Annotated in this window: 58 protein-coding genes and 3 pseudogenes; 34 read left to right on the top strand and 27 right to left on the bottom strand. The window is 45.5% G+C overall.

Annotated features, from left to right (window positions below):
• Positions 1–227: 227 nt before the first annotated feature.
• The 4 genes and pseudogenes from RH949_RS01660 to RH949_RS01645 all read right to left on the bottom strand — a co-directional run.
• Positions 228–761 carry a GTP-binding protein gene (locus tag RH949_RS01660; protein ID WP_006106141.1) on the bottom strand — a complete coding sequence of 178 codons (534 nt, stop codon included), beginning with the start codon at positions 759–761 and terminating at the stop codon, positions 228–230.
• Between the two features lie 11 nt (positions 762–772).
• Positions 773–1,639 (bottom strand): DUF4388 domain-containing protein, encoded by an 867-nt coding sequence (locus tag RH949_RS01655; RefSeq protein WP_006106096.1) that lies wholly within the window; start codon positions 1,637–1,639, stop codon positions 773–775.
• 473 nt (positions 1,640–2,112) lie between these two features.
• Positions 2,113–2,535 (bottom strand): roadblock/LC7 domain-containing protein, encoded by a 423-nt coding sequence (locus RH949_RS01650; protein ID WP_044211052.1) that lies wholly within the window; start codon positions 2,533–2,535, stop codon positions 2,113–2,115.
• 183 nt (positions 2,536–2,718) lie between these two features.
• Positions 2,719–3,051, bottom strand: a pseudogene (locus tag RH949_RS01645) (orange carotenoid protein N-terminal domain-containing protein); the annotation flags it as partial.
• A 289-nt stretch (positions 3,052–3,340) separates the two neighbouring features.
• On the opposite strand from RH949_RS01645, the gene aspS reads away from it, so the two are divergent.
• The 4 genes from aspS to RH949_RS01625 all read left to right on the top strand — a co-directional run bounded on the left by aspS (position 3,341) and on the right by RH949_RS01625 (position 7,176).
• Entirely contained in the window at positions 3,341–5,149 is a 1,809-nt protein-coding gene (gene aspS / locus RH949_RS01640; protein WP_446351713.1) for an aspartate--tRNA ligase, read from the top strand.
• 178 nt (positions 5,150–5,327) lie between these two features.
• A complete protein-coding gene (locus tag RH949_RS01635) occupies positions 5,328–5,966 on the top strand; it encodes a Uma2 family endonuclease (RefSeq protein ID WP_446351712.1) in 639 nt (212 codons plus the stop codon).
• A 594-nt stretch (positions 5,967–6,560) separates the two neighbouring features.
• A complete protein-coding gene (locus RH949_RS01630; protein ID WP_446351711.1) occupies positions 6,561–6,812 on the top strand; it encodes a UPF0175 family protein in 252 nt (83 codons plus the stop codon).
• Positions 6,805–7,176: a hypothetical protein gene (locus tag RH949_RS01625; RefSeq protein ID WP_157453432.1), complete on the top strand. Its 372-nt coding sequence runs from the start codon at positions 6,805–6,807 to the stop codon at positions 7,174–7,176. The genes RH949_RS01630 and RH949_RS01625 overlap by 8 nt, the downstream gene beginning before the upstream one ends.
• Here RH949_RS01625 and RH949_RS01620 read toward each other — a convergent pair.
• The 4 genes from RH949_RS01620 to RH949_RS01605 all read right to left on the bottom strand — a co-directional run bounded on the left by RH949_RS01620 (position 7,114) and on the right by RH949_RS01605 (position 12,395).
• Positions 7,114–8,418, bottom strand: coding sequence for a hypothetical protein (locus tag RH949_RS01620; RefSeq protein ID WP_446351710.1), 1,305 nt, complete (start codon positions 8,416–8,418; stop codon positions 7,114–7,116). The two genes, RH949_RS01625 and RH949_RS01620, sit on opposite strands and share 63 nt — an antisense overlap.
• A 146-nt stretch (positions 8,419–8,564) precedes the next feature.
• Positions 8,565–10,055 carry a thioredoxin-like domain-containing protein gene (locus RH949_RS01615; protein WP_006106155.1) on the bottom strand — a complete coding sequence of 497 codons (1,491 nt, stop codon included), beginning with the start codon at positions 10,053–10,055 and terminating at the stop codon, positions 8,565–8,567.
• A gap of 25 nt (positions 10,056–10,080) precedes the next feature.
• The gene (locus RH949_RS01610; RefSeq protein ID WP_446351709.1) at positions 10,081–10,428 is read right to left on the bottom strand and encodes a hypothetical protein; all 348 of its coding nucleotides are present in this window, start codon (positions 10,426–10,428) and stop codon (positions 10,081–10,083) included.
• The gene (locus RH949_RS01605; protein ID WP_446351708.1) at positions 10,428–12,395 is read right to left on the bottom strand and encodes a hypothetical protein; all 1,968 of its coding nucleotides are present in this window, start codon (positions 12,393–12,395) and stop codon (positions 10,428–10,430) included. The genes RH949_RS01610 and RH949_RS01605 overlap by 1 nt, the downstream gene beginning before the upstream one ends.
• A 431-nt stretch (positions 12,396–12,826) precedes the next feature.
• Between RH949_RS01605 and psaA the strand changes: the two genes are divergently transcribed.
• Positions 12,827–15,082 (top strand): photosystem I core protein PsaA, encoded by a 2,256-nt coding sequence (gene psaA, locus RH949_RS01600; protein WP_446351717.1) that lies wholly within the window; start codon positions 12,827–12,829, stop codon positions 15,080–15,082.
• A 155-nt stretch (positions 15,083–15,237) separates the two neighbouring features.
• On the top strand, positions 15,238–17,466 hold the full coding sequence (psaB, locus tag RH949_RS01595; protein ID WP_446351707.1) for a photosystem I core protein PsaB: 2,229 nt from the start codon (positions 15,238–15,240) through the stop codon (positions 17,464–17,466).
• 189 nt (positions 17,467–17,655) lie between these two features.
• On the opposite strand, the gene RH949_RS01590 is transcribed toward psaB, so the two are convergent.
• The gene (locus RH949_RS01590; RefSeq protein WP_446351706.1) at positions 17,656–18,183 is read right to left on the bottom strand and encodes a hypothetical protein; all 528 of its coding nucleotides are present in this window, start codon (positions 18,181–18,183) and stop codon (positions 17,656–17,658) included.
• 174 nt (positions 18,184–18,357) lie between these two features.
• Here RH949_RS01590 and RH949_RS01585 point away from each other — a divergent pair, with 174 nt between their 5' ends.
• Positions 18,358–20,688, top strand: coding sequence for a tetratricopeptide repeat protein (locus tag RH949_RS01585; protein WP_083799245.1), 2,331 nt, complete (start codon positions 18,358–18,360; stop codon positions 20,686–20,688).
• A gap of 69 nt (positions 20,689–20,757) precedes the next feature.
• Here RH949_RS01585 and RH949_RS01580 read toward each other — a convergent pair whose 3' ends face one another.
• The gene (locus tag RH949_RS01580) at positions 20,758–20,970 is read right to left on the bottom strand and encodes a helix-turn-helix domain-containing protein (protein ID WP_006106074.1); all 213 of its coding nucleotides are present in this window, start codon (positions 20,968–20,970) and stop codon (positions 20,758–20,760) included.
• 120 nt (positions 20,971–21,090) lie between these two features.
• Here RH949_RS01580 and RH949_RS01575 point away from each other — a divergent pair, with 120 nt between their 5' ends.
• The 5 genes from RH949_RS01575 to RH949_RS01555 all read left to right on the top strand — a co-directional run bounded on the left by RH949_RS01575 (position 21,091) and on the right by RH949_RS01555 (position 24,171).
• Entirely contained in the window at positions 21,091–21,561 is a 471-nt protein-coding gene (locus tag RH949_RS01575; RefSeq protein ID WP_006106120.1) for a hypothetical protein, read from the top strand.
• A 106-nt stretch (positions 21,562–21,667) separates the two neighbouring features.
• Positions 21,668–21,898, top strand: a complete 231-nt coding sequence (locus RH949_RS01570; protein WP_044211050.1) for an addiction module protein — start codon at positions 21,668–21,670, stop codon at positions 21,896–21,898.
• Positions 21,895–22,191, top strand: coding sequence for a type II toxin-antitoxin system RelE/ParE family toxin (locus RH949_RS01565; RefSeq protein ID WP_006106102.1), 297 nt, complete (start codon positions 21,895–21,897; stop codon positions 22,189–22,191). Before RH949_RS01570 ends, RH949_RS01565 begins: the two co-directional genes overlap by 4 nt.
• A 193-nt stretch (positions 22,192–22,384) precedes the next feature.
• A complete protein-coding gene (locus RH949_RS01560; protein ID WP_044211048.1) occupies positions 22,385–23,491 on the top strand; it encodes an AAA family ATPase in 1,107 nt (368 codons plus the stop codon).
• Positions 23,491–24,171, top strand: a complete 681-nt coding sequence (locus RH949_RS01555) for a DUF3226 domain-containing protein (protein WP_446351705.1) — start codon at positions 23,491–23,493, stop codon at positions 24,169–24,171. The genes RH949_RS01560 and RH949_RS01555 overlap by 1 nt, the downstream gene beginning before the upstream one ends.
• A gap of 37 nt (positions 24,172–24,208) precedes the next feature.
• Here RH949_RS01555 and RH949_RS01550 read toward each other — a convergent pair whose 3' ends face one another.
• Positions 24,209–24,340: a hypothetical protein gene (locus RH949_RS01550; RefSeq protein ID WP_006106107.1), complete on the bottom strand. Its 132-nt coding sequence runs from the start codon at positions 24,338–24,340 to the stop codon at positions 24,209–24,211.
• On the opposite strand from RH949_RS01550, the pseudogene RH949_RS01545 reads away from it, so the two are divergent.
• A pseudogene (locus RH949_RS01545) lies at positions 24,333–24,660 on the top strand (type II toxin-antitoxin system PemK/MazF family toxin). The gene RH949_RS01550 and the pseudogene RH949_RS01545 sit on opposite strands and share 8 nt — an antisense overlap.
• Positions 24,661–24,758: 98 nt before the next feature.
• On the opposite strand, the gene RH949_RS01540 reads toward RH949_RS01545, so the two are convergent.
• Complete coding sequence (locus RH949_RS01540; protein WP_006106080.1) at positions 24,759–24,971, bottom strand: helix-turn-helix domain-containing protein; 213 nt, start codon at positions 24,969–24,971, stop codon at positions 24,759–24,761.
• A gap of 121 nt (positions 24,972–25,092) precedes the next feature.
• Between RH949_RS01540 and RH949_RS01535 the strand changes: the two genes are divergently transcribed.
• The 4 genes from RH949_RS01535 to RH949_RS01520 all read left to right on the top strand — a co-directional run bounded on the left by RH949_RS01535 (position 25,093) and on the right by RH949_RS01520 (position 27,862).
• Positions 25,093–25,563, top strand: coding sequence for a hypothetical protein (locus RH949_RS01535; RefSeq protein WP_446351704.1), 471 nt, complete (start codon positions 25,093–25,095; stop codon positions 25,561–25,563).
• Positions 25,564–25,761: 198 nt separating this feature from the next.
• Positions 25,762–26,370: a hypothetical protein gene (locus RH949_RS01530; protein ID WP_446351703.1), complete on the top strand. Its 609-nt coding sequence runs from the start codon at positions 25,762–25,764 to the stop codon at positions 26,368–26,370.
• 186 nt (positions 26,371–26,556) lie between these two features.
• The gene (locus RH949_RS01525; RefSeq protein ID WP_006106127.1) at positions 26,557–26,793 is read left to right on the top strand and encodes a hypothetical protein; all 237 of its coding nucleotides are present in this window, start codon (positions 26,557–26,559) and stop codon (positions 26,791–26,793) included.
• A gap of 310 nt (positions 26,794–27,103) precedes the next feature.
• Entirely contained in the window at positions 27,104–27,862 is a 759-nt protein-coding gene (locus RH949_RS01520) for a phosphoadenylyl-sulfate reductase (protein WP_006106093.1), read from the top strand.
• A 160-nt stretch (positions 27,863–28,022) separates the two neighbouring features.
• Here the strand turns inward: RH949_RS01520 and RH949_RS01515 are convergent, their stop codons facing one another.
• Positions 28,023–28,919 (bottom strand): glycine betaine ABC transporter substrate-binding protein, encoded by an 897-nt coding sequence (locus RH949_RS01515; protein ID WP_446351702.1) that lies wholly within the window; start codon positions 28,917–28,919, stop codon positions 28,023–28,025.
• 277 nt (positions 28,920–29,196) lie between these two features.
• On the opposite strand from RH949_RS01515, the gene RH949_RS01510 reads away from it, so the two are divergent.
• The 8 genes from RH949_RS01510 to RH949_RS01475 all read left to right on the top strand — a co-directional run bounded on the left by RH949_RS01510 (position 29,197) and on the right by RH949_RS01475 (position 35,164).
• Entirely contained in the window at positions 29,197–30,117 is a 921-nt protein-coding gene (locus RH949_RS01510) for a DUF928 domain-containing protein (protein ID WP_446351701.1), read from the top strand.
• Positions 30,118–30,191: 74 nt separating this feature from the next.
• Positions 30,192–31,082 carry a metallophosphoesterase gene (locus RH949_RS01505; RefSeq protein ID WP_006106143.1) on the top strand — a complete coding sequence of 297 codons (891 nt, stop codon included), beginning with the start codon at positions 30,192–30,194 and terminating at the stop codon, positions 31,080–31,082.
• Between the two features lies 1 nt (position 31,083).
• Positions 31,084–32,205 (top strand): histidinol-phosphate transaminase, encoded by a 1,122-nt coding sequence (locus tag RH949_RS01500; protein ID WP_446351700.1) that lies wholly within the window; start codon positions 31,084–31,086, stop codon positions 32,203–32,205.
• A gap of 404 nt (positions 32,206–32,609) precedes the next feature.
• Positions 32,610–32,921, top strand: coding sequence for a hypothetical protein (locus RH949_RS01495; protein ID WP_446351699.1), 312 nt, complete (start codon positions 32,610–32,612; stop codon positions 32,919–32,921).
• Positions 32,922–32,960: 39 nt separating this feature from the next.
• Positions 32,961–33,482 carry a hypothetical protein gene (locus RH949_RS01490; RefSeq protein WP_446347008.1) on the top strand — a complete coding sequence of 174 codons (522 nt, stop codon included), beginning with the start codon at positions 32,961–32,963 and terminating at the stop codon, positions 33,480–33,482.
• Positions 33,482–34,012 (top strand): hypothetical protein, encoded by a 531-nt coding sequence (locus RH949_RS01485; RefSeq protein ID WP_446351698.1) that lies wholly within the window; start codon positions 33,482–33,484, stop codon positions 34,010–34,012. Before RH949_RS01490 ends, RH949_RS01485 begins: the two co-directional genes overlap by 1 nt.
• Entirely contained in the window at positions 34,012–34,503 is a 492-nt protein-coding gene (locus RH949_RS01480; protein ID WP_446351697.1) for a hypothetical protein, read from the top strand. The genes RH949_RS01485 and RH949_RS01480 overlap by 1 nt, the downstream gene beginning before the upstream one ends.
• Before the next feature lie 142 nt (positions 34,504–34,645).
• Positions 34,646–35,164, top strand: coding sequence for a hypothetical protein (locus RH949_RS01475; RefSeq protein WP_446351696.1), 519 nt, complete (start codon positions 34,646–34,648; stop codon positions 35,162–35,164).
• A 172-nt stretch (positions 35,165–35,336) separates the two neighbouring features.
• Here the strand turns inward: RH949_RS01475 and pirA are convergent, their stop codons facing one another.
• Positions 35,337–35,753: an arginine synthesis PII-interacting regulator PirA gene (gene pirA / locus RH949_RS01470; RefSeq protein WP_006106082.1), complete on the bottom strand. Its 417-nt coding sequence runs from the start codon at positions 35,751–35,753 to the stop codon at positions 35,337–35,339.
• 68 nt (positions 35,754–35,821) lie between these two features.
• The gene (locus RH949_RS01465) at positions 35,822–36,022 is read right to left on the bottom strand and encodes a DUF4278 domain-containing protein (protein ID WP_071777284.1); all 201 of its coding nucleotides are present in this window, start codon (positions 36,020–36,022) and stop codon (positions 35,822–35,824) included.
• Positions 36,023–36,220: 198 nt separating this feature from the next.
• Here RH949_RS01465 and RH949_RS01460 point away from each other — a divergent pair, with 198 nt between their 5' ends.
• On the top strand, positions 36,221–36,388 hold the full coding sequence (locus RH949_RS01460; protein WP_446351695.1) for a hypothetical protein: 168 nt from the start codon (positions 36,221–36,223) through the stop codon (positions 36,386–36,388).
• A 137-nt stretch (positions 36,389–36,525) separates the two neighbouring features.
• Here the strand turns inward: RH949_RS01460 and RH949_RS01455 are convergent, their stop codons facing one another.
• The 7 genes from RH949_RS01455 to RH949_RS01425 all read right to left on the bottom strand — a co-directional run bounded on the left by RH949_RS01455 (position 36,526) and on the right by RH949_RS01425 (position 40,760).
• Entirely contained in the window at positions 36,526–36,645 is a 120-nt protein-coding gene (locus tag RH949_RS01455) for a photosystem II reaction center protein J (RefSeq protein ID WP_006106138.1), read from the bottom strand.
• 43 nt (positions 36,646–36,688) lie between these two features.
• Positions 36,689–36,811 carry a photosystem II reaction center protein L gene (locus tag RH949_RS01450; RefSeq protein ID WP_006106150.1) on the bottom strand — a complete coding sequence of 41 codons (123 nt, stop codon included), beginning with the start codon at positions 36,809–36,811 and terminating at the stop codon, positions 36,689–36,691.
• Between the two features lie 12 nt (positions 36,812–36,823).
• On the bottom strand, positions 36,824–36,955 hold the full coding sequence (gene psbF / locus RH949_RS01445) for a cytochrome b559 subunit beta (protein WP_006106146.1): 132 nt from the start codon (positions 36,953–36,955) through the stop codon (positions 36,824–36,826).
• 30 nt (positions 36,956–36,985) lie between these two features.
• On the bottom strand, positions 36,986–37,234 hold the full coding sequence (gene psbE, locus RH949_RS01440) for a cytochrome b559 subunit alpha (protein WP_006106101.1): 249 nt from the start codon (positions 37,232–37,234) through the stop codon (positions 36,986–36,988).
• A gap of 118 nt (positions 37,235–37,352) precedes the next feature.
• Positions 37,353–38,363, bottom strand: coding sequence for a photosynthesis system II assembly factor Ycf48 (locus RH949_RS01435; protein ID WP_006106087.1), 1,011 nt, complete (start codon positions 38,361–38,363; stop codon positions 37,353–37,355).
• Between the two features lie 63 nt (positions 38,364–38,426).
• Complete coding sequence (locus tag RH949_RS01430; protein ID WP_006106153.1) at positions 38,427–38,774, bottom strand: rubredoxin; 348 nt, start codon at positions 38,772–38,774, stop codon at positions 38,427–38,429.
• A 297-nt stretch (positions 38,775–39,071) separates the two neighbouring features.
• Positions 39,072–40,760 carry an ABC transporter permease gene (locus RH949_RS01425; RefSeq protein ID WP_083799244.1) on the bottom strand — a complete coding sequence of 563 codons (1,689 nt, stop codon included), beginning with the start codon at positions 40,758–40,760 and terminating at the stop codon, positions 39,072–39,074.
• Between the two features lie 114 nt (positions 40,761–40,874).
• Here RH949_RS01425 and RH949_RS01420 point away from each other — a divergent pair, with 114 nt between their 5' ends.
• The 3 genes from RH949_RS01420 to RH949_RS01410 all read left to right on the top strand — a co-directional run bounded on the left by RH949_RS01420 (position 40,875) and on the right by RH949_RS01410 (position 47,676).
• A complete protein-coding gene (locus RH949_RS01420) occupies positions 40,875–41,267 on the top strand; it encodes a RidA family protein (protein WP_006106076.1) in 393 nt (130 codons plus the stop codon).
• Positions 41,268–42,053: 786 nt separating this feature from the next.
• Positions 42,054–46,133 carry a response regulator gene (locus tag RH949_RS01415; RefSeq protein WP_446351694.1) on the top strand — a complete coding sequence of 1,360 codons (4,080 nt, stop codon included), beginning with the start codon at positions 42,054–42,056 and terminating at the stop codon, positions 46,131–46,133.
• A gap of 112 nt (positions 46,134–46,245) precedes the next feature.
• The gene (locus RH949_RS01410) at positions 46,246–47,676 is read left to right on the top strand and encodes an O-antigen ligase family protein (protein ID WP_446351693.1); all 1,431 of its coding nucleotides are present in this window, start codon (positions 46,246–46,248) and stop codon (positions 47,674–47,676) included.
• Positions 47,677–47,719: 43 nt separating this feature from the next.
• On the opposite strand, the gene RH949_RS01405 is transcribed toward RH949_RS01410, so the two are convergent.
• A complete protein-coding gene (locus RH949_RS01405; RefSeq protein WP_446351716.1) occupies positions 47,720–48,094 on the bottom strand; it encodes a c-type cytochrome in 375 nt (124 codons plus the stop codon).
• 283 nt (positions 48,095–48,377) lie between these two features.
• Here RH949_RS01405 and petG point away from each other — a divergent pair, with 283 nt between their 5' ends.
• Positions 48,378–48,491 carry a cytochrome b6-f complex subunit V gene (gene petG / locus RH949_RS01400; protein WP_006106132.1) on the top strand — a complete coding sequence of 38 codons (114 nt, stop codon included), beginning with the start codon at positions 48,378–48,380 and terminating at the stop codon, positions 48,489–48,491.
• Between the two features lie 49 nt (positions 48,492–48,540).
• On the opposite strand, the gene rsmD is transcribed toward petG, so the two are convergent.
• Positions 48,541–49,173, bottom strand: a complete 633-nt coding sequence (gene rsmD, locus RH949_RS01395; protein ID WP_006106135.1) for a 16S rRNA (guanine(966)-N(2))-methyltransferase RsmD — start codon at positions 49,171–49,173, stop codon at positions 48,541–48,543.
• Between the two features lie 396 nt (positions 49,174–49,569).
• Between rsmD and RH949_RS01390 the strand changes: the two genes are divergently transcribed.
• The 3 genes and pseudogenes from RH949_RS01390 to RH949_RS01380 all read left to right on the top strand — a co-directional run bounded on the left by RH949_RS01390 (position 49,570) and on the right by RH949_RS01380 (position 53,267).
• Complete coding sequence (locus RH949_RS01390) at positions 49,570–50,433, top strand: SWIM zinc finger family protein (protein WP_446351692.1); 864 nt, start codon at positions 49,570–49,572, stop codon at positions 50,431–50,433.
• 24 nt (positions 50,434–50,457) lie between these two features.
• Positions 50,458–51,051 (top strand): annotated as a pseudogene (locus RH949_RS01385) (ADP-ribosylglycohydrolase family protein); the annotation flags it as partial.
• 371 nt (positions 51,052–51,422) lie between these two features.
• Positions 51,423–53,267, top strand: a complete 1,845-nt coding sequence (locus RH949_RS01380) for a tetratricopeptide repeat protein (protein ID WP_446351691.1) — start codon at positions 51,423–51,425, stop codon at positions 53,265–53,267.
• An 89-nt stretch (positions 53,268–53,356) separates the two neighbouring features.
• Here RH949_RS01380 and RH949_RS01375 read toward each other — a convergent pair whose 3' ends face one another.
• From RH949_RS01375 to RH949_RS01365, 3 genes are all read right to left on the bottom strand, one after another.
• The gene (locus tag RH949_RS01375; protein ID WP_006106108.1) at positions 53,357–54,943 is read right to left on the bottom strand and encodes a glucose-6-phosphate isomerase; all 1,587 of its coding nucleotides are present in this window, start codon (positions 54,941–54,943) and stop codon (positions 53,357–53,359) included.
• Between the two features lie 195 nt (positions 54,944–55,138).
• Positions 55,139–55,396, bottom strand: coding sequence for a hypothetical protein (locus RH949_RS01370; protein WP_044211041.1), 258 nt, complete (start codon positions 55,394–55,396; stop codon positions 55,139–55,141).
• 50 nt (positions 55,397–55,446) lie between these two features.
• The gene (locus RH949_RS01365; protein WP_044211039.1) at positions 55,447–55,665 is read right to left on the bottom strand and encodes a hypothetical protein; all 219 of its coding nucleotides are present in this window, start codon (positions 55,663–55,665) and stop codon (positions 55,447–55,449) included.
• 176 nt (positions 55,666–55,841) lie between these two features.
• Here RH949_RS01365 and RH949_RS01360 point away from each other — a divergent pair, with 176 nt between their 5' ends.
• The gene (locus RH949_RS01360; protein ID WP_446351690.1) at positions 55,842–57,374 is read left to right on the top strand and encodes an NACHT domain-containing protein; all 1,533 of its coding nucleotides are present in this window, start codon (positions 55,842–55,844) and stop codon (positions 57,372–57,374) included.
• Positions 57,375–57,509: the final 135 nt, after the last annotated feature.

The following is a 57,509-nucleotide window of genomic DNA, read 5'->3' as shown; positions in this document are numbered from 1 at the left end:
CTGTCACGTCAGCCGCAGAAGCAAGGACACCGAAGCCTACATGAAGCACCAACATCTGGCTAGCTTACTTCTATATATGAACAAAATGCTCACACGATCCATAATGATTTACAAAAATGGAATTTGCCTTCTGTTGCTTCCGGCGTTGGGAATAATTAAATATAGTGATGTAAATCTAGTTTTCTATAGAATTTATTTATTAGAAAGAAGTAAAAATTCCCAAACTATTATGTTTTAACAACACAATTTAAATAATGTTCAATTAAGACAATTAGAGTATCAATAACTGAATCTTTTTCATTCGCATTTAAGGTAACGAAAGGCGGACGAGTTTTTTCATCCACAAACCCTAGAGCGATCGCGACATTTTCTTCAGACCAAGCGCCTTCACAATCCCTGTGGGTCAAGCCAATTAGCATGGGAATATCTACCCTCTGTTTCATAAACGCGAGCAGCTTGCGGGCTGAGCGAAAATCGCTAGGTCGGTGAGCATCTACCAAAATGATATAAGCATGGGCTTTGCGAATCAAGATATCCCACATAAAATCGAAGCGAGCTTGTCCTGGTGTACCATAGAGATGCAATGCCATTTCTGGGGCAAATTGTAAGCGTCCAAAGTCCATCGCTACGGTTGTTTTTTTCTTAATCTCAGTAGTTTGATCGGTTGAGAGTCGATCTGTATCAACTACAGCAATCTCACTAACTGAGCGAATGAAGGTGGACTTGCCAGCACCTACTGTACCCGTAACAACTAGACGCATAATTTCCACCGTTACTTGCTGCTCCTCAAGAAACCCAGCAAGTTTTGCATAAACGAAGGACTAACCTCAGAGCCATTATCCTCTTTACTGCCGTGATTGGTTCCAGCAGCTACAGGCTCTAACACATCTTCTGCCATTGCTTTAGAACGAGACGCCGCCGTCATCATTGGGACTTCTTGGACTAAACCCACGCTAATCAGTCGGAATGCCGTTTGTTGAATTATTTCTATGGGTTGTTTGAGCTGAGTTGCCATTGTATTCAGAGAAATCGAGCCATTTGAGCGCTGCCAAACTTGCCCTTCCACCGAATCCAAGCGCAGATGACGCTTGCCAATCACTACTCTCGACAGGGCGGAGGTTGGTTCTGGCAGTTTGTTTGCTAATAATACCCAGTCTCTTAACACTCGTAAACCCATTAACGTAGCTTCGGTGGCGCTGAGGCTTAAGCCAGTCATTTCCGTCGTGGGCAAAGTCGCTTTAGTATCAAATTTAAATCGAGCCTCTCTCAGCCGAAACAAACCACAGACTTGCCGTAGAACTTGAGCGTGGAACAACAGTCTGAGTTGTTCCGGCTGGAGAAACGATTGAGTCTTTAAATATAAACCAATCGGAATATTGGCTGGGCAACGGTTCACCTGCTCTCGCAACACTTCCGGGCTAATCCAGCCTCGTTGTACAATCATGGCGAGCAAGCACTGGTGATCCAAGCGATTGGTCACAGCGACAATACGCCCTTGATGTAATAGTACATGGCGTACTCGTTTCTCATGATTTTCTGTCAGGAATCGCAAGGTCAGCAATCCGGTTTTGCTACCTTGATCCAGAAATTGAAATAGTTCGGGGAGAGAAAACTCCGATAAACAGCTTGTAATTGCCATTACTTGTCCACTACTTGCTAAAAACTTGTCAAAAAATAGACCAACTCTAGACTTATTGTCTTAGGTTTACAATTTCAATTGAAGAATAATCAATTTTTTGTTACTTATCTTAGATAAATCATAAATATCTTTATGATCTATAGTAATCGTGTTATCCTAACCTTGGCAACATCAGTCAGAGCGCCAAAGCAACAGTCAGGACAAGTTTACACTGCCTGATTCAAGATTGGGTGTCAGTTCTCAGGATTTTTTCGACTCCAAGACGGGTCTCGCGAGCATCGCTTGAGTCTGCCTCACTGACTTGAGAGAGCTATAGGGATTCAATCTCTATCCCAATATGAGCTTAAACTAAACCCCACACTACGTTCTGGGCAAACTCATTCTTCACTTCAGTGGGTGAAAGAGAGTATCCCACCCCGTCACAGCCCTGATAGAGGTAGGAGATGAATTGCGATTCCTGTCGGGTTCATGAATTATTCGGCGATCTGTGATTGAGTGTCATACGCTCCGGATATTTTCCGGATTGGATCAAGCGCCGCTTTCAACTCTGGAATGACACGCTTAATTTCCAGCAACAGTACACCTTGTTTCGCCGCTTTGCTAGCTAAAACCAGTAACACAGCATATTCGCCGCAATTGGTTAAAATGCCGTAGCCGCGATCGCCTTCCACGTAGATGCGATCAAGAAAGCCTCGGGACAATTCTGAGCCAATCCGCTCTCCCAACGACAGCATCGCGGCTGACATGGCGGAAACTCGTTCTTCATCCATCTCATTGGGCAAGCTTGAAGCTAAGGGTAGCCCGTCTGGAGACACCAAAGCTGCTCCCTGAACCTCACTGGTGCCCGTCACAAAATTTTGCAAAATGTTCTCAATCTTCGCCGTGTTAATGGTCATTGTCATCATCCTCGATAAGTCCGGGTTTGAGCTGGTGAGACAGTCAAAGGGTATGAATACCACTAAATCCATCCATTATCCAAGTATCCAACTCTATCTCACAATCGAACTTATCACGGACTTTTCGATCAATCGGATAGGGGCTTGGTTACCAAGCCCCTACTTCCCCAATCCCTTGAGACTCTATAAACTAGGAGTTTTTCCGGTTTCTTCCTGGCTGGGAACGGGGTCAACGGGACTGTAACCCATATCACCAGCAACTTGGCGCAGTAGGGAGATTTGCCCCTCGAAATCTAGATTTTCGATTTGGGATAGAATCGAATTCACCTCTGACTGAGCTTTGTAGTCTAGGGGCATATCGACAACCGTATCACCCATTCCTTGCGCCCAAGCATACCAGACTAACAATTGGTTATTTTCACTCAATGCCCCATACGCCCGTGATACTTGTGTATCCTCACAATTGACGATTTCTCGCATCGCGGCTAGCTGCTGATCATCTGAAAGGTTGTAGAAATGGGTTTACACCAGTCGGTTGAGTAGAAGCCATATAGTTTTTTTCCTCTAATACAACAAAATATCTCTACTCTTATGTTTACCAAACTTTACAAACAGGGATCGCCCTCCGATCGGTAGAGTTTGCTTAGAATCTGTGGTTAGATCAACATCTTCCTCTATCCAGAGACGATGAAGTTGGTGGGAAGACAAAGACAATGACCACCGAATGCAGGATAATGGGCAAAGCGTTCACATTCTGTTACCTTAGACGTTCCTCCCTGTCAAAGCACTTATTTTTTCATCGGTTATGCGGACTCATTATTGCGGCGAATTGCGAAGTAACCATGTTGGTGAAACCGTTACCCTCTGTGGTTGGGTAGATCGGCGACGTGACCACGGGGGGGTGATATTTTTAGATTTGCGCGATCGCACGGGTATTGTGCAGATTGTTAGTGATCCTCAGCGCACGCCAGATTCTTATAGGAATGCAGAAGCCGTGCGGAATGAATATGTAGTCCAAATTACCGGACGTGTGAGTCGGCGTCCTGATGATTCGCTCAACCCGAATTTATCCACGGGTGAAGTGGAAGTGTATGCGGATCAGATTAACCCGTTGAATACGGTGCGGAAGCAGTTACCCTTTCAGGTGTCTACTGCTGACGCCGAAGCCGTGCGGGAAGACTTGCGGCTCAAATATCGGTATCTGGATATTCGCCGCGATCGCATGCGCCAAAATATAGAATTGCGCCATGAGGTGATTAAGGCGATTCGTCGGTATTTAGAAGATGAGCAACACTTCATTGAGGTGGAAACCCCAATGTTAACCCGTTCCACACCGGAAGGGGCGAGAGACTATTTGGTACCGTCTCGCGTGAATCCTGGACAATGGTATGCCTTACCACAATCCCCGCAATTATTCAAGCAATTGTTGATGGTCGCCGGATTAGACCGTTACTATCAGATTGCCCGTTGCTTTCGGGATGAAGATTTAAGGGCAGATCGTCAGCCGGAGTTTACCCAGTTGGACATGGAAATGAGTTTTATGTCCCAGGATGAGATTCTCCAGCTTAATGAAGGCTTGGTTTGTCATATCTTTAAAACCGTAAAAGGGATAGACATTCCCCGCCCCTTTCCCCGTTTTACCTACGCTGAAGTCATGGAACGCTACGGTACGGATAAACCCGATACCCGCTTTGGCTTGGAACTGGTGGATGTATCGGAATTACTCAAAGATTCAGGATTTAAAGTCTTTTCCGGTGCAGTGGCGGCTGGGGGTAAGGTAAAAGTGTTACCAATTCCTGGCGGTAACGACAAAATTTCCAACGTGCGAATTAAACCGGGTAAGAGTGGTGACTTATTTAACGAAGCCGCTGCAGCAGGTGCTAAAGGTTTAGCTTATATTCGGGTGCGAGACAACTGGGAAATCGATACGATTGGGGCGATTAAAGATAATCTCAGTGAAGAACAGAAACAGAAACTGCTAGAGATTACAGGGGCAAAACCCGGTCATTTACTCCTATTTGGTGCGGGGGATACGGATGTGGTGAATAAAACATTAGATCGTCTGCGCCAAGTATTGGGTCAAGAGTTAGGACTAATTAACCCGACGAAAATTAATTTACTCTGGGTGACAGATTATCCGATGTTTGAATGGAATGCGGATGAAAAGCGCTTAGAGGCAATTCATCACCCCTTTACCGCGCCACACCCTGATGATATCGATGATCTGAAAACGGCAAGGGCGCAAGCGTATGATTTAGTGTATAACGGCTATGAAGTCGGCGGTGGCAGTTTGCGGATGTACCAGCCGGATATTCAGAGACGAGTATTTGAGGCGATTGGATTGTCGCCAGAAGAGGCTCAAAATAAATTTGGTTTCTTACTGGAAGCCTTTGATTATGGCGCACCCCCTCATGGCGGAATTGCTTATGGCTTAGATCGGTTAGTTATGTTGTTAGCCGGGGAAGAATCGATTCGGGATGTGATTGCGTTTCCCAAGACGCAGCAAGCCAGTTGTTTGTTAACGGAAGCACCCGCCCAGGTGGGAGAAAAGCAGTTGAAGGAATTGCACGTTGCTTCTACCTATAAGCCGAAGAAAGCATCTGGGGTCAAGTAGATCGTTCGTTTTGGCAATAGTGTAGAGACGCGCCATGGCGCGTCTCTACTAGGGTATTTTGGGAGAGGGGGAGATGGGAAGAGAGGGAGATTATAACGCTTATAATTAAGATTAAATAGCTGAAGCACAATGGCGCGATTGCAGCCAAATGCAACTTGAAGCAATAGGACAAAAAAGAATGCTCAATAGTCTCCAAGAACTGATTAACGAGCCAGAAATTGCTCAAATTGATGACCCAGAGGAGATATTCACGACGAGTGAGGTAAGCTGGAATCAATACGAAGCCCTACTAGCCAAACTGGAAAACAATCCTCATTACCACATCACCTATTCGGATGGAGTATTAGAAATTGTGTCACCGTCTTTTAAACATGAAAAACTTAAAAAACGTCTGGCTACACTGATAGAGTTTTATTTGATAAAAAAGCGAATCAAACACACGCCGAGGGGAAGTCCCCGAGTCAAGAAGCAACTTAAAAAAGTGGGCGCTGAACCGGATGAATGTTACTGCATTGGAGAGGAGAAAGATATACCAGATTTAGCGGTGGAAGTCATTATTACCAGTGGCAGTATTGACAAGCTGGATATCTACCGACGTTTGGGCGTGACTGAGGTATGGCTATGGAAAACGAATCGACTAAAACTTTATCATTTACGAGAAGCAACGCTATCTATATTTGAGGATAACTATGGATATGAACAAATTGTAACCAGCGAATTATTACCAGAATTAGATATAGCGTTACTAGAACAATGTGTTTTTATTTATGACCAAATTGAAGCGATCGATGCTTTTGAACAAGGACTCAAACCTTAGTTGTATGGTTTTTATTTATTGTGGGATTTGATCAAGTTTATACAATAGATAAAATACACGATAAGCACAGAAGAGGAAACGGCAATGCCGTGTCCCTACGATAACAAGCGAGATAATGGATTGGGTAGGGGCACGATACTATCGTGCCCTCCAAGCTGTGGTGTAAATCATCCAAGTTTTATTTATGATAAAAGAGACTAATGGCTTTCCTTAATCGCGTAATTTGCCCCAGTACGATTTGGTAGGGTGCGTTCCTTAATTCAACCCCTGATCTCAAACCAAATATCTGGATGAGAACGCACCATCTCCATGAACAAACTGTTGAAAAATTGGATATCAGGGTTATTGTAAGCTGTTCGGCATTTAAACCATAATGTCAAGAATTGCGAAATCCTTGTAGTGCGTTAAGCGAAGCCATGCCGAAGGCTTTGCATCTTGCTCGCTACCCATTCCCAATTTAAATGCGTGACAGCTTAGTGTAATTCCCATCCTACAGCGCAGTCCCGAAACTTACCGCAGGCGATCGCTAATCCTGTCGGGTGCATCACTACTCTACAATAAGGGGAGAATGAAAAATACCAAGAGTCCAATAAAATGGTTAAAATTATTCTAAATTTATCTGAGGAAATATTGTCAGCACGGCGTAAGTCTCCCCAGGAGTTTGGGAAAGAGATGCGTTTGGCAGCGGCGATATTTTGGTATCAGCAGGGGGAAGTGTCTCAGGAGAAGGCGGCGCAGATTTCTGGATTAAATCGTCGGGATTTTCTGGAAGTTTTGGCTCGGCATAAAATTGATGTTTTTCGGGTAGATTTCGATGATTTGGAGCAGGAGTTAGAGCGTGCCTAGCTTGACGGTAATTAATACTTCACCACTGATTTTTTTGAGTAAGGGTGGGTATCTTGAGTTATTGCGGGTGCTGAGTGCTGAGATTGTTGTACCGATGGCGGTGCGAGATGAAATCTATGCTTATGGGGAGGATGAATCGCCGGATAAGCTAAATTGGGCGCAAGCCTTGCGCCCCTACACGCCCCTACAATTTATGCACGCAAGCCTAATCCATCCAATTAGATGTGCCACGCTACTACATCTTTCTGGCGGGGATGCATCAAAACGAATGACAAAGGACGGAGGACAAAGGACAAATGACTTACAATTCCTCTTTGATGGGAGAAATAGGCAAATACTTCTCAATTATTTCACCTACGCCTAACCCCAAGCAACCAAACCCCATGCCCAACATGATAATACTTAACTCCGCACTGTTAAAAAAAGCGGCGTCAGGTTTTAACAGGGTCAATATTAGCATTGCCACTGCCGATACACCACTGATAATTAATGCCAGTCGCACACTACTCGCGGCAAACGTATAGCCTCCGGTTTCATCGACGAGATAAGCCGCAAAGGGAACCCAAACGGTTGCTACATACACGGCATAAAACAAGATAATGAGACTAATAATTGAACCACCCTTCAACGCGACGGCTAATCCCAAACCCGTATTGATAATGACAACCAATAGCCGATTCAGTTGAGAATCGGAAATTAATTCAAAGTCTAAAACCACCTTCGTCTGCACCCGCAAAATACTACTCCCGACGCCTAAAGCGGGTACGATTAATGATAAAATCAACAACTGTCCCCCCAAGTGATTAGCGCCTCCACCCAGCCATAGTAAAATCCAAGGAATGATTGCTTTGCCATCAATATCGGTGGGTAAAATCCCAGCCGTTTGGCTAGCAATTACTACAGCAGACGGTAATAACGCCAGAAACAGAAATAAGATAGCCGCCAAGACACAGCCGAGATAGAGGCTACGCATATTCTTAGCTTGCACGACAAATTGGTGATATTTCATATCAATCAACACCAGCAATACTGTCGATAAGGAGATGCCGATTAAAGCCGGAGGACTCATCTGGTGAAGTGCGGGGATGAAATCCATCGGGGCGTGCAAATAGAGGGGAACCGCGTGCAGTTTCGCGATCGCGTACAATAATGCCAGGATATTGAATCCCAATAATCCTCGGAATAGCCAACTGGCTTTCTCAATGGGGAGTATCGAAGAAAGCAGAAAAACCAGTGCTAAGCCTAGCATACTGGGCTGTACGGGTAAATCTAAGACTTTGAGGATAAATGCGCCCGCAATAATTTGCACCGCAAAAATCCCAATTAGCGATAACCAGGACATGATTCCCACCAGCACTTTGACAGTATATCCGTAGCGGTTCCCCAGTAATGTCCAGATTGGTTCAACTGATCGCCAATAGAATCGAGCAAATACCAGGAGTATCAGGGTGCCAAGGGCAATAGAAATCGGATAGAGGCTACCTGCCCAACCCAAGGTTAAGGCTTTTTCGGCGGTTCCGAGAACAAATCCCAAACCATAATGTGCCGACACCAGCAAAGCCGCCAAGGAAAAGAAGCCTAGTTGTCTGGTTTCAGTGTGATTCACAGATGACAAGAAAATAAGTCATATCTTAAGTTTGCAATTTAATCCCTCTCTACGTAAATTGCAATCTTTTAGCAGCACAGAAGAGGACACGGCAATGCCGTACCCCTACTGTCGTGTAAAAAGGTAATAGGTAACAGGCAAAAGACCTAATACCCGCTCAAATTTAAAGTGGTCACTTCTAACGTACCCAAATCAACGCAACGGATGACATGATTATTCGTATCAGCGATGTAGAGACGAGCCGCGATCGCACTGACTCCAGAAGGTTCGGCAAACTCCGCCTCATGACTCTGACCGTCACGGTGTCCCGCTTTTCCGTTACCTAATAACGTCTGACAACTCCCTGTAGTCGGATCGACGCGCTTAATTTTGTGATTATAAGTATCCGCTACCCAGAGGTAATTTTGCGTATATTCCACTCCTAAACAGTGCTGGAGTCGTACCTCTGACTTGTGACCATCGCGATCGCCAAACTCAAACAGTTCACCACTGCCACAAATTGTCCGCACAGGTAAATTATTAATTAGACCCACTCCCCGAATCGAACTGACTTCACTATCAGCCACGTAGAGTTCTCGACCATCGCTGGTAATCCCACTGGGTTGAGCAAAGGCGGCTTCATTAAGTGACCCATCTAAGCAAGCTTCTGCACCTGTCCCCGCATAAGTGCCAATCTCACCCGTTTCAAGCTGCATTTCCCAGATTTGATGAGAACCCGCCATCGCAATCAACAGGCGATTATCAATTATTTCAATATCCCACGGCGAATTTAACGCTGTCTGTAACCCTAAACCGCTATGGGGTTGAATCTGGCGACTTTGCTCTCCAGTACCCGCGATGGTTTCAACTTGCTTAGTTTCTAGATGAATGCAGCGCAAGCAATGATTGTCCGTATCTGCTACATAAAGACGCTGGTTGTCGGGATCTAGGGTGATACCTTGAGGCGCAAAAAATTGGGCTTCAGCAAACGTACCATCGGTCAATCCCGGTTCACCTGTACCAATAATATTTAATACTTCACCTGTCAACGTACTCACCAGAATGCGATGATGACCAGAGTCAGCAATAAATAGGCGATCGCTAAATTCATCAGCCAGGACTTTACCGGGAAATGCCAAAGGATTGGTCAGGGGATGTTGCTGTTTTTCCAAGGTGAAATGAAGTGGCTCCATTGTCATTGTGCCTTTGTGCTGGTGTTTCTGAATCAGTTCCCCTATGAGTTGATCGAGAACCTCTCGATTCCCTTCTCCCGCCACGTCTCTAATCACATATCCTTCTGGGTCAATCACAATTAACGTGGGCCACGCCCGAACCGCATACTGCTGCCAGAGATTACCATTAAAGTCTACAACAACGGGATGCTCGACATCGTAGCGAAGAATTGCCTGACGAATATTTTCTGCATCTTTTTCGTTATCAAATTTAGCTGAGTGAATACCAATCACAATCAGACTATCTTTATATTTTTGTTCTAAATAGTTTAAGTCTGGCAGAACATGGAGACAGTTAATACAGCAGTACGTCCAAAAGTCGAGAATCACCACTCGCCCTTTCAAATTCGTCAGGGAAAGCGGGTGATTGGTATTTAACCAGATGCTGTCTTGGGGAAGTTCTGGCGCTCGAACCCGTGGTGTCATGCGATTCTCAGTGATTGTTCATTGCTTACTGCTGAGATCCTAACCCACCGTTCACCGTAATACCGTTTTTCCAAGTATTCGCAACAGATGTAATCTGCTTTCCGTGCCCCTTGAGATCCCCCTTCCGTCCCCCTTCAAAAGGGGGAGACCAGATGTTGCTTCGCTTTTTTTCCATGGGAGAGACCAGATGTTGCTTCGCTTTTTGTTCCATGGGGGAGACCAGATGTTGCTTCGCTTTTTGTTCCATGGGGGAGACCAGATGTTGCTTCGCTTTTTTTGCACGGGGAAGCCAGAGGATGCTTCGCTTTTTTTCCATGGGAGAGACCAAAGAAATCTTCGCTTTTTGTTCTATGGGGAAGCCAGTTATTCGCATTATCTTTCAATCAGTTCGGGTAAGGTTGGTGGCAAGTCAGCGTCAGGAACGACAGGCTTAATTGTTGGTGTTGGCGAGGGAGTTGGCGTGTTTTCTTCCGATTCAGGGGATTCCGGCGGTAATGGTTTATCGGGAGTTACTGATTTTTCTGTTGCCTCTTCTGGGACAGTTTTGGTTGTCTCTGGGTTCGATTCCGTGTCCTCTGGAATCACTTCAGATGGCTGTGGAGGAGTTTTTGGGGCTGGAGTTACTGGTTCGGTTTCCGCTTGGGGTTTTTCTGGGGATGTTGGAGTTTTATCCAAAGGTGTAGATGCTTCGGGTTCTGGCTGAGATTTGGTTTCCTCAGTCACGATATCCGAGGCTTCCTCAGGAGTTTTTTGGGATGGAGTTACAGGTTCTCTATCGGCTTGGGGTTCCTGTGGCGATGTTTGGGTTTTATCAAGGGGTGTAGATGCTTCGGGTTTTGGCTGAGATTTGGTTTCCTCAGTCACGATATCCGATGTTTCATCAGGATTTATCTGGGGTGAAGTTACAGGTTCTCTATCGGCTTGGGGTTCGGGCGGCGACTCTGTTTCCTCTGGCAAAACTTCAGGTTCAGGTAACGGTGTTTCTAGTTCTTCTGGTTGTTCAGGGGATGGGGTAGGAGACACTTTGGGTTTTTGGAATCGTTCCCGGATGGTTTGATAGAAGCGATTGAAAAAGCCACGGGTGGGGGATTTGTCTGTGGGTGTGGCTTCAGGAGTTTCCAAGTCTTTGGCTGAGGGGAAGGTTTCATCGGGCGTAGCAGGTTCTACGACTGTGGGAGAGTCTTCCCCTGTTTTGGTTTCAGGTATTGGTTTTTCTTGAACAGGTGTTTCGGGTTCAGGGGTGGGAATTTCTTCGGGTATCTCTGGTTCAACCGTTGGTTCTTCTTCAACAGGAGTGGGAGACACTGACGGTATTGGTGTTGGCTCTACTGTAGGCGATGGAGTCGGTTCAGGGGCGGGTGTCGGGGTTACTTCTGGCGTGGGTGTTGGTGCGGCTTGAACTTTATAGTTGGGATCGATAAGGCTACGGGCAACTTCAATAGAGAGTTCGTTCCGCATTAACTGAGAGAGTGTGTCATTGCCCCCCGGTTGATAACTAATTAGCCGCGCTGTGTTATTGTAGGCGTTTTTAACCGGATTTCCTTGCTCATCCAGAAACTCTAGCTGCACCCAGTTTTTACCGGGTTTAAAGCCGTTGAGATAAACGGACTGCCAGCGATCAAGGGTAAAACTTTCACCATTGATGGTGACGCGAATTTGCCAATCGACAATCTCGTCTTCTGGGTTTTCTTGGGCGACAAGGTGCAGGGGAGCATTTGTCAGGTAGTAGTCGAGCAGGATAGGTTCAGTACCATAGCTGCCTAGGGGATGGTTGTAGGTTAAAAGCGGTAGGTTGGCTACCGGATTATTATCGTCAGTTTTGGTAAATACGTGAAATGTGGTTTGAGCGTAGGCTCCTTCATTTTTAAAGCTTTCATGCCAAGGACGAGCGGCGAACACTCTTAGGGTGTGGGTTCCGGGGGATAAGTCTTCCAAGATTAGGGGTTTATCGACGTTGTAAACCGGAATATGAGACTGATTGTCAAGAATTACGTTGAGATGAGGACCCATGTTTAATTCTGGGTTTTTGAACAGGGGTAAGTCCTGCACCTGGAATTTTACGGAGACGGTGGTGTCTTGGAGAATCTGATCCGGAGTGGGACTCAAGATGGTGACTTGAGGCTGATAGCTTTCTAAGCGGCGGTTCAATTGCTGAATCACTGGGGGTGGGGCGACTTCTGAAAGTTGTGCCACTGGTTTGGTTGGCGGTGGGACTTCCTCTTCAATGGGGGGTAAGGTTTCGGTGCGATCGCCACATGCCACCAGTCCCACCATCAGTACTACTACCAGTACGACTGAACAAATTGCTCTTACTGTTTTCCACCAGAGATTCCTAGCCAACACACCATCTCCTCAACTAATTCTGCTCATTAGGAACTATAGCGAACAATGGCTCCTCCTCTACTCCTCCTCTACATGATGGATGGGGGAGATAACGAAGGACGAAGGACGAATGACCAATCTGAGATTAAACCCATCTATTGTTTAGTTTTGTAAATTTTATCGATCACACTCTTGACTTTTTTGGGAGTTTGCTCAAATCAAAACCCAAAGTAGACCTTGATTTGCTGAAATTTGAATTTTTGTTAAGTGCAGCCCAAGACTGCCTCCAGCAAGACCTATCATCAACAAAAGAGTTATCCCCTAGATTTCAACGGGGATATCGTTTTTCCAGGAAAGTTACGCCAAAAGCGGTACTTTCCGCTAAATTGATAAAAAAGCAAACTTCCTTTTGGATATTTCTCGTTCCTTGTATAGAGAGGAGACTCCTGATGACAATCAGCCCTCCTGAGCGGGACACGAAGGCAAAGGTAACAGTTGATAAAGATCCCGTTCCTACTTCATTTGAGAAGTGGTCTAAACCGGGACATTTCGACCGTACCCTAGCCAAGGGACCAAAAACCACCACTTGGATTTGGAACCTTCACGCGAACGCTCATGATTTCGATAGTCATACCAGTGACCTAGAAGATGTATCGCGCAAAATCTTTAGCGCTCACTTCGGTCACCTAGCGGTTATTTTTGTCTGGTTGAGCGGCATGTATTTCCATGGCGCTCGGTTTTCCAACTACGAAGCTTGGCTTACTGATCCAATTCATATCAAGCCAAGCGCTCAAGTAGTCTGGCCCATCGTGGGTCAAGACATTTTGAATGCGGATGTCGGTGGCGGGTTCCACGGCATTCAAATCACGTCAGGATTCTTCCAAATCTGGCGTGCATCTGGAATCACGAATGAATTCCAACTCTACTGCACCGCTATTGGTGGTCTAGTCATGGCAGCCCTCATGCTGTTTGCTGGCTGGTTCCACTACCACAAGCGGGCGCCCAAGTTGGAATGGTTCCAGAATGTAGAGTCCGTAATGAACCACCACTTAGCTGGATTGTTAGGTTGTGGATCATTAGGTTGGGCGGGTCACCAGATTCACGTCTCTCTGCCGATCAACAAGCTACTGGATGCTGGGGTAGCTCCTGAGGATATTCCTCTCCCCCACGAGTTCATCCTGAACAAGAGCTTGATGGCAGAGTTATATCCCAGTTTCGAGCAAGGGTTGAAGCCTTTCTTCACCCTGAACTGGGGGGCGTATGCTGACTTCCTCACCTTTAAAGGTGGGTTAAACCCAACCACAGGTGGATTGTGGCTCTCAGACACCGCGCATCACCACTTAGCGATCGCGGTTCTGTTTATCATCGCAGGTCACTTCTACCGGACGAACTGGGGAATTGGTCATAGCTTTAAGGAAGTTCTGGAAGCTCATAAAGGTCCCTTCACTGGTCAAGGCCACAAAGGGATGTATGAGATCTTCACCACCTCCTGGCATGCTCAACTGTCCTGGAACTTAGCGCTGCTCGGTTCGCTGACCATTATCGTGGCGCATCACATGTACGCGATGCCTCCGTATCCGTACTTAGCCACCGATTATGGAACGCAATTGTCCATCTTTACCCACCACATGTGGATTGGTGCATTCTGTATCGTTGGGGGGGCTGCTCACGCAGCGATCTTCATGGTGCGGGACTACGATCCGAATATTCATGTGGATAACCTGTTAGATCGGGTACTTCGTCACCGGGATGCGATTATTTCTCACCTGAACTGGGTTTGTATCTTCCTCGGCTTCCATAGCTTCGGTCTGTACGTTCACAACGACACGATGCGAGCGTTTGGTCGTCCTCAAGATATGTTCTCGGATACGGGGATTCAACTCCAACCGATCTTTGCTCAGTGGGTGCAGCATTTGCATACCCTAGCTCCCGGCGGAACCGCTCCCAATGCCCTAGAACCTGTCAGCTACGCCTTTGGCGGTGGCATGGTTGCTGTGGGTGGCAAAGTGGCAATGATGCCCATCACCTTGGGAACGGCGGATTTCTTAATCCACCATATTCACGCCTTCCAGATTCATGTCACCGCACTGATTCTGCTTAAAGGTGTGCTATACGCCCGGAACTCTCGTTTGATTCCTGACAAATCATCCCTGGGTTTCCGCTTCCCCTGCGATGGTCCAGGTCGGGGTGGTACTTGCCAAGTATCAGCTTGGGATCATGTTTTCCTCGGTCTGTTCTGGATGTATAACTGCATCTCGATTGTGATTTTCCACTTTAGCTGGAAGATGCAGTCCGATGTGTGGGGAACAGTGGCGTCCGATGGTACCGTGTCTCACATCACGGGCGGTAACTTTGCCGCCAGCGCCATTACGATTAACGGTTGGTTGCGTGACTTCCTCTGGGCGCAAGCCTCTCAGGTGATTAACTCCTACGGTACAGCGTTGTCAGCTTATGGCATCCTGTTCTTAGGCGCTCACTTTGTCTGGGCATTCAGTTTGATGTTCCTGTTCAGTGGTCGCGGCTACTGGCAAGAGCTGATCGAATCCATTGTCTGGGCGCATAATAAACTAAAAGTGGCTCCAGCGATTCAGCCTCGCGCTCTGAGCATCGTTCAGGGTCGGGCTGTGGGGGTAGCTCACTACCTCCTAGGAGGAATTGTCACCACTTGGTCGTTCTTCCTGGCACGAATCCTATCAGTCGGATGACGGCTGTTTGAATCGATACCACTATAAAGCAGGACACCATGTCTTGCCTGTCTCGACCCCATCCCAAACTGGAACTTCGGTTCCAGGGGGTCAAAAAAGACAGAAAACGAGCAGCAAAAGCATAAGTCTCTGTAGGATTTCCTAACGAAAGACAGATGGCAACAAAATTTCCGAAATTTAGCCAGGATCTCGCTCAAGATCCGACAACACGTCGAATCTGGTACGGAATTGCCACCGCCCATGACTTTGAGAGCCATGATGGCATGACGGAGGAAAATCTTTATCAGAAGATTTTCGCCTCTCACTTCGGTCATCTTGCAATCATTTTCCTGTGGACCTCTGGCAGTCTGTTCCACGTCGCCTGGCAAGGCAACTTTGAACAGTGGATCAAAGATCCGCTCAACGTCCGTCCGATCGCCCACGCGATTTGGGACCCTCAATTCGGTCAACCGGCTGTTGATGCGTTTACTCAAGCCGGTGCGTCTAACCCTGTTGATATTGCTTACTCTGGGGTGTATCACTGGTGGTACACCGTAGGGATGCGGACAAATGGGGATCTGTATCAAGGGGCATTGTTCCTCCTGGTGCTATCCGCCGTCTTCCTGTTTGCAGGTTGGCTGCACTTACAACCCAAGTTCCGTCCCAGCTTGGCTTGGTTTAAAAATGCTGAGTCTCGCCTAAACCACCACTTAGCGGGTTTGTTTGGGGTGAGTTCCTTAGCATGGACGGGTCACCTGGTTCACGTTGCGATTCCCGAAGCTCGGGGACAGCATGTGGGTTGGGATAACTTCCTGTCCGTCAAGCCACACCCAGCGGGTTTAGCTCCGTTTTTCACAGGAAACTGGGGGGTTTATGCCCAGAATCCAGATACAGCCAACCATATCTTTGGTACGTCCGAAGGTGCTGGCTCTGCGATTCTTACCTTCTTAGGTGGGTTCCATCCTCAGACTGAATCCCTGTGGCTGACCGACATTGCTCATCACCACCTAGCGATCGCTGTTCTGTTTATCATTGCGGGTCACATGTACCGGACGAACTTCGGTATTGGACACAGCATGAAAGACATCATGGCAGCGCACAATCCCCCTCCGGGAACCCCGTTTGGTGGTTTGTTGGGTGAAGGTCACAAAGGAATCTACGACACCTATAACAACTCGCTGCACTTCCAGTTAGGTTGGCACTTGGCTTGCTTAGGTGTAGTTACCTCGCTGGTGGCGCAACACATGTATTCCTTGCCGCCTTATGCGTTTATGGCGCGGGATTATACCACGCAGGCAGCGTTGTATACTCACCACCAATACATTGCGGGCTTCTTAATGGTTGGTGCTTTCGCCCACGGAGCAATCTTCCTGGTGCGGGACTACGACCCCGAAGCGAATAAGAACAATGTGTTGGCACGGGTATTGGATCACAAGGAAGCAATCATCTCTCACTTGAGCTGGGTTTCCTTGTTCCTCGGATTCCACACCTTAGGTCTCTATGTTCACAACGATGTGGTTGTAGCATTTGGGACTCCTGAAAAGCAAATTCTAATTGAGCCAGTTTTCGCTCAATGGATTCAAGCGGCTCACGGTAAGCTGCTCTATGGATTCGATGCGCTGCTATCCAATCCTGATAGCATTGCGACCACGGCTTGGCCCAACTACGGGAACGTTTGGTTACCCGGTTGGTTAGATGCGATTAACGATGGTACGAACTCCTTGTTCCTGACCATTGGTCCTGGTGACTTCTTAGTTCACCACGCGATCGCACTCGGTCTGCATACCACCACCTTGATTCTGGTCAAAGGTGCGTTGGATGCCCGTGGTTCTAAGCTGATGCCCGATAAAAAAGACTTCGGCTACAGCTTCCCCTGCGACGGTCCCGGTCGTGGCGGCACTTGCGATATCTCCGCTTGGGATGCTTTCTATCTAGCCATGTTCTGGATGCTGAATACCATTGGTTGGGTAACCTTCTACTGGCACTGGAAGCATCTGGGCATCTGGCAAGGCAACGTAGCTACATTTAATCAGAACTCAACCTATCTGATGGGTTGGCTACGTGATTACCTCTGGCTGAACTCCTCTCAGCTAATCAACGGGTACAACCCGTTTGGAACCAATAACCTGTCTGTTTGGGCTTGGATGTTCCTCTTAGGACACCTGGTTTGGGCGACTGGCTTCATGTTCCTGATTAGCTGGCGTGGTTACTGGCAAGAACTGATTGAAACGTTGGTTTGGGCGCACGAGCGCACTCCTCTGGCGAACCTGGTTCGTTGGAAGGACAAGCCGGTTGCTCTGTCCATCGTTCAAGCTCGTGTGGTTGGTTTAGCTCACTTTACTGTGGGGTATGTCTTAACTTACGCGGCGTTTGTGATTGCCTCGACTGCGGGTAAGTTCGGTTAGCGAACTGAAGCCTTGTAGGTAATTAAATAAATCCCCTGCCTTCGGGTGGGGGATTTTTCGTTTAAGCCCTTTTTTACCCCAGCGACTGGAAGTCACGGCTACGCAAACAAAGTCCGCCTACGCGGACTTAGGAGCTAGCTAACCTAGATTGGGTTGCACTTACACCAGGGAGAATTTAAATCCATCATTCTATGCAGCTATGGCTTCAACGTTGAAATTATCGGTTTTCCTCTTCTCTATTAGTGAAGCTGTATCGTCAATTATCAAAAAAACTGTTTCTTGTTGCAATTCTGTTAGCAATTGGAGGATGAAGTCTTCTAACTTGGGAAGATGGTGCAGCAGTTCTGCCTCTGTCATCCAAACTTCGACTTCAAAAATTGACTCACTGATGAGGCGATAATCACTACTTTTATAGAAACCGACAAATTTTTTACAAATACTGCCCCCAAAACATTCACTCAATAGTTGGTTGGCTTGTTCCACATAAGCCGAAGTTTCCCAAGGAATATCAATATGAATGGTAGACGGAATTAACAGGCGAAGTTTATGGTTCATTATTTTGCAGATGCGAATTTTGGATGACGTTTTTAACGTTTGGTCTACTTTCGCAGACAAATTTTTACCTGATAGTGGGACATTGACCGAGTTGAGAGTGTTGGGTAAATGTTGCGAAGTTGGTTCTTCTGCAAGGATTTGAGCAGTATGTTGTAAAGACATCAGTGTATCTCCTCAAAACGTTCCATTTGTTTCAAGCCTATCGAGGTTAGTGAGTTAATGTCCAGACGAAATAAATGTAAATAAGTCTTGATTTCTTATTCGCACGTAACCACACTTATCGGCATTGTGAATATTTTTGAGTACAGTAGAAGTAAATCCATCTAATTATCACTTATGACTCAGCAACGCAGAAGAGGTTTTCTGGCTAGCCAAGATGGTTCGAGACATCTTGACAACAAAATGCGCGAAATGAGTTATACCCAAGAACGTCTAGCAACAGAGGCGGATGTTAGCGAACAGCAGGTTAAAAATTTATTACATCCTCACTGGGGACGTAGAACTCAAAAAGACGCAATCCAGAAAATTGCCAAAGTCCTCCAGCTAGAACCCACAGATATCGTCGATCCCAATGATTGGTATCCACCTGTTCAAACCAGAGAGTCTACTGACTCACTTGTCGTTAAACCGAGTCGTGAACATTTAAGCACACTCCCGAATCAGAACCTACCCCCACAGGATTATAAATTCATCGGTCGTGAAAAAGAACTATGCGACTTGATGAGATACCTATCTGAGGATCATGCCGCTCCAATTATTACAGTAGATGGGATTGGTGGTGTTGGAAAGACGGCTTTAGTTGTAGAAGCAGCATATCGCTGTCTTGAGTACAGAGAATACGGAAATGCTAGATCTGATAGTTCTACCCTTTCAAAAATTACTTGTGAAATCCCCTTATTTGATGCAATTATTTTTACCTCTGCCAAAGAAAATCAACTTTTACCAGACCGAATTTTAGATAAACTCAATCCTCAGCGTACACTCCAAGAAATTCGGAGAACAATTTCAATTACATTAGATGATCCGTCAATCATGCATGAAAATGAGGTAGAACGAATAAGGAAAAGACTCCGACAGCAAAAAGTTTTATTAATTATTGATAACCTGGAAACAATCGAAAATAAAAATAGAGTCTTATCTTTTCTTTACGAATTACCTAAAACTGTTAAATCAGTCATTACTACCCGTGAGCAAATAGGTGTTTGTTTTGTCCCTATTCGCCTAGATTCATTATCTAAACGAGAAAGTAAACAACTAATCCAGCAGCAAGCTGATGATAAAGGAATTTCTCTAACGAATGAGGATAAAAATAACCTGATTAAAGCTAGTGGAGGGATTCCTATTGTCATTATTTATACTATGGGTCGTTTAGCCATGAGCAACTCTATCACAACAGTATTGGCAGACTTAAAAAGTAACCATAATGATGTAGCTCATTTTTGCTTTAAACAGTCAGTCGATGATCTCAAGAGGCAACATGAACATGCATATAGGTTACTGATGTCTATAGCTATCTTTCACAAATCACCTGATCGAGATGCAGTTGTTGAAGTTGCTGGACTCAGTACAGAACCAATGATTTCAATTAATAAGGGGTTAGAAAAAATGCAACAGATTTCTCTGATACGCCTTTACAAAGGACGTTATATAATGTTGCCTTTGACCCGTGAGTATGCTTTAGCAGAATTACGCAAAAATCAAGAGTTTAAAAAAGAAGCTTTGAATCGATGGCTAGAATGGTATAAAAAATTTGCTAAAAAACATCATGAGCCAGAAAAAAAGCCAGAGCGATTTGTCGCAGGGTACAATCGCTTACACGAAGAGTGGGAAAATATTTTAGCTGTTCTTCGCTGGTGTAAAGATGAAGAACGTTATGAAGATGTTAAAGAACTCTGGTCATATTTGAATAACTATGCTAATCTCAGAGGTCATTGGCAAGATAGGCGATTCTGGCTTGGCTGGATTATTAAAGCATCTACATTAAGAGGGGAGCATAAGACTACTTTGGGAGCCAAGTCTCGTAAGGGACGAACATTATTACTGATGGGTAAACCCAACGACTTAGAAAACGCCGAGAAACTTTTATTGGAAGCATGGGAATTACGCCAATACGGTGATTTTGATGATTTAGACTACTTAACCAATCACTTAGCTGGACTTTATCTTCGCTTAGAAAAGCCTGAAGAAGCACACAAGTGGTTGAACCGAGAACAGAAAATTCTGAATGATACAAATTTGACAAACGAAAAGCGTATTGCTCATCAAATTTATATAGATAGAGAACGATCAGAAGTATTATTTGAGCAAGGTCGATATTCTCAAGCTCAAGCTCTTTGTAATCAGGTGATTCAAGAATCAGAAAAAATTCAAAATCAACGCCAGAAAAATTACAGTCAAAAAATTCTAGCTGATATTGCTATTGCTGAAGGTGAATTCAATAAAGCTGAAAATCTTCTTGTCATTGGATTTGATGAGGTTAAAGCGGCTAAAGACAAACGTAGAACAGCCTATTATTTGGCTTCTTTTGCTAATCTAGAGAAGGCTAAATGTAATTTTGATAAAGCACGAGAATATGCAAACAAAGCCCATAATTATTTTATCGAGCTAGGTATGATACGAGATGCTAAAAAAGTCAAATCATTGTTGAATTCCATAAGTTGTAAATAGGGGTTGCTGAATAAATGTTAAACCCAAGGCAGTTTAACGCTAGTAGTGTTCAACGGAAGTGTATCGCGTCTACTCCTCTAAAATCTCAACCACATCCTCAATCATCACATCAAAGGTTCGAGCCAACTTATAAATCGCGGTAAAGTCTACCATTGACAACTCGGAACGGCGGGCATAGCTTTTGACCGTGTTGTACGTCACGCCAGAACGATCAGCAACCTCTTTGAGCGTCCAGCCTTTCTCAGCCGCCAGTTCGCGAATTTTCAGCCTGACTAAACCCATACTTGACTATTGGTGCAATTGCACCTTATGATAATTCCGATATATAAAGCGATCGCTCTCCCAGTCTGACAAACTTAAGAGCGATCGCGCCAATGTCCCATTAAATGGGATGTAATTTCTATGTTATCAACACATACCACAAAAACGCCCACCTTTGAAGCCTCAAAGCTCAATTACAAATCCTCCACCCGTCACCCCTTGGCACGATTCGTCACCGTCGAAACTGTCGCCTTGCTGTTTAACCGCTCTCCTGACGAGATTTATCGCATCGAATGCTGGCAACATATCGTTTATGTTCGCGGTAAAGGTTTGAGCCGATTCGTCAGCTATGCAGACTTTCCGCCAATCCTGGAAGCCGAACCTCCCACGCCTCAAGACATGGTGCGCTGGCGCAAGCGCTGGAAATCTCAAATTGCTCCAGAGTTTTGGACAATATTCTATAGATATCAGTTCAACCGAGCAAAGAGTGAGTCGCAATTGCTAGCGTGGGGACAATTTGTTGCTCTGGTAAAAGGATTGTTATCAACAGCCGCCTTACAACACCTGCGCCAAGCCTACCAGCTAGAACAATATTGGTGGCGTCACTTTTGATAACTGAATCTGGCTTAACCAAGGCAACAAGACGATGACCGATCAACGTGCGATCGCAAGATATGATTATGATAAGGATAGTTGCCCATCTTGAGCTAAAACTCCTATGACCCTCAAACAGCTTGAAGCTGAAGTCCTTGCTCTGCCTAAAGACTCTCTAGTTGCATTGCTGGCGCGACTTCTGGAACATTTGAGTCAACTCAGTGAAATTGACCAGGATGTTGAACGTGTTTGGACTCAAGAAGCTGAAGCACGCGATCGCGAAATAGACGATGGTCAAGTCACTGGTATTCCGGCTGAGGACGTGTTTCAACAGATTCGTGCGTCCTGGCAATGAAAACGGTTATATTTCATCCATTGGCAAGTCAGGAGTTAACCGATGCCATAGCCTATTACGAAGCGCAACAACCGGGACTTGGCTTGGAGTATTTAGAAGACGTCGAAAATACAGTTAATCTCCTCAGAATTTATCCAGAAGCGGGTTCAAGAGTTCGAGGTTCTATTCGTCGTCTCATCCTGCCCAAATTTCCTTACTTTCTACTCTATCGCCTCCTGGAAAACAACCAAATTCGGATTTTGGCATTAGCGCATCACAAGCGCAGACCCCAGTATTGGAGAAATCGTAAGTAGTTAATAACGTGTGTTTTAATTACGTGGTTAGCTTGGCAAGAAACGCCAGGAATGCCAATGGGACAAGCCTACCAGCTAGAACAATAGACGATGACCGATCAACGTGCGATCGCTCATTATCACCCAGCTATGACCACAGTGACGATTAGCCTCTAAGATAAGAAATAATCACTGCTCCTTTAGCTAAAAGTTTATGTTACGTGATCTCACTATACAAAACTATCGCTGCTTCAAGAACTTTCATATCGATAGGTTAGCGCGAGTCAATTTACTCGTGGGTATGAATAATTGTGGAAAAACCACATTATTGGAAGCTGTGTATCTATTCGTTAATCAAGGCAATCCTCAACGTTTAGCCTATTTACTCCATAACCGAGGTGAACTGGTTGAACGCTCCAGCTTTAGCCTGCCCGGTGAACCCCCCCACCCTCAGTTTCACTATCAAATTAGCCATCTATTTTATGGTCATGCACCGAGCTTAAATTCAACAATCAGTTTTAGTTCAACCCAAGATCAGAATTTACAAGTTGAAATTATTAGACAAAAACTAGAGACACCTCAACTTCGCAGTCAAACTCAAATTACAACTCCCTTTGAATTGGTTATTCGATTAAACTCACAAGAAGAAACCTATCATGTTCCTGTATATTCTGATGATTCAATAGAAGCTAGATGGCTGACATTCCCTGGATTTTCCAATCAATATTCTGGTTCATCAAAGCCAGAATACAAATTCTTGAATAAAAGTTGGTTTGTTCCAAGTAATAATTTAAGCAACCTGGACATATCTGCTATATGGAATGATATTACTCTTACACCAAAAGAAGATCAGGTAATAGACGCTTTGAAAATATTAGATAAAAATATAGAACGAATTAGTTTTACAAGCAAGCCAAACTTCAATAGTGGTATTCTGTTGAGGCGTCATAAAGAATACCCAATTCCTCTCAGTAGCATGGGCGAAGGTATGCGACGCATTTTAAACTTAGCCATGGCAGCCGTGACAGTTGAGAATGGTGTCTTGCTGATAGACGAAATTGAAACAGGTCTATATTATGAAGTCCAGACTGATATGTGGAGATTTATACTAGAAGTAGCCAATGAATTAAACATACAAGTTTTTGCGACAACTCATAGTTGGGACTGCATTTGTGCGTTTCAAGAAGCCGTGGATGAATTCGATGATCCATCAGTGAGCAAATTATTTCGATTGAGTCGTAAGGGTGAAGATATACGTCCGGTTGAATATCCGGCTGATGAACTATCCGTCGCTGTACGCCAAAGTATTGAGGTGCGTTAATGCCAAAAGCACGAAAACCTCCTTTACCCAAACCTCAGCAGTTATTGTTGGTTGAAGGGAAGAATGACCAACATGTGATTTGGGCTTTATGTGAACAATATAACCTACCAGAAACCTTTTCTGTAGAAGTACCGGGGAAAGAAATCGATAGAGGAGGGATTGACGAAATTTTAGAGAGTTTAAAATTGAGAATCAAACAACCCAAATTACAAACATTAGGAATTGTCGTTGATGCTGATCAAGATTTACTGGCACGATGGCAAGCTATACGAAATCGACTCGTGGAGAGTGGATATCAGACGATTCCGACAGTACCTCCTCCAGATGGCTGGGTGTATACACAACCAGACAAACCTAAAATAGGCGTTTGGTTAATGCCTGATAATCAACTTCCTGGAATGTTGGAAGATTTTGTTGCCCATCTAATTCCCTCTGATGATAATTTGCGTCCAAAAGCCGAGGCGATTTTGGAAGAGATTGAACAGTTGAAATTGAATCGTTACACGCCAATTCATCATCCCAAAGCCTTAATTCATACCTGGTTAGCTTGGCAAGAAACGCCAGGAATGCCAATGGGACAAGCCATTACTGCACAGGTACTGAGTTATAATGCTGAAATCGCGAACAAGTTTGTTGAATGGTTAAAACGTCTATTTGAGTTAGCGGATACTTCAGAATAAATGTAGCAAATCAAGGGTTAATGACGAATGAAAAATGTCACGTATTTTTGACAGTTTTTTCTGTCTCTTGTTCTGATTCATCTCTGACTTGAAAATACCAGTAGAGGTTGGCAACGGCTAAGTTTGAGGCGTTTTCCAGGTTTGCCGGAACTAAGGTTTTTATGGTCACGGATTACTGGGCAAAAGCTCAGTCAACGGCAACAAAACTGCGTCCGGCTGTAGTGTTATGGGTAGATTCTACAGGTGATGACATAACCCTCTGCTTTATTTCATCTCAAAATCTAACCCGTCTCAGTCCAGATGAATTTGTTCTAGATGCTTCAGATCCCGAATTTTCCAATACTGGACTAAAGGTTGCTTCTATAAGTTAGGGTGACACGAATCGTTACTCTTGAACGTCGGTTGATTACACGACGTATCGGTCAGTTAGGAGTCAATCAAATTCAGCGATTGAACTCAGCTATGCTTCAAGCCTTTCAACTCTTGTAATTGAGTTTAATGTGATGCTCGTGTTGATTTGGTTCTACAGTAGTGTATGCGATCGCGAGCAACTCCTCTATACTAAAAGTTTGGCGCTTGGCTTACGTCTACTCTTCCACAATCTCAACCATATCCTCAACCATCACATCAAAGGTGCGAGCTAGCTTCTGGACAGAAATAAAGTCAATCTTTGACATTCCAGGACAACGAGCATAATGCCTCACGGTGCTGTAAATGACGCCGGAACGCTCAGATACTTCCTTGAGTGTCCAACCCTTCTCTTGTGCAAATTCTCGAACCTTAAGCCTGACTTGCCCCATACTTGACAAGTGATTGCATACCGTCATTTAATGAATTAATCGGAAAAAGCGATCGCCCTTCCAAGTCTGACAAACCCAAGAGCGATCGCCCAAACACCCCATGAAATGGGAAGTATCTTCTATGTTATCAACACATACCACAAAAACGCCCACCTTTGAAGCCTCAAAACTAAATTACAAGTCATCCACCCCTCACCCCCTGGCACGATTCGTCACCGTTGAAACCGTCGCCTTGCTGTGTAACCTGTCTCCTGACGAGATTTATCGCATCGAATGCTGGCAACATATCGTTTACATTGACGGTAAAGGTTTGAGCCGATTCGTCAGCTATGCCGACTTTCCACCCATCCTGGAAGCTGAACCCCCTACCCCTCAAGACATGGTTCGTTGGCGCAAGCGCTGGAAGTCTGCAATTGCGCCAGAGTTTTGGACAATATTCTATAGATATCAGTTCAACCGAGCCAACAGTGAATCACAGTTGCTAGCGTGGGGACAATTTGTTGCTCTGGTGAAAGGATTGCTCTCAACAACCGCCCTACAACACCTGCGCCAAGCCTACCAGCTAGAACAATATTGGTGGCGTCACTTTTGACGCAGCGCTAACTCTAGCTTAACTAGAGCAGTACTTACGCAGCCACACTATATATATTGGTTAAGGTGCGTTACGCACGCCCCGTGCGCCCAAATAATTTACTGCACTCGTCGTCAGCGCTTATTCCCTTCCCGGTAGAAGGTTTAGGTATATTAGGGTTAACACTATTTATTTAGCATTGGCGATCAGCCATTCATTATGAGCAAAGCTAGGATTCTTGACCCATCCGAGAGCTATACGTTCAGTAAATATGCTCAATTAGCCTACGATACGGCTGATATCTTAGCTGAATTCGGTGTCACCCTCAAAAATAGCTCACTTCAACTCCCCCAGCAGTTGCCAATTGATCTAGAACCCCTGAGAATAGAACTGCAAGAAAATCTCATGTTAGTTGATCCGGTTTCAGAGATAGCTAGACGTGAAGCCTTGATTTTTCCGATTCTCAAAACGATTTGTAAGTTTATTCAAGTTCCCCTCAAAATTGAATATCCCGTGCGAGTGAGTAACTGGCTCAAAGGCAGTTTTGATTATTTCATTTCTACTCCACAAAATTTATTAGTGATTGAAGCGAAAAATGCTGATTTAGCCAGAGGTTTTACTCAGTTAGCGGTAGAATTGATCGCCCTTGATCAATGGACGGATTCAACTGTTCCGATGCTCTATGGCTCGGTGACAACAGGAGACACCTGGAAATTTGGTATTTTCCAGCGTCAAGAAAAAATAATTCACAAAGATATCAACACATACGCCATTCCTAGCGATCTGAATTGGGTGCTTTCTACTCTGTTTGGTATAAGTTTGAGTTAGGTGCATATAATGTAGGTTTTTTGTCCCAATACCTAACAGGTAGGATAGACTCTCAACACAACCGGACATGGTGTAATGTGCCTTTGCTAGCTGGCTATTTGCTTCTCAGCGCCAAATCCCCAGTTGATCAGCCACCCTATATTTTGCCTGGTGGCACCACCGCTCTACAACATCAAGTTTCCAAGCTTGTGGTTAGAACAATCCGCCTTACTCACTGGAGATTTAGCCAGAGTCTTGGCACTCGTGCATCAGGGGATAACCACAGCAGCACATCAGGCTTTGCGTGTTACCGAGCGTGTTACTGAGCGAAGCGTTCGACTGAACTTCGACAGGCTCAGTTGCCGCGCTCACGCGGCTCGACTGAGCGCTCGCCGAACGTCCGAAGTCCGAGGTGTTGCCTATTGCCTATTGACTATTGCCTAGCGCGTAGCGCTATATCAGAATTATCACTAGACGAGTGATATCCTCCCACTCTATCGGGTAGAGGCGTGAGGCGTCTCGATAGATTAAGGGAATGAGCGCGATCGCTCTCCCTAAAATGATACAAAACTTAATTTTATCGTCACTTAATTGTCTCCAACTGCATTGTCGTAGACAATTAGGCGTGGTAAAGTTCAATGTGGTGTAAAAGTACAGTAAACCGACCAATTTACCGTAGATTAAATCGGTACAATATAAATCACGGAACTGGAAACAACCACAAGACTGGTAGGAAGACTGGGAGTTTAGGGAAATGGTAAGTGCGATCGCACAGAAAACTCAACTGGATCTAGAGGGAGTCAATCGACAACTCGTCGATGCCAATGCTACCTCAATGGTTAAATGGGCAGCCGAAACCTTTAGCGATGGTTTGGTGATGAGTACCAGCTTCGGCATCCAATCAGCGCTGATGCTGCACTTAGTCACTCGCATCGTGCCTGACATTCCCGTAATTTGGGTCGATACAGGGTATCTACCCCCAAAAACCTACAGATTTGCTGAACAGTTAACCAAACAATTAAATCTAAATCTACACGTCTATCAGTCACCCATTAGTCCAGCCCGTATGGAAGCCCTCTATGGCAGACTCTGGACAAAAGATGATCCCGAAGCGCTGAATTTGTACGACTATATGCGTAAAGTCGAACCCATGCAACGGGCATTACGAGACTTAAAGGCAACAGCCTGGTTAGCCGGATTGCGGGCTCAACAGACACATCACCGTCAGACATTGCGTCCAATCGATATTCAGTCTGGGATTTACAAGGTATTACCCATTCTTAACTGGAGTAGCCAAGATGTCCATGAGTACATCACGGAACACAATCTGCCCTATCACCCCTTGCGTGAACTTGGCTATGCGACTGTAGGCGATTGGCACTCAAGCCGCCCAGTAACGACAGAAGATCAGCACGAACGCGACACCCGCTTCCGGGGAATTAAGCAAGAATGTGGTTTACATTTGCCAAAAACTCAAGGTGAAGCCCAGAGTCTCGATTCCAGTTCACTTTGACTTCTCCTCGGCATAGATGAGCGCGGATTATCATTAAAAGGATACTTCGGAACGAGGTAATTCCTTCCCAGCACAGTTTTCTGGGCGCAAGCCTTGCGCCCCTACAAAATTCATCCAATTAGGTGTACCACTATAATGACACAACATCAATTATTCTCAATCAGTCTAAAAAGCCTTCTTGAATCAGAAACTCTCTAGCCACCTCAGCAGGTTCGCGCTTTTTGCCACTCACTTCATAATTCAGTCGTCGCATCGTTTCATTCGTTAACTTGGGCGCTAGCTGATTCAGCGCGTCTCGAATTCCTGGATGCTTCTCCAGTGTTTCTTGGCGCACCACTGGTGCAACTTGATAGGGCGGAAAAAAGTTTTGATTATCTTCTAATACAACCAAATTAAACGCGCTGATTTCACCATCAGTACCAAATGCCACAGCAACATCGGCTTGACCTTCACTTAAGGCTTGATATCTTAATCCTGGATCAGCAGGAATAAATTTTTCAAGCTGAAAGTCCCCATAAACTTGTTTTAACCCCGGTAATCCATCCTCACGCACCTCAAATTCTGGTGGACCAATCAGAGTTAATTGATTTGCCTGATCAACCATATTAGAAATTGTTTTAATATTATAGTCTTTCGCCCCCTCTGGCGTCATGACCAAAGCTTGCGTATTATTCATCGGTGCAGGTTCTAGCCAAACCAGATTATATTTCTCCTGATAACTATCCGCCACTGTTTGATAAACCTGCTGCGAATCACTACTGACAGGACGATTTAATACAGTTAACAAAGCCGTCCCCGTATACTCTGGATATAAATCAATTTGACCACTTTCCAAACCCGCTTGCGCCACAGGGGTTCCGCCTAAGTTGAGCTTCCGTTCGACATCAAACCCTTGGTTCTCCAGTACCAACGCATACATTTCCCCTAAAATAAATTGCTCAGTAAAATCTTTCGATCCGACCTTAATTGCACTCCCACCCCCCTGACACGCGATCGCGAACAGCATCGTCAACACAGCCAGTCCAATCAGCGTAACAGTTCGACGCATTCGGGGCATAAATCTACCAAGTCTCAACATTCTTGTATAGTACCAAGAAACAGATCAGTTTCCTACTAAGTGGCTGCTGATCCAAAACTGAGAGTGACATACCTCATCACTACTTTATAAAGTAAATATTACGAAAATACCCATGTTTTTTTTGTGAATTATGGCGGATATCTCATGGAAGGTTCCCTGTTACACACCGCTAACTTTAATTGTGTCCACCTACTTAACAAATCAATTCCATTCTTTTTAATTCGTCCTGTGGACATCTGGATCACGTCCAGTCCTCATGACCAATGACCGGGAAAGCTATACTGAATTTATAGTCATGCAGAACGCGATCGCGAATACTATGATTTGTCATAAAAATTGGATGCTCGCTGGTTTAAGCTCATGGATAAGTCTAATTGGATTAGCAATTTCACAGCCAGCTCAAGCCGAGTCTTGGCTTGTCACAAATTTTAATAATGAAACTCAAATTAAAGATTTGGTAAAGTGTGGCTATGCCAAGGAACAAATTACGCTGAATGCTCCTGACAAAGAAGTCTTGAATCAATTAGACATTACACCAGGAAATAGGATTGAAGACTATGCCGCAACTCGTTGCCAAGGATACCGCCCGCCGATTCCGTTAATGGCGTTAATCCCTCAATCTACATTTGGCAAAACTCTCGATGAATATCCAACATTATATTTTTATATTCCGGACGTAAGTTTAAAAAATGTTAAAGCTGAGTTTAGTTTCTACGATCAAAACTTAAAAACTATCATTTATGAAAAAGAAATACCACTACAAGTGAGTGATAGCATTGTTGCTGTTGATCTAGCCAATGCTCCAAATTTACCCCCCTTAGAGGTGGGCAGACCCTATTTATGGTATTTCAGTATCATTTTTGATCAGTATGACCGCAGTGACAGCACTTATGTCGCGGGGTGGATACACAGAGTTACGCCAAATTCCCAAATTAATCAGGAATTAAACAGAGCTACACCTGAGGCGAAGCCTGCTATATATGCCAATCATGGGATTTGGTATGAAACTCTTGACAGTCTAGTCCAGTTGCGTTGTTCCGAGCCTGAGGATTCTACTCTAGCATCAAATTGGCAATCTGTATTGCAGCAAGTTGGATTATCCGACATTGCTAGAAAACCGTTGGCGCAATGTCATTCAGCCCTAATAGCCGATCAGTTCTCGGAATCGACGGAGTAACCTGAGTATAGGGGATCACAAGGAACCCATCCAGTTTAGCGCTAAGCTAATCTGGGATCATTACAACCAATACTATGGCGTGGGTATTTTCAGGACAATTAAGGGTTGAGCGGATAACGGTTGCGATCGCGAATTTGCCGCCGTCGTTGCAAGGAACCAAATTGGTACAGCTTACCGATTTACATTATGATGGTTTTCGCCTGTCGGAAGCGATGTTAGCTGAGGCAATTCAAGTCAGTAATCAGGCTGAACCAGATTTAGTGCTGTTAACCGGAGACTACATCACATATCAGCCAGAACCGATTCATCAACTGGTACGGCGATTAAAATACCTGGAAAGTCGTGCTGGAGTCTATGCGGTACTGGGAAACCACGATATTTATCATCACCAAGCCAAAACCACAGTCACTGAGGCGCTAACCCAGATTGGCGTGCGTGTTTTATGGAATGAAATTGTCTATCCTTTAGGGAAGGAATTGGCATTGGTGGGATTAGCGGATTTTTGGTCGCGTGAGTTCAATCCCGCCCCGGTGATGAACCAAATCGATCCTCAAATACCCCGTATCGTCTTATCTCATAACCCAGATACGGCTGAACCTTTGCAGGAATGGCGCATTGATTTACAACTATCGGGTCATACCCATGGGGGTCAAGTGGTTATTCCCGGATTTGGACCCATCGCCTTATTGCTACCGATTCTGCGGCGATATGTCCCTCGACCTCTGCACAAATGGATTCCCTTCCTGAGAGAATGTTATCAAGTGGTCGATCATTGGGAATGGGGACAAGGAATGCATCAGATTGGTGCAAATTGTATGTATGTGAATCGTGGATTGGGAACTTACGCACCTGGACGCCTATTTTGTCCGCCAGAAGTTACCATAATTACTTTGGCGAGGGCAAAGGGAACAGGAAACAGAGAACAGGGAATCAGCAAACCAGTATCGCTAGAAACAGGGAACTAATATGTTGGGGTTCATCCGGTCAGATTTGGCTCAATTTACGGCTTACACTCCTAATCCAGGGGGAGATTCGGGTAAAGCCATCAAATCCGTTGATCGCGTGGATGCGAATGAAAGTCCTGATGATTTGCCCATTGAGTTAAAAGAAAAGCTGACATGGACATATCAACAGGAGATTGAGGCGAACCGCTATCCCGATGGTTCTCATCAAGCCCTCAAAGACGCGATCGCGCATTATGTGACTGAATCAGCTTCTCTGGAAACACCAGTAACCTCTAGCCAAATCTCAGTGGGGAATGGTTCGGATGAACTGATTCGTTCTCTATTAATTACCACCTGTTTACGGGGAGAAGGTTCAATTCTCGTCGCCAATCCCACGTTTTCCATGTACGGGATTCTGGCGCAAACCCTGGGTATTCCTGTGGTAACAGTTGAGCGTTCTCCGGATAACTTTGAGATTAACCTAGATCAAGCCCAACGTGCGATCGCCCAATCTGAACATCCCCCTATCCGTGTCGTTTTCGTTGTTCACCCCAACTCCCCGACAGGCAATTCTCTCACGGCGTCTGAACTCAAATGGTTGCGAAGTTTACCTGATCATATTTTGGTGGTGATTGATGAGGCATACTTTGAATTTAGCCAAACCTCTGTGGTTAAAGAATTAGCGCAGCATCCCAACTGGGCAATTCTGCGAACCTTTTCCAAAGCCTTTCGCTTAGCCGCCCATCGGGTAGGATACTGCGTCGCCCACCCGGAATTAATTGCCGCATTAGAAAAAATGCGCTTACCTTATAATTTACCCAGCTTTTCCCAAGCCGCCGCCCTTGTCGCCCTGACTCACCGCGATCAACTCTTAGCCGCAATTCCCCAAATTATTGCCGAACGCGATAAATTATTAGCAGCATTATCAGAGCATCCTGGTTTACAGGTTTGGTCAAGTGCTGCCAATTTCATCTACATTCGCCCTCGCCAACTGGAACAAAATAGCTTAAGCCAGATTGTTCAACAAATGAAAGCCCAAGGTACAGTCATCCGAAATACAGGTGGCGGATTACGGATTACTGTGGGTTCTCCAGAGGAGAATCAGCGCACCTTACAGCGATTGCAAACAGTTCTGCTCCATTGACTTAGTTTTTTATTCTTTAGGCGATTGGATAAGTATTAATACTGCTCGAAAAAATCTGGGTATTAATACTTGATTGACATTCCTTTGAATAATGAACTATACTGACTCCATCAAGACAAAGGGAATACAGCTCAGCTAAATCATCTTACAAAATTTATATTCTGCACAATGATCAGCCAAGCTTTTTAATAATCTAAGAGTCTTGGGTTGACTCAAGATTATTAACTTGCTTTAAATCAGCCATATATGCCTGTGCAAAGTATCACTTGATGCAAATGATGCAAATGATCGATGCAGCTAATGCTATTCTCACCCATCCTATCCTGAGGTTGAAAAGCTTTGGGAGCTTGACTGCAAGTATGATTTTTTCAGACTAACAGCAGAGTGAGAGTGAGGATACACAAATGATTGACAAAGTAGCCAACAGTTTTGGGGCTAAGATTAACCTACAGCTTCCCCAGTCGAATCAACACCAAACATTTTTGGTCAAATCGGCTTATCCCCAAGTCAATCTTCCAGCTCTCATCTCCTCCCAGGGAGGGCAAATTTTAATTGATGGCAGAGTATGGGTAATTGCCCAACTTATGTTCCATCAGGCTATGGAATTACGCAAGCTTCGTGAAATTGCTTTCGTTGGAGGTATCACCTTAGATCCTCAGCGTTTTACCGCCTTTTCACAGCCTTTAGAAAACTCGCAGGGTTCATCTTATAACTAAGGTCAAACTAACATTCTAGTTTTAGAAGAGGAATAAATCATGCCCAGCGTTGGACAAGAACTTCTCGATGTGCCACTTCCCGAAATGGTAGCCAAGCTAGCAATGGGTATTGCCACCGCCCAAGCTGCCTTAGACGAGAATTCGGTTAACACGGCACAGTTACTGGCAGAAACAGAAGTTCCGGTTGTGTTCGGTGTTAGTCAGATTATTGCTGAGGATGGCACAGTCAGCTTTACCCAATCACCTCCTATCGATGTCTCACTTTTACAAATTGGTCTATTGCCGACATTTTACCAGTTTTCTGAAGCCACTATTGAGGTTTCAATGGACATTAAAACGACAACCAGTCGGCAGACTAATGTTAACGTATCCGCCAAGGCAAAAGTTGGCTTTGCCTTATGGAGTTCATCGGTAAGAGTTGATGTCTCTCATAACCGCAAATTTGGCAAGGAAGTGCAGGGGACAAGTCGCTTGTTTACTCGCCTCGCTCCCGTCCCCCCACCTGAACGGATTGCACCTATATTGACAGTGGTAGATAATCGTCCTGATGGAGGTGCATAATGGCATTCGATCTCACACCCAAAGATCCAAATGAGCCAATTCAGGAACTGGCGGGTGCGTCATTAGCGGAAGTCCTTACTCAACTTGCAGAAGCAATTGCCGAAGGACAGGCGAGGCTTGATCTATCATCCGCCCAAGTTGTTCAGGAGTTAGCACAAACTCAAGTTGATATTGTCCCCAGTATTCGGCAGATTATCCGAGAAGATGGGACGGTAGAATTTCAACAAGCTGAACCTGTCAGGGTGAGCTTACTCGATTTGGGCATATTGCCGACGTTCCTTGCCTTTTCTGAAGCAACAGCAGAGGTAGCCATGGATCTGAAAGTGGTGGAGAATGTCACTCAATCTGGCAATACCAACAAACGCAAGTCTCTGTTTGCGGCGACTCAATCCCTAAGAACAGAACGACGTTTGAATCGGGACGTTAGCGTACACACAAAATTGACGGCTAAATTAGTGCCAGTACCCGTACCCGCTCGTTTACAACCGATAATCACCGTGGAAGATCAACGCGAGGGAGGGGGTGTCTGATGGCGAACGATAAGATGCGTATTGATGCCTTTCTTAGTGAGTTTGGCAAGTCGATGATCCAAGCTCAAGCTCAGATCAATGCTGAGGTACTGGAGCATCCTGTTGGTTTTGAAGGGTTACAAACAGGTATCGCCATCAGCGAGACGGAGATTGACTTAAAAATGGTCTTCGACGAAGACAGTTCTGGAGTTAATATTCGACCTGTGAGTGCGGGAGAGGCAAGACTAGCGGATCTTAATCCTGGTGTTCTATCTGGGTTACGCGCTCGCTTGGTGGCAGTCCCTAATGAGGAAATCCGTCCACCCGTGCGGAAACCGTCAGACATTCGCGAGCAGGTTCTTTCTCGTCCCGATATAACTCGCTTGCAGGACGTCTTTGGCGAACTGCAAGTCGAACCCACCTACGTCGGTGCGGCACGACGGTGGATTGTAGATGTGAAGGAACCCAGAGGTCAAACCCTTCGCAGTATCCAGATTTCCGATACTGAATAGTCATTAGCTCAGTTGAGCAATGTACAAATCCCCAGAATGGGGGTACAATTATAAGCTTTGGTGTTTTGTTCCTACTTAGAGTTTGTACCCCCATTCTTCCATTGAACAGTATATTAACATAAATTGAGAGTAGTACAAAAGTATGGTTGAAGCACTAACGATCAAGGAGGCTCAACAGCAAATCGAAGGGTTAATCAAAGAGAATCGGCTATCCAGTGAAACCATCGAAGCTCTTGAGAAAGAGATTAATCTACTCAAACAGAAAACCCAAGAGGCGGTTCAAGCTCAGCAAAAAGCCGAGACAGAAATAAAGGTAGCTCAGGAACAAATACAGGAGCTACAGCCTCAAGTTTCTCAGTTAAAAGAACTTAATACTCAGCTTCAATCTCAAGTTCAACGTTTGTCTGCACAGGTAAAAGAAACTCCACTACAACCCCTGACTCCAGAGGAAGGTTCCGCTCTGCTTGACCGAACGTTCCAAGCCTTCCGTGGCATAAAAAATTTGAGAGTGGTAGACGCTGATATCACCCTCAAGCTAGCGACTGGCAAACTCGGAGATCAGTCTGTTTTAATGTTTCCACAACCGGGTTCTGTTGATTCTTCAACTCTCCATGAAATAAAATTTAAGCTCCGTAGTGACGATTCACTAAGTCAACCCTGAGCTTGATATATAGCAAAAGGCTCCAGGGCATAAGATTTATTACTGGTAGGTTGTTGTTTGGGTCATTAAACCTGTCCTAACCTTATATGCCGACAGCTATAGCAGTAAACACATAGCTGAGGACAAACCAACTGTGATAGAGACGTTCCGGCGGAACGTCTCTACGAAATTCTTATCTCAAAGGACAGGTCATTTGCTCGGATTCTTTCTCAAGCTGACGCACTAAGTCTTGATCTCCTTTTGCCCTCGCAACGTCTAAGCGACGTTCTAAGGACTGACAGATATTTTCCAGATGAGTAATGCTGGTTTGCTGAAAGGCTTTTTGGCGCGAATTCTTCAGAAACCAAGAACGAGTTCCAACCATCGTCATCGGTGTCTTGACCTGGGTAGACTTAACAACACGGGGTTCACCTGTGTGATATCCAGCACCCCGCCACTTCAAATCATGGGTCGGTGGGGGTTCAGGAATATGTCTGAGATAATGAAACCGCCAATTTTGACCCCGATAGGTGCCGCCAATCTCGCCTTCGCTTATGTCTAATGTGGATGGTGTTTCATCGTAATGAACACCCCGATAACAACGTTTCATCTGCCTTGTCTCCCTTAAGTCTTTAAAAAAAATGATTTGAATTGAGTGATGTCTAGACTCTAAGCGTCTTAGCTGCGCCGATAAGTGACACCTCGATAGGTCAGTTCCACTGACCCTTGGCGTCCAACTGAGCCTGGGCGTCTCCGGTGCAGCTTCGGCTTGTGAATTTTCCAAGTGTGACCCCGGTATGTGCCACCAGTCTCACCTTCGGTTACGTCTGCCATTAATGGCTCTGAATCGTAGTTGACTCCTCGATAATGAAGTTTCATGGTTTACGCCTCCGATTGATTTCCACCACCAGCGAATCTCTGCTTGGGGGGAAATGAGCTCCTTGCTCTAATTGGACTGAAAACGCATCTGACTTTGGATAGATTCCTGAATTCAGATAGCTTTATCAAAATATTTCTGTATATATTTTTACATTTTTGAGCCAAAAGTGTCAATTATCCAGAAATGATCACATAAAAGTGGTGATTTCCCACCAATTCCAGTACCGAGGCGATGAGGAAGTAGGGGAAGCAGGGGAAGCGGGGGGAGCAGGGGAAGCTGGGGGAGCTGGGGAAGCTGGGGAAGCTGGGGAAGCTGGGGGAGCTGGGGAAGCTGGGGGAGCTGGGGGAGCTTGCTTAAGGCTGTAACTCATCAACCTGAAATCTGCTGTATGACAAATGACAAATGACACAAATGACAAATCACCATAAAATACCGCCAGTCTCCACAAAACTGGCGGTGTCAATTCTCAGATATTCGGTTCAATTGAGAACAGCGATCTATCCTACATTGCAGAACCAACGCCTGCGTAGGCACCATAGAAGAAAAGACCAACAACGACTAGAACACCTGTTCCAGCAATTGTGGCGACAACCCACAACGGAATTTTTCCACTTCCAGACACGGCTAATACCTCCTAGTTCAAGCTAACGAATGATTGAGTTGAGTTAATTAAAGAAATAACTGGAAAAGAGAATGCCCAAAACAAAAACCAACAATAGACCGAGAAACAGAGAGGTCCGGTTCAGTTCAACTGGCTGGTTATTCGGATTGGGAGAACGTTCTGGCATGGATTTTATCTCCTATCGTTGAACAAATTGCATGGCGGCGATCGCGCCGAGGAAAAAGACGGTGGGAACCGCCAGCGTATGAACCGCTAGCCATCTAACGGTAAAAATTGGATAGGAAACGGGTTGATTGGGAGTATTAGTCATGATCTTTTACAGAAATCTCCAAATTTTACTTTACTTTTTGGTAAATTGATCGATTTGCTTTTTCGCCTCGTAGCGATCGCTCACAATCGGAACTTCCTGCTGCGGTTGCGTGAAATACTCGTTTGGACGGGGTGTGCCAAACACATCATACGCTAGACCTGTGCTGACAAATAGCCAACCCGCAATAAACAGAGCCGGAATTGTGATGCTGTGAATGACCCAATAACGAATGCTGGTAACAATATCGCCGAATGGACGCTCACCAGTAGTTCCTGACATAAATGCTTCCTCCTTCCCAGTAACAGTTATAATTCACTCGACCTTACTATTTTAAAACATCGAGCTGGCTTTATAGCCATGATCAAGCCGAGATAACAGTCAACTAATTTATCAGCGATCAAGCCGTTGTTTTTGCTGGGGGTTCATACTTGAGCAAAACACCTGCTTGACCAATAACAAATCCCTGTTCTGGCGTGATAAAGACAACTTTGTAAAAGTTGGATGGCACATCTTCTACTTCGCGATCTTTGAGCCAAGTTTTGCCACCGTCAAAACTACAAAGCAAATTCCCACTACCCCCGGCGAGCCACACTTCATCGGGAGTTCGGTAGGCTAAATCCAGTAATCCCCAACTGGTGGAAAATTCGGGATAAATTGGCTCTTCCCAAGCCTCTAAATCTTCGCTACCACTAAATTGCAGCATTCCTCCTCGTGCTAATCCCCAGAGACGTCCGTCTTCGGTGAATCCCATATTTTGCAGACGCTTAGAACTACTACGTTCATGCTGTTCCCAGGCACTTTGACCGGGTTCCCAGGTTGAGTAAAAGTTCCCCCTAGCTGAAACCGCGACATATTTGCCATCGTTAGAACGGGAAATATTGCGAAGGACACCCACGGCTTCTTCGACCTGGGCTTTCCAGGTTTTACCTCCATCCTGGGTATGGTAAATTGCACCAATTGTGGTTGTCATCTCCGCTGATTTGGGACCCAGTGCCAAAATCGTGTTGGGATCGCCGGGTAACTTCTCACTTAAGGGGATGCGTACCCAGGAAACACCACCATCAGTGGTATGCAGCAGAATTGAGGGTTCGCCCACAATCCAGCCTTCGTCATCGGCAAAACTCACGGATGTGAAACGATATTTATTCTCATCCCCAACATCAAGGACTTTCTCCTGCCAGGTTTCGCCACCATCAGTGGTTTCCAGGAGGGTGGAATTGCTGCCAACAAGCCATCCATGACTTGGGTTATTGGTAAACCCAATATCCCGTAGCGTTTCTTGGGTGGGTAAGGAAACCAGCTCCCAAGGGTTATAGCTCAAGGGTTCGGCATACTTACAACTAATACACAAACAGGCGATCGCGAAGACTATTAAGATTCGTTTCAAGGTTTTCATGAAATCGCTCATTGGCAACATGCTGTCGTTTGGCGTAACTGAGACATTGGTGTATTAAGGAATTGCCTCCTCGGTTCAGCGCAGTCCGTATAAACTTATAAAGAAGATAACGCCTAGCAGTAAGGCTCCAAAAATCAAGACATTTTTTTGACCTGGGGTCAAACGGTTCACCCCAAAGCCATAGCTGAGGTTCTCCTGAAACCCAGAGGGGGCACCACTGGCACCAATATCCTGAAATTGGGGCTTTTTCGCACCGCATACTGGACAACGCCAGTCGCTTGGTAGCTCTTCAAACGGCGTCCCGGCGGCGATATTACGGTTACTATCTCCCTTGTTTGGCTCGTAAACGTAGCCGCAAGAGCGGCATTCGTAACGACTTGGCGCTTGTTCCGCCAAGGTTTGCTCGTTAGCTGGTTCGATCATCGCTGGCAAAATTAAGTTGATGCAGCAAATCTTAAAACGTATGTTAAAAAATTTATCATAATAACCGACATTACGCACCAGGGAAGATTGGGAGCAGGGGAAGCTGGGGGAGATGGGGGAGATGGGGGAGCAGAGGGAGCTGGGGGAGCTGGGGGAGAGTCTGTAGGGGCGGGTTTTACCACTAACGTTTCGTTTTCACCCTGATATAACTAAACCCGCCCCGACCTAACCGTTCAATTATCACAAATGACGTAGCTTGCTTCTTTTCGGGAAGAGAGTAGGACAAATGACAAACCTTTATCTAGATCGCGCAATGCGCCAACTTAATAGAATAACTGGAATTATCCCAACCAGAACGATCGCTAATGCGGGTGCAGCCGCCTCCACTAACCGCTCATCCGATGCCAGATTGTAAACGCGCACGGCAAGGGTGTCAAAATTAAAGGGTCTAATAATTAAAGTTGCCGACAATTCCTTCATCACATCCACAAACAGCAACATCCCCGCCGTGAGTAATCCACCCCACATCATCGGTGCATGGACTTTGACTAAGGTACTCGTCGGACTGTACCCCAAGGAACGGGCAGCATCATCTAAACTAGGCTTAATTTTACCTAAACTGGCTTCCACACTATTGAACGATACGGCAAGGAAGCGTACCAAATAGGCATAAACTAAGGCGGTAATCGTGCCACTGAATAGTAACCCAGTGGATATGCTAAATATTGCCTGCATTCCCGCATCAATGGCATTATCCAGTCTACCAATGGGAATTAAAATCCCCACAGCAATCACTGAACCCGGTACAGCATACCCCATCGCCGCAATCCGCGTGGCTAACCGCATCACCAGGGTTGATCGCAACCGTAATCCATACGCCATGATGACGGCGATCGCAACACCCAAAACCGCTGTAACTACTGCCAGAATAAAACTATGACGGGCATAGACCCAAAACTCGCCCTCTAGCGTCGTCGTGGTATTTTTAAGCGTCATCTCCAGCAGGAGTGCAGCCGGAAGTAAAAACCCCAGACTCAATGGCACAAAACACGCCAACGACGCACCGATGCCGCGTATACCCTCTAACTGATAACTGGGCAGTTGGCGATAACTGTTTGTGTTTTGATAATATCGTGCCTGACGCCGTGACCATCGCTCTAACCAAATTAACGCCAAAATAAATAAAAGCAGAAATGCCGCTAATTGGGCGGCGGCGACTCGTTCCCCTAAACCAAACCACGTCCGATAAATACCCGTGGTGAATGTCTGCACGCCAAAATACTTCACCGTGCCAAAATCATTTAAGGTTTCCATTAAGGCTAATGCTACACCGGCTGCGATCGCGGGGCGGGCTAAGGGTAATGCTACGGTAAAGAAACTGCGCCACGGACCACACCCTAGACTGCGGCTGGCTTCTAACGTACAAACCGATTGCTCTAAAAACGCTACCCGTGCCAATAAGTAGACATAAGGATACAGCACCAGGGTTAACATGAGAATTGCCCCACCCAGGGAACGAATATTGGGAAACCAGTAGTCGCCATAACTCCAGCCAAACCCATCTCGTAACGCGGTTTGAATCGGTCCTGAGAAGTCCAAAAAGTCGGTGTAGGTATAGGCTAAGACATAAGCAGGTGCGGCGAGGGGTAATAATAGCGCCCATTCAAACAGGCGAGATCCAGGAAAACGGCACATCGTCACTAACCAGGCGGTTCCCACACCGATTAAACCAACACCACAGCCGACGCCAAGCATCAGCCAGAACGAATTTGCCATGTAGCGCCATAAAACCGTTTGCGCCAAATGCTGCCAAATCTCACCCGCATCTGTAAAAATATTGCTTAATACAAATAAGACAGGGGTAGCGACTAAAAGCGCGATCGCTAAAACCACCAGCGTCCAGAAATTGATTCGCCGACGTCGTTCTTTTCCTTGAACGAGATCCGGTTTGGGGAGAGTAGAGGTAGATTGAGTGGATTGGTTCATCTTAACTACGGCACAAGAAAAAGAGCGATTTGCCAAAGTGTTACATTATACCGTCGCCCCCATTAAATGCGATAATTCTTTGGCGAATGACCAATGACCAATGACTCTTGACCAATGAGCCGAAAAATTATCCGCACAACCAACGCCCCTGCACCTGTCGGTCCCTACAACCAAGCGATCGCGGCGAGAGGGGAACTGATTTTTGTCGCGGGTCAAATTCCCCTTGACCCCAAAACCGGTGAAATTATTGGCGAAAACGATATCACCAAGCAGACGGAACAGGCGATGGCAAATTTAGCCGCGATTCTGGAAGAGGCTGGGGTTCAGATGCAAGATATTGTCAAAACTACAGTTTTTCTATCAGATATGAATAATTTTGCGGCAATGAATCAGGTATATGCCCGCTATTTTGATGAAACCTCCGCCCCCGCCCGTGCTTGTGTGGAAGTTTCCCGACTTCCCAAAGATGTTTTAGTCGAAATTGAATGTATTGCAATTGTGCCTTAGATATTGCCAAAATGTGGCATTCCAGGACATTGGAGGAATAGTGTCAGTAATTATCCGACAGCGCGTACCTTTAGAAAAGGGCGAGTCGATATAGGTTAATTCTCATACCACCTACGATATGCAGCGACTCGCCCCTACAACCGCGATAATCCCAATAATTCCAATAATCCCGATTGCCCCGTTTGCACTTTCAAAAGCGTGAATCAGGAATTATCTAACACCGTGTCCATAAAAACAATTGTAGGGGCGACCCGCCGCATTCAATTCACACCACCCAATCCTTAATGTTATCGGGTCGCCCTCCACCAGGTATCGGAAATTATCTAACACCGCGTCCATAAAAACAATTGTAGGGGCGACCCGCCGCATTCAATTTACACCACCCAACCCTTAATGTTATCGGGTCGCCCTCCGCCAGGTATCGGAAATTATCTAACACCGCATCCATAAAAACAATTGTAGGGGCGACCCGCCGCATTCAATTCACACCACCCAACCCTTAATGTTATCGGGTCGCCCTCCGCCGAGTACCTTTAGAAAAGGGCGAGTCAATATAGGTTAATTCTCACACCACCTACGATATGCAGCGACTCGCCCCTACAACCGCGATCATCCCAATAATCCCGAAAATCTCGACAATCCCGATAGTTTCTGAAAAAAGCGACAGATGCAATATCTGAGTCTAAGCTAGATCTAAGGTGGATTCAATCCAACTCAGGTAATGATCAGTCTCTGGTCATTCTGCCATGTCTAGATCCAGATAAACCAGACAACGCTCTCTCATCTATGAAATTCCCTTTTCATTTTATCAAAGGATTTTCCTCCCTGTTTAAGCGCGTTAACCTCTTACTCATCGCCCTGATTGGAATTGGGTATTTAGGCAACTATTTCAGTCTATCCCTATTTTTTGGGGTGGACTTTTTATTTGGCAGTATTGCCGTCTTAATGGTGGTGTATTTTTATGGCATATTCTGGGGGACTTTAGCCGCCTTCATTGCCAGCAGTTATACCTACACTCTTTGGGGACATCCCTACGCCATTCTTATTTTTACTGGGGAAGCCCTATTTATTAGCTTGCTGTTGCACCGTAAGACGGAAAACATGCTGCTTCTCTCTGGTATCTATTGGGTGCTGATTGGTATGCCTCTGGTTGGGTTATTTTATGGAGGCGTTTTAAATGTTGGCGCGACTCAAACCTGGTTGATTGTCTTGAAACAATCAGTTAATGGTATCTTTAATGCCTTGGTTGCTACGCTAATCATCACGAACTTGCCATTGCAAACTTGGCTCAATATTCGACACAAATCCAACCGACTTTCGCTTCAGCAGACAATTTTTAATCTACTCGTGGCTTTTGTCTTATTCCCGGTATTAATTTTAACGGTTTTTAACGGGCGGCAGATTCTCAACAATATTGAATCAGACATTCGTACTGAACTCAACGCCACATCTGCATCCCTCGTCGCTAACCTAAATTTTTGGTATCAGCAACATTTACATGCAGTTGAGGAACTAGCTGAGATTGCGGCTCAATCTCCAGAGCAACCTTCGGAGTTGTTACAGCAAAGTACTGAATTAATTAAACGCAGTTTTGCTGATTTTATTAATGCTTATGTCACCGATACCAATGGCACAATAATTGCCGCTCAACCCCGATCCAATCCAGACGGGGAATCAACCATTGGCTTAAATATTGCCAAACACTCGTTACTAGAGCAAACTGCCGCTAGTTTAAAGCCAATTCTCTCCGATGTCCATATTGATGATGCGTATCCATTACCTCATGTCGGCTTAAGTGTGCCAGTCATGGTCAATGATCGTTTTCGTGGTATTGCTTATGGCTCCTTGGATTTAAGTCACATTCAGGAATTTCTAAAACTGAATATTAAAGAACGAGAATTACAAATAACATTAGTTGATCATCAAAATAACTTGATTGCCAGTACCCAGTCAAATGTGAGTATAATGGAACCCTTTGATCCGCGTCAAGGCGGTGAAATTCGTGCCATTGATGCTGATATTTTTCAATGGTTACCCCAAGATCCTGGCACACCAATCATGGTGCGTTGGCGAAATTCTTTTCATGTCCAAGAAGTCTCACTCGATCCCGATCTTCCTTGGACGTTAATTCTTAAAATTCCGACTGCCCCTTATATTGATAATTTAGAAGTACTCTACCTGCAAAACCTGGCAACAACACTGCTGATTATGATCTTAGCATTGCTGGTTGCCGTTCTGTTAAGCCATCGATTAGTAAAACCTCTATTTAAATTGGCGCAGGTAACAACTAATTTGCCCCAAAAACTTCTGGATAACACTGTTCCTGTTGATTGGTCTCAAAGCCGAGTCCGGGAAATTCATTCCCTGGTGAGCAACTTTAAGTTGATGGCATCTGTACTAATTCAAAAATTCCAGGAAATTAAACAGGCAAAAGAAACCTTAGAAGAACGGGTACAAGAACGCACGCAAAAACTATCAATAATTAATGATGAACTTGCCATCGAAATCAAAGAGCGTAAACGGATAGAATCCCTATTACGGGAACGAGAAGAACGCTATGAACTAGCTGTTTCGGGGACAAATGATGGAATTTGGGACTGGGATATCTTAACCAATGAGGTGTATTATTCTCCTGTCTGGATGCGGATTCTTGGCTATGAGGAGAATCCCTTGTTAAACCGTCTATCAAGCTGGTCTGATCATGTTTATCCGGATGATTTACATCAGGTAATAGAGGATATTAATCATCATTTAGCTGGGAAAACCCAGATTTATGAAAATATCCATCGCATCAAACATCGAGATGGGCATTATCTGTGGATTGCAACGAAGGGGCGCTGTATTCGCGATCGCGACGGCAATCCATACCGTCTTGTTGGCACTATTACTGATATTACCGATAAAAAAATTGCTCAAGAACAACTCAAAGCGGCGAAAGAAGAAGCCGAAACAGCTAACCGCACCAAGAGTGATTTTCTGGCAATGATGAGTCACGAAATCCGCACGCCGATGAATGCAGTAATTGGCATGACCAGTTTGTTGCTGGATACACAATTAACCGCCCAGCAGGGTGAATTTGTCGATATTATTCGCAATAGTAGTGATGCCTTACTGACGATTATTAACGATATTCTCGATTTCTCGAAAATTGAGTCAGGGAAGCTGAATTTAGAGGAACAGCCGTTTGATTTACGGGCTTGTATTGAAGAATCTTTAGAGCTATTATCGTCGAAAGCTAGAGATAAAGGGATTGAACTTGCCTATTTAATGGACAGCCAAATTCCTGAGTCGATTGTGGGTGATGTAACCCGATTACGCCAAATTTTAGTCAATCTAGTTAGTAATGCGGTTAAGTTTACTGAAACTGGAGACGTGGTGATTTCAGTAACCCCTACGGCTGAAATATCAGAGGAGCAAATTCGTTTACAATTTGCTGTGCGTGACACAGGAATTGGGATTTCTAGAACCCGAATGGATCGGCTATTTAAACCCTTTAGCCAAGTCGATGCATCAACCACTCGTCAATATGGCGGTACAGGATTAGGATTAGCGATTAGCCAGCGACTGAGTGAACTAATGGGAGGCAGAATGTGGGTGGAAAGTGAAGAGGGTGTGGGTTCTACCTTTTATTTTACCGTGATCGCGACTCCAGTTTCCTCAGATTCAGAACCCGATAATTCTCAGCAAGTATTGAGTGATAAACGTCTGTTGATTGTCGAAGATAATTCGGCGACTCGGCAAATGTTGACCGAACAAGCCCAATCCTTTGGGATACAAGTAGAAGCTACCGCCTCAACCACGGAAGCTTTAGGATGGTTAGCACAGAGAAAACGCTTTGATATAGCGATTTTGGCATCCCAGATTCTCCAGATGGAGAATTGGAGTTTAATCACGCAAATTCGTCAGCATCCCCATTGTCAAAACTTACCGATAATCATCTTAGGATTGATCGGGCAAGTCGAGACACACTCAGACACAGGATTACCAAACCCCAGTCGGGCGATCGCGGGATATTTACATAAACCGATTAAACAGTCTCAGTTGTACAATATCTTAGTCAATATCCTGACTCAGGAGGTAAGTGTACCAAGAAAGACTCGTTCCCATTCATCCAAATATGACCCCACCTTTGCCCACAAATTCCCCTTGAAAATTCTCTTGGCGGAAGACAATGTGGTGAACCAAAAAGTGGCGGTTAATATGCTGAAGCGGTTGGGATATCGACCCGATAGTGTTGCTAATGGGTTAGAAGTCTTACAAGCGTTACACCGTCAATCCTACGATGTGGTACTCATGGATATCCAGATGCCAGAAATGGATGGATTAACCGCAACACAACAGATTTGTCAGGAATTTTCAGGATCTGCCCGTCCTCGGATTATCGCCATGACAGCCAATGCCATGCAAGGCGATCGCGAAGAATGTTTGGCAGCGGGGATGGATGACTATATGAGCAAGCCTATTCATGTTGATGTTTTAAAACAGGTCTTGAGTCAATGTCAACCGCCGACAACGGAACAGCCGACGAAACAGCCCGTTCTTGATCCAGGGGTGATGCAAACTTTGCAAGAAATGGCAGGAGATGAACTCAGCGAAGTTATTAATTGTTACTTACAAGAAGCACCGGAATTGTTAGAATCCATGCATGATGCCGTTAAGCAAAAAGATACTGATTTGCTGTATCATAAAGCACACAGTCTCAAATCCAGCAGTCAGGTATTAGGAGTTTTCAAACTTGCCCAGCTTTGTCAACAATTAGAAGCCCTGGGACGGGCGGGTACAATAGGCGAAGCGGAACAGTTAGTTTTACAGGCAATTACGGAGTATCAACAGGTGAAGCAGGCGCTTGAGTGCGAAAGTCAGTAGAGTGCAAGTGCAGTTAGGCTTGGCTCTTATCACCCGACGTTGTAAACTTTTTGAGAAGTAGGTTAGCCAATTCCCTATCTGTTTAAACCGTCTGCTGTCTGCCCTCTGATTTGTGTTGAAAAAAATCGATAAATATCTGTTCAGTCGCCACCCTCAACCCCGCTTACAAGGCGCTTGGAATTGCGCCCAAGTCGGATTTTTTATCTTTCCCTGGTTTCCTGCTTTGGGGGTTGTGGGTGTGAGTTTTGCCTTACTCGGAACCTGGTGGCAAGACTATCGCCGGATTATCCAGCGTCCTCTAAACTGGGGACTGGGAATCTTGAGCCTTTGGCTAATTTTCAGCGCCAGTCAAGCCTATAACCCCACCGAAGCATTCCTCGGTTTAGCCAATTTCTTGCCATTCTTGGCTTTTTTTGCCGCATTCAGTTCCTTAATTCAAACACCAGCCCAGCTACGGCGTCTCGCCTGGATTCTGGTGATTCCTTCTGTACTGGTTGTGATTCTAGGTTTCGGGCAGTTATTTCTCGGTTGGGCGCATCCGCCGCAGTTTCCAGCTTTATTGGGTTGGGTATTAGAAGCAAAGGGAAATCCGCCAGGGCGTATGGCTTCAGTGTTCATGTACGCCAATATTCTGGCGGCTTATCTGCAAATTGTCTTTACGTTAGGGTTGGGACTATGGATTGAGACGTTTCAAGCTTGGCGAGCAGAGGGAGCAGAGGGAGCTGGGGGAGCTGGGGGAGCCGGGGGTGTAGGGGCGGGTTTGACGGATAACTTATGGTGTCAAACCGATAACTTAACTAAACCCGCCCTTCTGGGGGAAGTTGGGGGAGTCCTCTTATTTTTAACTGGAGTGGAAATTGCGAATGCGATCGCGATCATCCTCACTCATTCCCGAAATGCTTGGGGTGGGGTGATTGTAGTGGGTTTGGCTTTTGCACTGTATCAAGGCTGGCGCCCTTTGGTGGGGATAGTAGTCGCTGCGGCTGTCGCTGTATTAGGAGCGGCGTTTAGTCCCTCACCGTTCCGAGAAGGGTTACGAATGATTGTTCCAGCTTACTTTTGGGCGCGACTCACCGATCAGCTTCATCCCGATCGCCCTGTGGCGTTGATGCGGATAACCCAATGGCGCTTTGCTTTGTCGCTGACTCAGCAGCGTCCTTGGACAGGTTGGGGATTGCGGAACTTTACGTTGCTTTACGAACAGCAGATGGATCTGTGGCTCGGTCATCCCCATAATCTGATGCTGATGTTGACGGCTGAAGTGGGTATTCCGGCGACAATTCTATTTTGTAGCTTAGTTGGTTGGATTTTAGGGCAAGGTGTTCTCTGGATAAATCAAGCGCGATCGCTCTCAAGTCGCGATCGATTAATTGTCTTTAGTTATTTAGTCGCATTCGGCGGCTGTATCCTATTCAATATGCTGGATGTCACGCTCTTTGACTTACGGGTGAATACCTTGGGGTGGCTACTTCTATCCGCGATCGCGGGAGTGACGGCTTCTAAACCTGACAAAAACCAACTGGAACCCCTTACAAATCACTAATGACGATAAGAGCCATTAACTTTAATTGTCCCCACCTACTTACTTACAATTTTTCCAAATAGGTTAATAAATCAGCCATTTCCTGAGGACTCGGCTGAAACTTGGGCATCGGCGGGGTTTGACCACTAATCACCTGTTCAATCAGACCACTTGGAGATCTGTGTTTAGAAATATGCTGTAAGCTAGGTCCGACCTTGCCATCGGCGTGCATACCATGACAATCCGCACAATTAATCTCAAAAATAGCTTGCCCTCGAACTGGATCACCGTTGAGGGACAAAACTTTCTGGATATAGGGATCAGAAACTTGCAGCACCTGAAATCCGAAGATGCCGATGCCGATCACGAACAGTAAGGCGAGTACCACCATGGTAATCCGCCGAACTAGGACTTGAGGTTGGTCAAGCTGGTTCTCCAAGGGATCTCCTGCCACGTTGAGAATTTTTGAACAAAGTTGAACTGGACTCACACTGCAACACAGGTAGAGTTACCCAGGAGGATATTAGTGTAACAGATTAGAAAGAAGTATGTCGATTCATAAACATAGCTTAAAATTTATGGACTGAGTACGCAAGCTGGAATCATAAATGTAGTGTAGCCAGCAGTAGGGAAGCGGTTGACTCCCAAATGAGTAGCGATTAGGTCATCTCAGCTAGTAGGATGAGAAACAAGCAAAAAAACTTAGTATTTGGAGAACGATCATGGTTGAACCATTGCTGTCGGGAATTGTTCTAGGCTTAATCCCGGTTACCCTGGCTGGGTTATTTGTCGCGGCGTACCTACAATATAAGCGGGGGAACCAATTGGAATTGTAGAAAATAGCTCGGTGTTGACCCTGAGCGAAGTCGAGGTGTTGCCTATTGCCTAGCGCGTAGCGCTATAAAACACTAAGGCGGTATTTCCGTAGACTTTCTGGCGACAAATTTCCAGTGTAGAGACGCAGCTAGCTACGTCTCTACAGTCAGAATTTTCTTTTACCTTGCCACCTTCCTCCTTATCTTCTGCCTTCTGCCTTCTGCCTTCTGCCTTTAACAGTTGCGGTGTCCAGTGGTTAGGACTATACTCTACCGCTAATTCACCCTGATCAGCCAGGAGTTGATAATGGGCGATCGCGTCTAGAACCGGATTGTACAAATCACTAGCGTAGGGGGGATCAAAGTAAATCCGGTCAAATTGTTGATCAGCCAGCGTTTTTAATCGCCCCACCACATCTCCTCGTATTACCTGAAAGGTTTGCTCTGGTTGAGCCACTTGCCGCCAATTTTGTTGCATAATGGAGCAGGCTTTGCCTTTTATGTCAATACCTACCACTAAAGATGCGCCGCGACAGAGTGCTTCAGCCCCCATAGCGCCTGTACCCGCACAGAGATCCAGCCAACGACATTGGGCGATCGCACCTTGCCAGATGTTAAATACCGCCTCCCGTACCCGTGCTGATGTCGGGCGGGTTTCTAGTCCAGGTAAAGTTTTTAGCTGTCGGTTGCCATATATTCTCATGAATCATACCAAGTCCGGTAACATCGGTTGTGTATAGTGGGAAAAGGGTAGGGGGTAGAAGGGTAAGTTTTTGTCCCAATAACTACGGGTATGATAGACGAACTAAACAAAACGATATGATATCAATGATTATACCCTTGAATTAAGCCTTGAACTAAAGTTCAGGCTAAAAGCTTAAACCCGTTAAAACGGGTTAAAAAACTTACCCAGTAAGCTCGATTCTTACTTTAGCTTTGACGCGGAAATTTATTTCCCAGCTATGGGAGTCAGCGCCATTTAGTTTAAGTCAAAGCCATTCCTGTTAAGCTGATGTACATTTTAATTGGGTATTACCTGTTCCCTGTTCTCAACCGTTAACCTTAATGAAAGTCTAACTACTTAATTTATAAATCACTTATGCAGTCCTACGAAATTGAAGCTCCTCCCTGGTGGGTACAACGCTGGATTGACTTGCTCAATTCCTATCGCTTTAAAAAGCGTTTGGAACGCGCCCGCAAATACGCCAAGGAAGGCAATGTCCTCAGTATTGAGTTTGAAGGTCCCCAGGTATTAGCACGGGTACAAGGAACAGAACCAGAACCCTATCAAGTTTCCCTATCGATTGACCCCTTTACCGAGGAAGACTGGGGTTATGTGGTGGAAACGATGGCGCAAGAGGCTATTTATTCGGCTCAACTCTTAGCTGGAGAAATGCCGGAAAATATTGAGCAAGTGTTCACCGCTAATGGGTTGAGCCTATTTCCCTTCACGCTTTCGGATATTCATTCAAAATGTAGTTGCCCTGATCCCAAAAACCCCTGTAAACATATTGGGGCGATTTACTATCAATTAGGCGATCGCTTTAGTGAAGATCCCTTTGTCTTATTCCAGTTACGAGGACGTACTAAAGCACAAATTCTGGATGATTTGCGTCATTTACGGAGTACGGGGAGTGTAGAACTAAACCCTGAGAAAAAAGCAGAGGTTGAGTCCCAATCCAGTCAATCCGCTGTTACATCCAGTCGGTTAGAGAACCAACCAAATGAGGGAGAAGCAGAGGTTGATACCCCAGTTAAACTTGAGCAATTCTGGCAATACGAAGAACCTCTTGATCCCTCTCTGGTTGTCATTACTCCTCCTCCAGACAACCGTACTGTTTTGGATGTCTTAGGGACAATCCCCTTAGCAGCGGCTGATAGTCGTGTCATGCAATATTTTCGGGAAGTTTATCAACTGGTTAGTCAACAGGCGATGATGTCCGCCCTGAATCGGGAAACTTAATCCAAGAAGTCTCCAAGGCAGAAGAAGGAATACTGTCGCCTGTATCCGAATGCTGGATATGGCATGAATTTTCGGGCGTGGGGAATATCAGATGATGCAGAACCTTACAATAGTTGGGGTAATGGTTCAGCGATGCGAGTTAGTCCGATTGGTTTTGCCTTTGATGATCTGGATACGGTGTTACAAGAAGCTAAACGCAGTGCAGAGGTTACTCATAATCATCCCGAAGGAATTAAAGGCGCACAAGCCACAGCCTCGGCTATTTTTTTAGCCCGGACAGGTCAAAGTAAGACCGATATCAAGTCTTATATTGAAACAACATTTCACTATAACTTAAATCAAACGATAGAGCAGATTGCACCTGCAACAGTTTCTTGTCAGGGTTCTATTCCTCAGGCAATGATCGCTTTTCTCGCATCAACTGACTTTGAAGATGCTATTCGTAATGCTATTTTTATCGGCGGGGATAGTGATACGCTTGCTTGTATTACAGGTGGGATTGCTCAAGCCTTTTATGGCGGTGTCCCCCAGGAAATAGCTCAACAAACATTAACTATTCTTGATCAGCGTCTCGGCGCGATCGCAGATCAATTTAGTGTAAAGTATTCAATTTCCTAAGTTGCACCAATTGCCAGCCAATCGGTTTTTGACTCCTCACGCAATATCTGAGTAGAACACTCGTTCAGTCGGCTCATCTTTAATCTATTCTTCCCGAAAAATTTACCACTACTTCAATGACTTCCCAGCGCGACGCTGATTGCAGCGTTTGCGTAAATTATCATAGAATATTACTGTATTACTTGTTTTACATTGTCTTACAGCTCTGAGTGCCTTTCAGACTGCAACCTGAAAGATAGAAACCACTCATCACCGACTGAGAGCAAGTTGCCATTGTGTAACAGCAAGTCAGAATCCTTACTCCTTGCTGAGTAGATTGTCACGCTTTGTAGGGGAGCCTCTATCTGAACGATTTAAGATGAAAGATGATAATGCAGCAGCCAGATCAAGGCGGTAAGGGGAATCAATCCCCAGATGTGCTGTCACCAGAACAAGCGTGGAAACTCTTGACAGCCCTAGTGGGTAAAGAGCGCATGTTGCAGGATCGAGGCGCACAGAAGGTTGTACCCCTATTATGTGAATGGCTGGGATATCTGTCGTTAGGCATAGAATTAGTCGGGCGATACTTAGCCAAACACCCCGATATGTCTTTAACTGATATGCTCAAACGGCTGGAAGCGCAACATCCTGATGCAGCAAGCCAGCCGCCAAGCCAACCGACACTCCAATGGGGAATCAACACCATCTTGGAATGGGTTTGGAGAGAACTCAATCCCCTAACCCAGCAGGTTGGTCAACTTTTGAGCTTATTTGCCCCAACCCTTTGGCGGTGGCAATGGTTAGACTATGCAAGTGATTTCTTGTATTGGAGACAGGCAGATCTCGACCAAGCCCAAACTCAACTGTATCAGTGGCGTTTAATTGAGACAGTGCAAAATCGCCGGGGTTGCTACACAGTTCAGCCCTTAATTCGGGAGTTTTTTCGCAAAAAACTGGAGACATTGGATGCACCCACCGTCTTTGTGTCTCACCCTCCTTTTCCGTTCCCACCAAAGGCGTCGTCCAAGCCGATTTCCCAGTCCCCTCAACCGGATACTCAGTCTTCTTTGCCAAAGCAACTTTCCCATGACGATTCAGCCTCGCAGACGCCACCTCCTAGAGAATGGTCTTCATTTCTCTCTCCTTATCCGGATGTCCCTGGTTCCGGTGAAGATTGCCTGATTGAGCAGCAACTCTATTTTCCGATTACAAATTCCACCTGTTCGTGTCAACCAGACAAACCTCACATTGCTAATTCAGGAGTTTCCCAAAAAAGCAAGAATAAAGCACCACCCTTAATAAAACTTCAGGCTGATGACTTCAGGCAGGCTTTTACCGCTATTCTTATCGAACTGGTTCAGCAAATTCCTGATCATCCTACCCGCGAGCAGATAACGTTTTTGGAGGAGATACTGCCTCACATTCAAGAAATCGCTCACACCCTAGAATCAGCCGTAAGGGATGAAGATTTACTCTGCTTATTTGACAGTTTGGGCAAATTCTCTAAAGGTCAAGGATTAACGGATTTACTTTGGCTATTCGATCGCTTAGGTAGATTTTATCAGCATCAGGGAGTGGGCAATCAGGCAGAATCCTGGTTTCAGCGGTGCGTATCTATCGCCCAAGCCGCTTTTGGCGAGGAACATCTTGATGTTGCTACTAGCTTGAATAATTTGGCAGGACTTTATTATACCCAAGGTCGCTACAGTGAAGCTGAACTCTTTTACCTGCAAGCCTTAGAGGTGAGAAAACATCTGTTAGGTAATCATCATCTTGATGTTGCCACCAGCTTGAATAATTTGGCAGGACTTTACTATGCTCAAAATCGCTACAGTGAAGCTGAACCCCTTTATCTGCAAGTTTTAGAGGTGAGAAAATCTCTCTTAGGCAATTGCCATCTGGATGTTGCCAGTAGCCTCAACAATTTGGGATTATTGTACTATGCTCAAGGTCGCTATAGTGAAGCTGAACCCCTTTATTTGCAAGCCTTAGAGATGAGAAAACGTCTTTTAGGTAATTGCCATCCGGCTGTGGCGACTAGCATTAATAATTTAGCCGGACTCTACAGTTCTCAAAAACGCTACAGAGATGCCGAATCGCTATTAGTTCAGGCATTAAGTTTGAGTGAACAGCACTTAGGAGATGATCATCCTAATACGGCTATTTTTCGCAAAAATTTATCCATTCTCCGCACTCATAAGACGGCTAATCGTCACTGGTGGCAATGGTTATGGTAACAGCAAGATTAGGGAGCAAGATTAGGGAGCAAGATGCTCCCACTACTTTATAATTTACCCGTTTTTCGGGAAAAAGACTCCCTTTAGGATTAAACAGCAGACACTTTTAAGCTACTTGGTTCTCCCAGTTTTCCTTCTAAAACTACACCCCGTTGATTGGTGTGGAGATGACGCAGAATTTTATAAATGGCTTCTATCTGATCAGTCGCCCCCGCTTTCTGTGCCAACTGTGATAAAGACATCGGTTCTCCTTGATCCTGCAACACCTGAATCACCCGTTTCTGTAAATCCAAAATTGCAGAGGCGGCTTTTTTACCTGCTTCCACTCCAGGTTGATGGTAAGCGTTGATATTCACCAGGGAGGCGTACAATCCTACAGCCCGATCATATAAAGCAATCAGCGCTCCAACCGTGCGCGGATTGACTTGGGGAATTGTTACGGTAATCGAATCTCGTTGATTGTCATACAAGGCTTTTCGGGTTCCCTGTAATAAACCGGATAAATAGTCACCGGACGTTACCCCGGCTTCTACCTGTGGGGAGTGTCCCTCGCGATCGCGCAATACTTCAATAAAGGTGACAAAGAAATTAGGAACCCCTTCGCGCAACTGCTGCACGTAGGCATGTTGATCCGTTGAGCCTTTATTGCCGTAAACGGCGATTCCCTGATGTACAGTATTACCATCGAGGTCTTTTTCTTTACCCAAGGATTCCATAACTAACTGCTGGAGGTATCGAGAAAAGAGCAGCAGGCTATCTTTGTAGGGTAAAACCACCATATCTTTTTCACCCTGACCATTCCCCGAAAAATACCAGGAAAGTGCCAGCAGCGCCGCCGGGTTTTCGTGGAGATTGTGGATACGGGTAGCACTATCCATTTCCTTAGCACCTGCCAGCATTTGGCGGATATCAATCCCTTGCAGTGCGGCGGGTAACAATCCCACTGCTGACATTTCTGAGGTGCGTCCTCCTACCCAGTCATACATAGGAAACGTCGCCAGCCACCCTTCAGATTTTGCCAGTTGCTCTAGGTTACTATCTTCACCCGTAATCGCCACGGCATGGGCAGCAAAGTCTAGTTTCTGGGATTCATAAGCTTTTTTTGCCTCAATCATGCCATTGCGGGTTTCCGGCGTTCCTCCAGACTTAGAAATTATCAAGACAAGTGTGTTAGCCAGACGATCTTGCAGTTTAGCAATAGTGGCATCAATTCCCGCCGGATCTGTGTTATCTATAAAATGAATCGCCAAGGGCGGGACGTTAGGGGCAAGGGCATCGGCGACAAACTCAGGACCCAATGCTGAACCGCCAATGCCGATGGAAAGAATATCGGTGAATTTAGATGAACCTGGGGGATGGATATCACCACTATGGACTTTAGTGGTAAAGGATTCAATCTTCTCTAAGACAGTGAGGATATCTTGACGTAGTTCGGGGGTGGGCGCTATGTCAGGATCTCGTAACCAATAGTGACCCACCATCCGATTTTCATCAGGATTAGCGATCGCGCCCCTCTCCAATGCTTCCATATCCTGAAATGCCTTCTCAAACTTAGGTCGCATCGCCTCGACAAAGGCATGATCAAATCGCATACGGCTGACGTCGAGGTAAAAGTCTAACCCTTGGTGGTAATAGAGCCAGTCCTGATAGCGTTGCCAGAGTGCAGGGGCGTCCATAAGTAGCTTCTCAAATTCCTGTTTTTCCAATCACAAGTTTATGTTGTCCGGGGAGCAGTTGTCAGTTTTCCTTTTCCCGTGGCTTAGTCTTATCAGCCTTCTCCTGCTTCCCAGACGCGCCATGGCGCGTCTCTACATGCTCCCTCTGCTCCCCCTGCTCCCCCTGCTCCCCCTGCTTTGTGCCCTGGAGCCTTCTCAAATATACGGCTTGGGCAACACGCGCAAAAACTTGACGATGTGACCCGTTACTTCAATCCCTACCATATAGTTGTCGATGGTAAATCGGTAAAAAATAGCATCTGAGCCGATGGGGTGAAGCCCTGGCAGGTCGTGAATGCTTCTAAGATGCATGAACTTCTCAAAAACCACGTCATAGACCTGCTGATAGGCAGCCGACTCTAGGCTTTTGAGATCTTGTAAAAAAGACCGCGCATAGCGTACTTCTAGACTCACAGGATATACCCCGATTCCCCACGAATCATTCTAGTCTTTCTGCAAAGATTTTAGGGCAGATTGAGCAGTCGCAGCGCCTCTTCACGGGTCATCGCATCTCCGGGTCGAATTGTTCGCATGGATTCTTGCATGGCACAGAGCATATACAAGTCATAATATAACGGTTGCAGCACTTTCCAGGCGTCTGCCAAGCTTTCATCAGGGAGTTGATCCACTAAGTCAGGTAACTGTTGGGTTAAGCGTTGCAATCGACCTCTGAGTAAATTCATCAGGAAAGAATACTCCAATTGAGTAAGTTATAGTTTGCTTATAGGAATGGTACGGTAAAAGGTTAATTGAACTGCTCAAACCCTTCATGGAAGATGAGCGCAGCCGTCGCTCGATCCTAATCCTAGCGCTGGGTAATGATGCACCTGTGTTGCAGCGCATCAGTTGAAATGGTGCTGTGGCGACGTTCATCCCGGAGATGGTGGAAAAGCTAGCAGACTATGGCGAAATTGCACCGGGGAAACAACCACTTTGGGCATTGTTGGAGTGTGTGCGATCGCACTCTGGTATCGATAGACAACAACGTATCGATAAACTGCGTCCTCGGATTGATTTAGGATGGCATTCTGAGCGAGTAACGGATACGTCTGATATTGATGCTCTCGTGGAAAACGTGCGATCGCGTCTCCATGATGACATCCAATCCTTACATGGCACAATACCGCTTTGGGGCGTGGATCATTGGGTGCCATTGGGTGATTTGTTTGTGGATGTCAATATTCTGGAGAAATTGAGCAGTAGTCATCGGTCAGAATTGCAGGACTTGTTGCAGGATTCTAAGGAGAATCCCAGCTATCGTAGTTTAGATCGCATTGGCTTGGGTAAAGAACGGAAACGGGTGTCAGGATTGGAGGTGTTGGCGAAGAATACCAACCTGATGGTAGTGGGTAAACCCGGTTCAGGGAAAACAACCTATTTGCAGCGAGTGGTGACGGAGTGTAATCAGGGAAATTTACAAGCGCACCGGATTCCCGTATTGATTAAACTGCGAGAGTTTGTAGACGATGGGCGGGAATTTGCCTATTCGCTAGAACGTTATCTAGAGCAATTCTGGCAGTTATCGAATACCGAAACTCAATTAGTTCTGAAGCAAGGTAGAGCGCTGGTTCTGCTGGATGGATTGGATGAGGTAACGGAGGAGAATGGGAAGAACATCACGAAGCAAATCAAACAGTTTGCTCGTACTTATCCGCAGGTGCAGGTCATTGTAACCTGTCGAATCCCAAGCCAGGAATCACGATTTGAGCGGTTTGATTATGTGGAGGTGGCGGATTTTAATAAAGATCAGGTAGAGGCGTTTGCGGAACATTGGTTTAAAGCGGTAGTGCGGGATGAGTCGGCGGGATTGGCAAAGGCGCGGGAGTTTCTGGAACAGCTTTTTTTAGAGGAGAATACACCAATTCGGGAGTTAGCGATTACGCCGATTTTGCTGAGTTTGACTTGTCTGGTGTTTCACCATACGGGGAAGTTTTACTCGAAGCGTTCCCAGCTTTATCAGGAGGGGTTGGAGTTACTGCTGGAGAAGTGGGATAAATCGCGGGAGATTGAGCGGGATGAAATTTATCGGGATTTGTCGTTAGAGCGAAAGCTGGAACTATTGAGCTATTTGGCGGTGAAGAAGTTTGAGCAAGAGCAATATGTGTTGTTTGAGCAGGAGGAGTTAGAGCAGTATATTGCTGAGTTTCTGGACACTGGACAGCGAGATAGTCGGGCGGTATTGAAGGCGATTGAAGCGCAGCATGGGTTGTTGATTGAGCGAAGTCAGAAGGTTTGGTCGTTTTCTCATCTGACATTTCAAGAGTATCTGGTGGCAACGTTGTTTTGTAAGCAGGCTGATTGGGAAAATTTAGCTACACATATTATTGAGTCTCACTGGAAGGAAGTTTTTTTTCTGGTGTCCGAGTTATCACATGACAAACCAAAATTATAGAAACGCCGTAAAACCCACATCCTTTTAGGTGTGGGATATAAGGCGGGTCATCGGAGGTACGGAGATGACCAAACTATCTGGTCTTCTGATTTTCAATGTAACGCTTAACCGTCTCACTACTGACATTTCCCGCCG

This window comes from Coleofasciculus sp. A1-SPW-01 (assembly GCF_040217205.1).
GTDB classification, from domain to species: domain Bacteria; phylum Cyanobacteriota; class Cyanobacteriia; order Cyanobacteriales; family Coleofasciculaceae; genus Coleofasciculus; species Coleofasciculus chthonoplastes_A.
The sequence above is the reverse complement of the archived record's forward strand: the minus strand, read 5'-3'. Positions and strand labels throughout refer to the sequence as shown.

Excerpts from the sequence above, each read along its gene's own strand:
- RH949_RS01660 (WP_006106141.1), bottom strand. The coding sequence starts at position 761 with ATGCGTCTAGTTGTTACGGGTACAGTAGGTGCTGGCAAGTCCACCTTC.
- RH949_RS01655 (WP_006106096.1), bottom strand. The coding sequence starts at position 1,639 with ATGGCAATTACAAGCTGTTTATCGGAGTTTTCTCTCCCCGAACTATTT.
- RH949_RS01650 (WP_044211052.1), bottom strand. The coding sequence starts at position 2,535 with ATGACCATTAACACGGCGAAGATTGAGAACATTTTGCAAAATTTTGTG.
- aspS (WP_446351713.1), top strand. The coding sequence starts at position 3,341 with ATGCGGACTCATTATTGCGGCGAATTGCGAAGTAACCATGTTGGTGAA.
- RH949_RS01635 (WP_446351712.1), top strand. The coding sequence starts at position 5,328 with ATGCTCAATAGTCTCCAAGAACTGATTAACGAGCCAGAAATTGCTCAA.
- RH949_RS01630 (WP_446351711.1), top strand. The coding sequence starts at position 6,561 with ATGGTTAAAATTATTCTAAATTTATCTGAGGAAATATTGTCAGCACGG.
- RH949_RS01615 (WP_006106155.1), bottom strand. The coding sequence starts at position 10,055 with ATGACACCACGGGTTCGAGCGCCAGAACTTCCCCAAGACAGCATCTGG.
- RH949_RS01610 (WP_446351709.1), bottom strand. The coding sequence starts at position 10,428 with ATGCGAATAACTGGCTTCCCCATAGAACAAAAAGCGAAGATTTCTTTG.
- psaA (WP_446351717.1), top strand. The coding sequence starts at position 12,827 with ATGACAATCAGCCCTCCTGAGCGGGACACGAAGGCAAAGGTAACAGTT.
- psaB (WP_446351707.1), top strand. The coding sequence starts at position 15,238 with ATGGCAACAAAATTTCCGAAATTTAGCCAGGATCTCGCTCAAGATCCG.
- RH949_RS01590 (WP_446351706.1), bottom strand. The coding sequence starts at position 18,183 with ATGTCTTTACAACATACTGCTCAAATCCTTGCAGAAGAACCAACTTCG.
- RH949_RS01585 (WP_083799245.1), top strand. The coding sequence starts at position 18,358 with ATGACTCAGCAACGCAGAAGAGGTTTTCTGGCTAGCCAAGATGGTTCG.
- RH949_RS01580 (WP_006106074.1), bottom strand. The coding sequence starts at position 20,970 with ATGGGTTTAGTCAGGCTGAAAATTCGCGAACTGGCGGCTGAGAAAGGC.
- RH949_RS01575 (WP_006106120.1), top strand. The coding sequence starts at position 21,091 with ATGTTATCAACACATACCACAAAAACGCCCACCTTTGAAGCCTCAAAG.
- RH949_RS01570 (WP_044211050.1), top strand. The coding sequence starts at position 21,668 with ATGACCCTCAAACAGCTTGAAGCTGAAGTCCTTGCTCTGCCTAAAGAC.
- RH949_RS01565 (WP_006106102.1), top strand. The coding sequence starts at position 21,895 with ATGAAAACGGTTATATTTCATCCATTGGCAAGTCAGGAGTTAACCGAT.
- RH949_RS01560 (WP_044211048.1), top strand. The coding sequence starts at position 22,385 with ATGTTACGTGATCTCACTATACAAAACTATCGCTGCTTCAAGAACTTT.
- RH949_RS01555 (WP_446351705.1), top strand. The coding sequence starts at position 23,491 with ATGCCAAAAGCACGAAAACCTCCTTTACCCAAACCTCAGCAGTTATTG.
- RH949_RS01540 (WP_006106080.1), bottom strand. The coding sequence starts at position 24,971 with ATGGGGCAAGTCAGGCTTAAGGTTCGAGAATTTGCACAAGAGAAGGGT.
- RH949_RS01535 (WP_446351704.1), top strand. The coding sequence starts at position 25,093 with ATGTTATCAACACATACCACAAAAACGCCCACCTTTGAAGCCTCAAAA.
- RH949_RS01530 (WP_446351703.1), top strand. The coding sequence starts at position 25,762 with ATGAGCAAAGCTAGGATTCTTGACCCATCCGAGAGCTATACGTTCAGT.
- RH949_RS01520 (WP_006106093.1), top strand. The coding sequence starts at position 27,104 with ATGGTAAGTGCGATCGCACAGAAAACTCAACTGGATCTAGAGGGAGTC.
- RH949_RS01515 (WP_446351702.1), bottom strand. The coding sequence starts at position 28,919 with ATGCCCCGAATGCGTCGAACTGTTACGCTGATTGGACTGGCTGTGTTG.
- RH949_RS01510 (WP_446351701.1), top strand. The coding sequence starts at position 29,197 with ATGACCAATGACCGGGAAAGCTATACTGAATTTATAGTCATGCAGAAC.
- RH949_RS01505 (WP_006106143.1), top strand. The coding sequence starts at position 30,192 with ATGGCGTGGGTATTTTCAGGACAATTAAGGGTTGAGCGGATAACGGTT.
- RH949_RS01500 (WP_446351700.1), top strand. The coding sequence starts at position 31,084 with ATGTTGGGGTTCATCCGGTCAGATTTGGCTCAATTTACGGCTTACACT.
- RH949_RS01495 (WP_446351699.1), top strand. The coding sequence starts at position 32,610 with ATGATTGACAAAGTAGCCAACAGTTTTGGGGCTAAGATTAACCTACAG.
- RH949_RS01490 (WP_446347008.1), top strand. The coding sequence starts at position 32,961 with ATGCCCAGCGTTGGACAAGAACTTCTCGATGTGCCACTTCCCGAAATG.
- RH949_RS01485 (WP_446351698.1), top strand. The coding sequence starts at position 33,482 with ATGGCATTCGATCTCACACCCAAAGATCCAAATGAGCCAATTCAGGAA.
- RH949_RS01480 (WP_446351697.1), top strand. The coding sequence starts at position 34,012 with ATGGCGAACGATAAGATGCGTATTGATGCCTTTCTTAGTGAGTTTGGC.
- RH949_RS01475 (WP_446351696.1), top strand. The coding sequence starts at position 34,646 with ATGGTTGAAGCACTAACGATCAAGGAGGCTCAACAGCAAATCGAAGGG.
- pirA (WP_006106082.1), bottom strand. The coding sequence starts at position 35,753 with ATGAAACGTTGTTATCGGGGTGTTCATTACGATGAAACACCATCCACA.
- RH949_RS01465 (WP_071777284.1), bottom strand. The coding sequence starts at position 36,022 with ATGAAACTTCATTATCGAGGAGTCAACTACGATTCAGAGCCATTAATG.
- RH949_RS01450 (WP_006106150.1), bottom strand. The coding sequence starts at position 36,811 with ATGCCAGAACGTTCTCCCAATCCGAATAACCAGCCAGTTGAACTGAAC.
- psbF (WP_006106146.1), bottom strand. The coding sequence starts at position 36,955 with ATGACTAATACTCCCAATCAACCCGTTTCCTATCCAATTTTTACCGTT.
- psbE (WP_006106101.1), bottom strand. The coding sequence starts at position 37,234 with ATGTCAGGAACTACTGGTGAGCGTCCATTCGGCGATATTGTTACCAGC.
- RH949_RS01435 (WP_006106087.1), bottom strand. The coding sequence starts at position 38,363 with ATGAGCGATTTCATGAAAACCTTGAAACGAATCTTAATAGTCTTCGCG.
- RH949_RS01430 (WP_006106153.1), bottom strand. The coding sequence starts at position 38,774 with ATGATCGAACCAGCTAACGAGCAAACCTTGGCGGAACAAGCGCCAAGT.
- RH949_RS01425 (WP_083799244.1), bottom strand. The coding sequence starts at position 40,760 with ATGAACCAATCCACTCAATCTACCTCTACTCTCCCCAAACCGGATCTC.
- RH949_RS01420 (WP_006106076.1), top strand. The coding sequence starts at position 40,875 with ATGAGCCGAAAAATTATCCGCACAACCAACGCCCCTGCACCTGTCGGT.
- RH949_RS01415 (WP_446351694.1), top strand. The coding sequence starts at position 42,054 with ATGAAATTCCCTTTTCATTTTATCAAAGGATTTTCCTCCCTGTTTAAG.
- petG (WP_006106132.1), top strand. The coding sequence starts at position 48,378 with ATGGTTGAACCATTGCTGTCGGGAATTGTTCTAGGCTTAATCCCGGTT.
- rsmD (WP_006106135.1), bottom strand. The coding sequence starts at position 49,173 with ATGAGAATATATGGCAACCGACAGCTAAAAACTTTACCTGGACTAGAA.
- RH949_RS01390 (WP_446351692.1), top strand. The coding sequence starts at position 49,570 with ATGCAGTCCTACGAAATTGAAGCTCCTCCCTGGTGGGTACAACGCTGG.
- RH949_RS01380 (WP_446351691.1), top strand. The coding sequence starts at position 51,423 with ATGCAGCAGCCAGATCAAGGCGGTAAGGGGAATCAATCCCCAGATGTG.
- RH949_RS01375 (WP_006106108.1), bottom strand. The coding sequence starts at position 54,943 with ATGGACGCCCCTGCACTCTGGCAACGCTATCAGGACTGGCTCTATTAC.
- RH949_RS01365 (WP_044211039.1), bottom strand. The coding sequence starts at position 55,665 with ATGAATTTACTCAGAGGTCGATTGCAACGCTTAACCCAACAGTTACCT.